Genomic DNA, 44207 nt, shown 5'->3' with positions numbered 1-44207 from the left:
GCCTCAGAGACTGAACGCCGCCAGGCCTTGCCCGGCTGGCTGCACGTCTACAACCATCACCGCCACCACACCGCCCTCGGCGGGCTACCGCCCGCCTCCCGCGTCACCAACCTCAGTGGTCAGTACATCTAGCGGTGCTCTAGCGGTCCAGGACGACCTCCTCGGCGTCCGAGGGCGTCGTGGGCTTGTAGCCGTAGCCGTACTCGTAGGCGTACGAGAAGTCCGACGCCTTCGAGGGGACCATCGTCAGCACGCCCCCCAGGACCGTCGCGTCCACCGCGCGCAGCCGCTCCAGCGCGCGGACCAGGTGGTCGCGGGTCGTGCGGGCGTGCCGGACGACGACGACCGCGCCGTCGGCCTGCCGGGCCAGCACGGCCGCGTCGGCCACCGGCAGCAGCGGCGGCGTGTCCACGACCACCAGGTCCGCGCGCTCGCGGAGCCGCTCCAGCAGGTCGCTCATGTGCCGGGACCCCAGCAGCGCGGCCGGGTTCAGCGGGATCGGCCCGGCGGCCAGCACGGACAGGCCCGTGTCGCCGTACGGCTGCAGGACGTCGTCGAGGTCGACGCGGCCCGCGAGGACGGTGGTGAGCCCGGCGCTGTCCTCGACGCCGAGGTAGTCGGCCACCCGCGGCAGCCGCAGGTCGCCCTCGACGAGGATCGTGCGCAGCCCCGCCGCCGCCGAGGTCAGGGCCAGGTTCACCGCCGTCGTGCTCTTGCCCTCCCCGGGCAGCGCCGACGTCACGACCACCAGCCGCGGCGGGCGGTCGACGTCCGCGAACTGCAGGTTCGTGCGGATCTGCCGCAGCGCCTCCGACTGCGGCGAGCGGGAGCCGTCGACGACGAGCTCGGGCCGCGGGCCGCCGGCCCCGGCCGGCACCGAGCCCAGGGCGGGCGCCCCGAGGTCGGTGATGGTCGCCAGCGTCTTGACGGTGGTGTCCAGGACCTCGCGCAGGATCGCCAGCCCGGTGCCCAGGACCGCACCGGCCAGCAGCCCCAGCGCCAGCACGCGCACCAGGTCGGGGGCGATGGGGTCGCCGCGGACCTCCGCCGGGCGCAGCACGTTGATGCGCACCGGGCTCATCGTCTCGGGGGTGGCCTGCTCCAGCTCGCTGACGACGGTGCCGAAGTGCCGGGCGATGGAGTTCGCGACGTCGGCGGCCAGCTCGGGGGAGGACTCGTCGACGGTGACCTCGATGAGGACGGTCCCGATGGGCGCCGTGGAGTTGACGTGCTCGGCCAGCGCGCGGGGCGTGGTGTCCAGGTCCAGCTCGCGGATCACCGGGGCCAGGACCTTCGGGCTGGTCAGGACGCTGGTGTAGGACTGCACCCGCTGCTGGGTGAACATGCTGCCCTGCATGAGCAGCGCCGCGTTGCCCGAGTCGTACATCGACACGAACAGCAGGCAGTCGGCCCGGTACACCGGCGCGCTGGTGGAGTACGCGCCGAACCCGGCGCCACCACCGAGCAGCACGGACAGGACCACGAGGATCCAGTGCTTGCGCAGCGCGCGCAGGTAGTCGACGAGGTCCACGGGCGTCCATCGGCGCCCGTCACCGGCAGTTGACCCCCGGCGCGGCCGGTGTCCGCCGAACGGGTCGGAACCAGCCCGGCCGGGACCGTGGACCTCAAGTCGACACGCCGTCGCGACGACGACCACTCACGTCGGAGGAGTCGCTGTGGTACGGGAAACGGACGGGAGGGCACGCGTGACGATGACGAGCGGCCCCGGCACCGTCGTGCGCCCGGCGGGCGGACGGCTCGCGCCCGCCCCGCCCCGCCCGACCCGCCGGCTCCCGCAGCTGTCCCTGCTGCTCCTGGGCACCGACGCGCTCAGCGTCCTGGCCGTCGTCCTGCTGCTGGGGCAGCGGTCCCCGGTCGTGGCCGTCTTCTCCGCGTCCGTGCTGGTCCTGCACGCCCTGACGGGGCTGTACCGGCCGCGCCTGGAGCTCAGCGTCCTCGACGACCTGCCCCTGCTCGCCGGGGGAGCGGTCGGCGCGCTCGGGATCGCCTCCATCGCCCAGGGCGCCCTGGGGCTCGGGGCGGTGGACGGTCCCGCCCTGCGGGCGGCCCTGCTCCAGACCGTGCTCGTCGTCGGCGCCCGCACGCTCCTGTACGCCGTCCGCGTCCGGCACCGCGTGCGGGGCCGGGTCGCGGCCCGGACCCTCGTCGTCGGCTGCGGCGGCCTGGGGGCCCAGCTCGTCGAGATCCTCGACTCCGGCCGGTACGGCCTGCGCCCCGTCGGCTTCGTCGACGACGACCCCCGGCTGCCCGCCGGGGCGCGCCCGCTGCCCGTCCTCGGCGGCGTCTCCGACCTGCCCCACCTCGTGCGCCGGCACCGGGCGGACGTCGTCGTCATCGGCTACTCCAACGCCCCCGAGAGGGTCGTCGTCGACGTCCTGCGCAGCTGCCAGGGGCTCGACGTGGAGATCTTCACCGTCCCGCGGTTCTGGCAGGTCGTCTCGACCCACCGCGCCGTCGACTCCGTGCGCGGCGTGCCCCTCGTCCAGCTGCGGCGGCCGGCCTTCCGGGCCCCCACCTGGCCGCTCAAGCGCGCCCTGGACGTCGTGGCCTCCGCGCTCGGCCTCGTCGCGGTCAGCCCGGTCCTGCTGCTGTGCGCGCTGCTGGTCCGCGCCGAGGTCGGCCCCGGGGTGCTGTTCCGGCAGGAACGGGTCGGCCTGGACGGGCGGACCTTCCCGCTGCTGAAGCTGCGCACGATGCGCCCGCTGCCCGACTCCGACACCCGGTGGGACGTCCAGGACCGGGTGGGCCCGGTCGGCGGCTGGCTGCGCCGGCTGTCCCTCGACGAGCTGCCCCAGCTGTGGAACGTGCTGCGCGGCGACATGTCCCTCGTCGGTCCCCGCCCCGAGCGCCCCTACTTCGTGGACAAGTTCACCCGCGACCACGACGACTACCTCTGGCGGCACCGGGTGCCCGTCGGCGTCACCGGGTGGGCCCAGGTCAACGGGCTGCGCGGGGACACCTCGATCTCCGAGCGCGCCCGGTTCGACAACCACTACGTGGAGAACTGGTCGCTGTGGCTGGACGTCAAGATCCTGCTGCGGACCGTCGGCCAGCTGGTCACGGCGGCCGGGCGGTGACCCCGCTCGTCCTCGTCCTCGGCACCGCCGACTGGGACGCCCCCATCGCGACGAACCAGCACCACGTCACCGCGGCCCTGGCCCGGCAGTGGCCCGTGGTCTTCACCGAGGGCGCCGGCACCCGCGCCCTGCGCCCCTCCGACGCCCGGCGGGTGCTGCGGCGGCTGCGCGCCACCCCCTCCACGACCGGCCGCGCCGTCCCGGACGGCGTGGAGGTCGTCACCCCCCGGCTCGTCCCGCACCACGCGCCGTCCACGCGGGCGCTGAACCGGCGGCTGCTGCAGCGGCAGGTCCGCCGCTGGACCGCGCACCCCGGTCCGCGCCTGCTGTGGACGTACACGCCCTTCACCTACGGCCTCGAGGCGCACGCCGACCGGACCGTCTACCACCTCGTCGACCTGCTGCACGAGAACCCCGGCGTCCACCGCGGGCGGCTGCTGGCCGCCGAGCGCGCGCTGCGCGCCGACCTCGCGCTCGCCACCAGCCCCGCCGTCGAGGAGCACCTGCGCGCGCAGGGGTTCACGGCCACCCGGTGCCTGCCGAACGTCTGCGACGCCGGCCCCTTCACCGCCGCCCGCGAACGCGCCGTCCCCCGGGGGAGCACGGTCGTCTTCGCCGGGACCCTCGCCCCGCACAAGGTGGACCTGCCGCTGCTGCTCGACCTCGCCGTCGCGCTGCGCGGGACGGGCCGGCTGCGGCTCGTGGGGCCCGTCACCGACCCCGCCCACGAGACGTGGCGGCGGCTGGTCGGCGCGGGCGCCGAGGTCGTCGGCACGCTGCCCGCCGCCGACCTCGCCACCGAGCTCGCCACCGCGACCGTGGGGGTCGTGCCGTACCGGGTGTCCCCGCTGACCGTGGGCATCTCCCCGCTGAAGACGTACGAGTACCTCGCCGCGGGGCTGCCCGTCGTCAGCACCCCCCTGCCGGCGATCGAGCCGGTGCCCGGGGCGGTCTTCGTCCGCGAGCGCCACGAGTTCGTCGCCCAGGTGCTCGACCTGCTGCGCGACGGCGACCCGGGCCGCCCCGAGCGCGTGGCCCGGCACGCCCGGGGGCACGACTGGGCCACCCGCGGCCAGGAGCTGCGCGACGCCGCGCGCACCCTGCTCACCGGCGTCTGACCGCCCGCGTCAGGACCGGCGGAGCACCCCCGCCGCGACCCGCCGCCACGGCCCGGGCAGCGCGCACGCCACCGCCCACACCAGCGCGACGGACCCCGCGACCGCGACCAGCCCCGCCCACCCGCCGCCCGGCACCACCCGCCCGGCCAGCACGGCCAGGACCGCCGCCAGGCCCGCCGGCGGGGCGCAGACCAGCAGCCACCGGCCCAGCTCCGCGCCCACCCCCAGCGCCCGCGCCGCCGCGGCCGTCGTCACCACCGACCCGGCCGAGGCGGCCAGCCCCACCGTGACCGGCCCCAGCACGGGGTGCGCCAGCACGTTCACCGCGACCGTCACGGCCAGGCCCGCCAGCAGCGACGCCACCGCCGCCCGGTTGCGCCCGGCCGCGTTCAGCGCCTTCACCAGCACGTACGCGCACGACTGGGCCCAGAAGCCCACCCCCAGGCCCGTCAGCACCGCCGCCGACGTCGCCACCGACGTCGCGTCGAACGCCCCCCGCGCGTACAGGACCCGCACCACGGGGGCCGCCCCCACCGTCAGCACCACCGACGACGGCACCACCACCAGCAGCAACCCCGGCAGGACCGCGACCAGGCGCTCGCGGGCCGCGGCCGCGCCGAGCCCGGACAGGGTCGCCAGGCCCGCCAGCCCCAGCGGCACCGCGAGGAGGTTCACGCCCGTCGCCGCGACGAACCGGGCGTAGTCGACGGCCGCGACGACGTGGTCGCCGAGCAGCGAGGCGACGACCCGCTCGGTGACGACCGACCCCTGCAGGGCGACGGGCAGCAGCAGCAGCGGGCGCACCCGGCGCCAGCAGCGCAGCGCCAGCTCCCGGCCCCCCGCCCCGGCGGCGGTGGGCAGCAGGTGGCGGACGCTGCGCGCGCCCCACGCGTGCAGCGCGAGGTAGGCGAGGGTGAAGCCCGAGGCCAGCAGGACCGGTTCGCCCAGCGCCCAGGCCGCCCCGAGCGAGGCGATCATCCCGACGTTCTGCACGGTCGCGCGGACGCTGGACAGCCGGAACCCGCCGTGGGACATCTCCAGGTAGCCGAGCAGCGAGAACTGCAGGTAGCTCGGGACGCCGCACGCCATGACCTGCAGGAACCGCGCCGAGGTGGTCGCCGTCGCGTCGTCCAGGCCGGGGGCGAGCAGGTCCACCACCGGCCGGGCCAGCACGAGCAGGACCGCCACCAGCAGCGCCGACAGCACCCACGCCCCGGCCCGCACCGCCCGGAACAGGCTCGCCGCGCGGGAGGGGTCGGTGCGCAGCAGCTCGGTGTGCAGCGGCAGGAACCCGGCGGACAGGACGTCGGCGGTGAACAGGTCGACGGGGACGAGGGTGCCCGTCTGGGCCACCCGCGCGGCCGTCGCCGGGGCGCCCGTGCCGTAGGCCGCCGCGAGCAGCACCTCGCGCAGCGCCCCGAGCAGCTTGCCGGCCAGGCCGCCCAGCACGAGGCGGCGCACGGCGTCGCGCATCAGCCGGCCCCCAGCAGGCCGGCGTACCGGGCGGCGACGTGCGCCAGGTCGTAGCGGGCCGGCAGCAGGGACCCCCCGCGCGGGGCGGCGAGGGCCCGGCGGACCGCGGCCGCCAGCTCCCGCGGGTCGGCGGCGTCGACCCGTTCCACGGCGGCGGCCCCGGCCACGGGGGCGGTGGTCAGCGACGTCACCACGGGCGTGCCGCAGGCCAGCGACTCCAGGACCGCCATCGGCAGCCCCTCCCGCCACTGCGACGTGAGCAGCGAGACGTCGGCCGCCGCCTGCAGCTGCGGGAGCCGGTCGCGGTCGACGGCCCCCAGGGACCGGACCCGGTCGGCCACCCCCAGCTCGCGGGCGAGCCGCTCCAGCGCGGGCCGGTCCGGTCCGTCCCCGGCCAGCACCAGCGTGGCGGCCGGCAGGTGCGGCAGCAGCCGGATCGAGCGGTCCACCCGCTTCTGCGGGTGCAGCCGGCCCGCGACGAGCAGCAGCTCCCCGTCCACGGCCAGCTCGGCCCGCAGCCCGGCACGGACCTCGGCGCGCGTCCGCCCGCGCGGGTCGGGCCGGAAGACCGTCGTGTCGACCCCGTTCTCCACGAGGTGGACGGCCGGCATCGCCACCCAGCGGCCCAGCGGCGCGCGGGTCAGGGAGTCCCGGACGCTGGGGCCCACGGCGACGACGTCGTCGAAGCGCCGGTACGTGCGGACGTCGCGCAGCAGCCCGCGCACGTTCCGCACCGCCGACGCCGTGGCCCGCAGCCGGCGGCTGCCGAGCTTGGAGGTGAGCTCCGCGACGGACGTCCCGTGCGCCTGCAGGACCGTGCGGGCCCCGAACCGGGCGGGCAGGTCCACCCCGGAGAACGCGCCCGCGCTGACGGACAGGACCCCGCTGACGCCCCCGGCGCGCAGCTCCGCCTCCAGCGCGGCGCGGGACGCGGCCCACCAGGCGCGGGAGTAGCGGCCGGGGGCCGTCCCCGGCAGCGCCCGCACCCGCACCCCGTCCCGGGTGGCGTCGGCCCCCGGCAGCGCCGTGGTCAGGACCGTCACCTCGCAGCGCGCGGCCAGCGCCCGGCACAGGTCCCACGCCACCGACTCCATGCCGCCCGCGCGGTGCAGCGGCAGCCCGCGGGTGAGGACGACGACCCGGCTCACCGGCGCGTCCCCGCGCCGCGCAGCCCGTCGAGCAGGTCCTCGAGCACCGCCGTCCGCCGGACGACGTCGAACCCGGCGTGGACGTGCGCCCGCGCCGCCGCCCCCAGCGACCGGGCCAGCGCGTCGTCGTCCAGGACGCGGCGCAGCGCCGCGGCCAGCGACCGCGGGTCGCCCTCGGGCACCAGCAGCCCCGTGCGCCCGTCCACGACCGCCGACGGGATCCCGCCGTGCCGGGTCGCGACGACCGGCCGGCCCATCGCCCCGGCCTCCAGTAGCACCTGGCCCAGGCCCTCCTGGTCGCCCGTGGGACCGGTCGTGCTCGGCAGGCACAGCACCGCCGAGGTCGCGATGCGCCGCAGCGTCGCCGCGTGGTCGAGGGCGCCGGTGAACTCCACGTCCAGCCGCAGCCGCCGCGCCAGGTCGGTCAGCGACGCCCGCAGCGGCCCCTCGCCCACGCACGTCAGGTGCACGCCGGGCAGGCCGGCGAGCGCCCGGAACAGGTCCGCGTGCCCCTTCTTGGGGACCAGCCGACCGACGTGGACGACGGTGCGGGGGCGCGCGGGCAGGACCGGCAGGTCGTCCAGCCGGATGCCCAGGTGGTGCGTCACGGTCCGCGCGGCGGGGAACCCGCGCGCCAGCAGCCGCGCCCGCAGGTGGTCGGACACGGGCAGGAACAGGTCGCCGCGGCGGGCCAGCGCGCCCGTCCGGCGCAGGTACGTCCACCACGACAGCCGCCGCGACCGCAGCAGGTCGAGGCGGGAGGTCGTGGCGTCGAAGCCGTGGAACACCGTCGCCAGCGGGACCCCGGCGCGCCGGGCCGCGGGCAGCGCGCAGGCCGCCTCGACCCCGAAGTGGGCCAGGACCGCGTCGGCCCGCGCGGAGACCAGCAGGTCGCGCAGCGCCCGCGAGGACACCCCGGCGGTGTGCAGGGCCCCGGCCCGCGGGCCCAGCGACAGGCCCGGCACCCCGGGGGGCAGCGCGTCCCGGGAGACCAGCACCGGTTCCCACCGGGAGAACGCGCCGGCCTGGGTGAGGACGAACGGCTCGGAGGGCAGCCCGAAGGTGTGCCGCAGGACCGCTACGCGGGGCACGGCACCGCCTCGGGCGCGCGGTGGGCCGCGGCGCGGCGCGCGGTCACCAGACCCAGCAGCATCGCCAGCAGGATCATCGACTTCGCCTCCCCGTAGACGGCGGTGTTGTCGCCCATCCCGTGCACCAGGACCCACCACCACGCCCCGAGCGCGAACGCCGCCGTGCGCGCCAGGTGCGTCCCGACGCCGCGGACCACCGTCGCGGTCAGCACGACCAGGACCGTCACGGCCAGGTTCAGCAGCCCGGCGACGCCGGGCAGGCCGCTGGAGGCCCACGCCGCGATGAACAGGTTGTGCGGCGGCAGCGCGTCGATGCCGAGCGCGGCGAACTGCTCGATCGTGCGCGACCAGCCGCCGAACCCCAGCCCCAGGACGAGGTGCTCGCGGAACATCTGCACCGCGAAGTCCCACATCGGCTGCCGGCTCGCCAGGCTCTCGGAGGAGGCGTCGGCGTACCCGGGCACGTACCGCTCCAGGAGCCCCGGCAGCAGCCACACCCCGAGGCCGACCGCGGCGGCGGCCTGCGGCAGGAACCACCGCGCGCGGGGGCGGCCGAGCACCTGGACGCCGCGCACGGCCAGCGGCAGGACGAGGGCGAGGGCCGCCGCCGTCTTCGACCCCGTCGCGAACGTCGCCGACCAGCAGACCAGGGCGCCGGCGGCGTGCAGCCGCCGTCGCCGCCCGCGCAGCCCCACCCCCAGGGCCAGGAAGCAGAACGTCGCGACGCCCAGGAACATCGACGACACGTTGGCGTTGATGAAGAACCCGCCCGCCTTCACCGGGTCGGTCACGTTGTTCGCGCCGCCGTCGAAGAACGCCGTCATGGCGTCGGGCCCCACGACGAGGACCGCCAGCGGGGACCGCAGGAACGCGGCCTCGACGGCCGGGGCGAGCCGGAACACCCACACCAGCACGGCGTCGAGGACGGCCCAGCCCAGGACGACGGTGAACGGCCCGGCCAGGGCGCCGGGCCGTTCCCGCTCGACGCGGGTGGCGTACAGCGCGAGGAACGCGAACGACAGCAGCCGCGCCACCTCCAGGACGCCCACCACGGGGTCCGGCGACCAGCTGATCGCCAGGCCCTGCAGCACGGCGAGCAGCAGGACGGCGCGGAGCACCGGGTCGCGCAGCGGCAGCTCCTTGCGCTCCAGCAGCCAGCAGACGGCGATGAGGATGGTCCAGCACTGGCTCAGCGGCAGGTTCGCCGTCGCGAGCGGCCCCACGTACACCTGCGGGACCGCCAGGAACGCCGCCACCGCCAGCCGGGTGCGGTCCGTGGCGGTCACGCAGAGCAGCAGGCCGGTGAAGGCGCCGGCCGCGGCGAGGACGAGCTGCAGGATCACCGCAGGACCCCGGCGTGCGCGCCCGCCCACGCCAGCACGCGCTCGCGGAACCGGCCCACGTCGAACGCGGCGGCGCGGCGGCGGCAGCCGTCGGGGGTGCACGCCTCGGCGCGGGGGACCGCCGCGGCCAGCGCGTCCACGCGCAAGTCGTCGACGAGCGCGCCGCTGACGCCGTCGAGGACGGTCTCCCCGGAGCCGCCGCGGGCGGGCGCGACGACGGGGGTGCCCGAGGCCATGGCCTCCACGGGGACGATGCCGAAGTCCTCGACGGTGGGGAACAGCAGGACGGCGGCGCGGTGCAGCAGCTCGTGCACGGTCCGCCGGGAGGGGCGGTCCAGCACGACGACGGGCACGGTGGCCGTCGCGGCGCGCTCGCGCAGCGCCGCGAGCAGCGGCCCGGCGCCGGCCAGGACGAGGGGCCGGCGGGCGCGCTCGGCGACGTCGACGGCGAGCAGGTGGTTCTTGTAGGGCACGAACCGGCCCAGGGCGAGCAGGAAGCCGTCGGGCAGGTCGAGGGTCGGTGCGGGGGCCGCGGCGAAGGCGGCGACGTCGACGGGCGGGTGGACGACGGTGGCCTCGCGGCCCCAGAACCGCTCGACGCGGCGGGCGACCTCGGCGCTGTTGGCGGCGAAGGCGGTGACCCGCCGGGCGGCGCGGTGGTCGGCGGCGGCCAGGGCCCGGCGGGCGGGCGCGAGCAGCGGGGAGGTGCCGCGGCCGTCGAGCTCGGGGCTCCACACGTACCGGGCGGGGGTGTGGACGTAGGCGAGGTGCACGCCGCCGGGGGCGACGAGCCGGTTGGACGTCGCGAAGGCGTGGTGGGAGGTGACGACGAGGTCGTAGCTGCGCTGCACGTCGCGCGCGTGCGCCGCCCAGGCGGCCGGCATCAGGGGCAGCGTCAGCGCCCGGGGCGCGGGCAGGGCGTCGAGGGCGGTGGTGCGGACGCGGCGCCCGCCCAGGTCCAGCGCGACGGCGGGGTCGACGGTCAGGGCGTGCAGGTCGGCGTCCGGCCACAGCCCGGCGAGGACCTCGAAGACCTGCTCGGCGCCGGCGCGGGCGGCGACCCACTCGTGCACGAGGGCGGTGCGGGGGGCGGCCGGGGCGGCGCGCGGGGGAGTGGGCATGGCACCCCTCCGGTCGGCGCGCGGGCCGTGGACCTGAGGGCGATCACGCACGGTGTCGCGTGCTAGCGTTCCTGCGTCGTAGCCGTCGGTCGCAGGAGGTCCACCGTGAAGAAGCTGCTGCTGGTGGGGTTGCTCGCCGGGGGCGTCTTCGCCTGGCGCCGCAAGGCGTCGCAGAAGGCCGAGCGCGACCTGTGGGCCGAGGCCACCGACACGGTGCGCTGAGGTCCGGAACCACCCGGGGGCATGGCGCAATTGGTAGCGCACCTGCTTTGCAAGCAGGGGGTTAGGGGTTCGAGTCCCCTTGCCTCCACCGGGAACCGCTGAGGCCGGTCACGTCGTCGACGTGACCGGCCTCTCGCGCGTCCCCGTCCGACCGCCCCCGCAGCGGGGAGCGGCCGGGGGCGGGGTCAGGCCTTCCGGCCGCCCTCGGTGTCGTCGGTCGGCTCCGCGACGGACGTGTCGTCCACCGACGCGCCGCCGAGGGTCGAGTTCTGGACGATCGGGTCGGCGTCGGCCGCGGCGGCCGCGGCCGGGTCGGACAGCGGCACCGGCGCCGCGTGCGGCGCCTCGTCGTCGACCCCCGCGTACGACGTCTCGTCCGACGTCCCGGTGGCCTCCTCGAGCTTCTCCGTCGACGCGGCCGCCGCCGGGGTGGTGGGCGTCGTCGCCGCGGGGGCGGGGGTCCACGCGGCGCCGGGGGCCGACCACGGGTCCTCCTTCTTGCCGCGCGTGACGGCCCAGACGGCCGCGCCGCCCGCCGCGAGGATGGTCAGGACGAGCAGCTTCTTCCCGCTGCCGCCCTTCTTCTCATGCTTCTTCTTCGCGGCGGCGCCGGTCACGGCGGCCAGCGTCGCGGCGGGGTGCTTCTTCGCCGTCTTCGCGCCCTTCTTCGCGGTCTTCCGCGCGCCCTTGCCCGCGACCCCGGCGGACTTCTGCGCCGCCTTCACGGTGCCGGCGGCCGTGGTGACGGCGGCCGTCGCGCTGGTCAGGGCGGGGCCGGCGGACTCCTTGGCCGTCGTGGCGGCCTCCTGCACGGCCTCGACGAGCTTGGGCAGGAGGTCCTCGACGGCCCGGTGGGCGCCGTCGACCGCGGGGGTCACCTTCTGGACGGCGGCCTCGACGCGCGGCGCGGCGGCCTCCTTGGACGCGGCCCAGCCCTTCTCCAGGCGCGGCTGCGCCCAGTCGACGGCGGTGCCCACCTTCTCGGCGAGCGCGGCGCCCTGGCCCTGCAGGACCTCGGTGCGGCTCTTCGTGTGCGACATGCGTCCTCCTCTGGGTCGTCCTGCTCTGACGTCGCGAACGTCCGGGGCCCGCGACACGTGCCCCGCCTCGACGTGCCGGCGACGATCACCAACCGTCATCCCACCGCAGGTGGGGCCGGTGCGCCACCAGACGCGGAGCTGAGGGCGTGCGGGACCCGTGGAAGGATGAGGGGCATGTACGCCACCCTGCACACCAACCACGGCGACATCCGCCTGGAACTGTTCGAGAACCACGCCCCCAAGACGGTGGCGAACTTCGTGGGCCTCGCCGAGGGCACGAAGGAGTGGCAGGACCCGGCCACCGGTGAGAAGAAGTCGGAGCCCTTCTACGACGGGCTGACCTTCCACCGCGTCATCGACGGCTTCATGATCCAGGGCGGTTGCCCGCGCGGCGACGGCCGCGGCGGCCCCGGCTACCAGTTCGACGACGAGATCCACCCGGACCTGCGCTTCGACAAGAAGTACCTGCTGGCCATGGCCAACGCCGGCAAGATCGCCGGTCACGGCACCAACGGCTCGCAGTTCTTCGTGACCGTCACGAACACCCCGCACCTCAACGGCAAGCACACCATCTTCGGTGAGGTCGCCGACGACGCCAGCCGCGCCGTCGTGGACGCCATCGCGACCGTGCCCGTCGGCCCGGGCGACGCCCCGCGCGAGCCGGTCGTAATCAGCTCGGTGGACGTCGAGCGCGACTGACCCTCGCGGCGAGCGTGAACGACGGGGACGTCCCGCGCGTTGGTCCGGACGTGATCGACGATGAGTGACGTCCCCGTCTGCCCCCGCCACCCCGACCGGGAGTCGTGGGTGCGCTGCCAGCGGTGCGAGCGCCCGGCCTGCCCGCAGTGCCAGCGGCCGGCCGCGGTGGGGGTCCAGTGCGTCGACTGCGTCGCCGAGGCCGCCAAGGGCGTCCGGCAGCCGCGGAGCACGTTCGGCGGGGTCCTGAGGAGCCGTGACACGGTCGTCACGAAGGTCCTCATCGGGGCGTGCCTGGTGATGTTCGCCGGGCGGTACGTGCTGCCGTCGTCCGTGTACGACTGGCTGCCGCTGGTCAACGGCTACTACGCCAACGCCTTCGGCCCCGGCACCTGGTGGCAGCCCCTGACGTCGGCGTTCCTGCACGGCAGCCCGCTGCACCTCCTGCTGAACATGTACGCCCTGTGGATCACGGGGCAGTACCTCGAGCCGCTGCTGGGCCGGGTCCGCTTCGTCGCCCTGTACGTGCTCTCCGCGCTCGGCGGGGCCGTCGGGGGGCTGCTGCTGCCGTTCACGGCGAACAGCTCCCTGGTGGGTGCCTCGGGCGCGATCTTCGGCCTGTTCGCGGCCCTGCTCGTGGTGAACCGCCAGCTGGGGCGGCAGACCGGGCAGATCGCGGCCCTCATCGTCGTGAACTTCCTCGTCGGCGTCTTCGTCGCGGGCATCTCCTGGCAGGCCCACCTCGGGGGGCTGGTCACCGGGGCGCTGGTGGCGACGGCGCTGGCCCGGGGCCGTCGCGGCCGCCGGGCGGTGCAGTGGGCCGGGACGGGGGCCGTGGCGGTCGTGGTGCTCGCGCTGCTGGCGTACGCGGCGACCCGTTCGCCCTTCTGACGCGGGGCCACCGGGAGGTGGTGACGCATCGGAGTCGGCGCCGGGGGAGCGCGCCGCGGCAGGACCGCCGTACTGCTGTCCACAGGCTTTCGCACACCTGTGCGAACCGCTGTCGGCGATCCCCAGCCCGTGGACATCGCTGTGGACGTCCCTCGGGGTTTCCCACAGTCGTCCACAGGCTGTGGAGAAGTCGGTGGACAAAGGTTGTGGACGACGGGGGTCGTCATCCACACTCCGTCCCCAGGTGGTGGACAACACCGGGTCGGCCGGGGGGTCGGCCGGGAGGTCGGGGGAAGCCCTGCTGGTGACTCAGCGTCACGGCAGGGCCGGGACGGTCAGCGTCCCGTCACACGCCCACGGTCGGGCGGGGGTCCGTCTCGGCGTCGCGCCCGCGCTCGGCCCAGCGCCGCGTGTCCGCCGCCAGGTCCTCCCAGTAGCCCGGCTGCCCGGTCGGGGCCGGGGCCAGCCAGCCGTCCTCCATGTGCGTGCACACGGCCGGGTCGGCCGCCGCCAGCCGCCGCCGGCGCGCCGGGCGGCGCAGCGAGGCCACGTCCACCGCACCGCGGACCGCCGTCAGGTACGCGGCGCGGGCCACCCGCAGCACCGGGTTCGACGACGCGCCGGGGTGGTGGTGCACCAGGTCGCGGGCCGTGAAGCGCGGGATGCCCTGCACGGCCAGCAGGCTCGTGTGGTCGAAGTCGCCGCCGGACAGGCAGCACAGCACCAGCAGCCGGTGGTCCTCGCGCAGCGCCCCCACGCGCACCGCGAACGTGCTCGTGGTGCTCTCGTGCGGCACCCAGCGCACCGCGCTGCTCGGGATGGCGTCCTCGCCGCGCGCCGACCGCGGGCGGCGCCACTGCGGCACCCGGCCCTCGATGTCGTCGTGCGTGCCGACGCCGTAGGGGGCGAAGTACTCCGCGCGGTGCCCGGCCGCCGAGCGCAGCAGCGAGACCAGCGCGTCGGGCCGCCACAGGTAGTCGTCCTCGGCGAACAGCACGAGGTCCTGCGCGGACCAGTCCGAGCGGGCCGCGAGCTTCAGCGCCGCCAGGTAGCTGGCCCGGTTGCTGCCCCCGGTGATGGCGCGCACGGACCCGTGGGCTCGCACCAGGTCGAGGCGGTCCTGCGGCAGCGGGCCGTCGTTGAGGAACAGCACCTCCACGCCCTCACCGGCGGCCCGGGCCGTGGCGACGGCGCGCAGGAACGAGTCCAGCGCGAGGGCCTTGGAGTACCAGGACGGCCGACCCTTGGCGTTCTCCCCGCCGTGGGATCGGTAGACGACGTGCAGCACTCGGCCCCCTGGACGGTGTCGTGGTCGGACAGCACCTTAACCCTGACGCCGGGGGAGGTTCTCCCGCCGCGTCAGCGCTCACCCGGTGGGCGCAGCGCGACGCTCAGCGCCAGCGGGTCGTCATCGCGAACCCCACCAGCACCAGCGCGAAGCCGGCCACGAGGTTCCAGTTGTCCCAGCCCGGCACCGGCAGCAGCGAGCTCGACAGGTAGAAGACCACGATCCAGGCCAGGCCCAGGACCATCAGGCCGACCATCGTGTAGATCCACCAGCGCGGGGTGAGCTGGTTCTTCCGCTTCATCGCACGGTCGGTGTCGGCGATCACGTCCTGGTCCTTGCGGCGCCTGCGGCCGGTGGCACCGGTCGCGGCCGCGGTCGCGTCGCTCGTCTCGCCCGTCTCGTCGGACTTCTTGCGGCGGGGCACGTCGACCTCCAGTCGGGGTGGGCGGGGACGGGGGCCGTCACCTCCGGATCAGCGTAGTGCGACGATCGGTGTGCGGTCGGTCGACGCTCGGTGGGTCACGGAGGTGCAGGTGGGGGGTCGTCGGGTCGTCCGGCGCGCCGGGGTGGTCCTCGTGCTCGCCGCCGCCGGTCTGCTCTTCGCGACCAGCGCGCTGACCGCCGGCGGCACCGACCTGCGCTCGGAGTCCGCCGACCTGGGGTCCGTCGTGGCGCAGCGCTCGCGGGAGAACGCCGCGCGCGCCGCGCAGGTCGCCGCGCTGCGCGCCGAGGTCGACGCCCTCAGCCGCGACGTCCCGGCCGGGACCGCGGACCCGCTGCAGGACGCCGCGCTCGGCACGGCCTCGGGGGCGCTGGCCGTCCGGGGGCCGGGGCTGGCCGTCACCCTGGACGACGCCCCCACGGGCGCGGACGACGTGCGCCGCCCCGCGGGCGCCTCGCCCGACGACCTGGTGGTCCACCAGCAGGACGTCGAGGCCGTCGTGAACGCGTTGTGGGCCGGGGGGGCCGAAGCGATGATGATCATGGATCAGCGGGTGGTGTCGACGTCGGCGGTGCGCTGCGTCGGCAACGTCCTGGTCCTGCAGGGCCGCACCTACTCGCCGCCGTACCGGATCGCGGCCGTCGGCGACGTCGACGCCCTGCGCGCGGCGCTGGGGGCCTCCGCCGAGGTCGCCGTCTACCGCCAGTACGTCGCGGCCTACGGCCTGGGCTACGAGGTCGCCGCCGACGACGACCTCGCGCTGCCCGCCTTCGACGGCACCACCCGCCTCGACCACGCCCGGGCGGGGGCGGCGTGATCCGCCGGGCCGTGTCGGTGGTCGGGGAGCTGCTCATCACCGCCGGGGTGCTGACCCTGCTGTTCGTGGTCTGGCAGGTCTACTGGACGGACTTCACCTCCGGGCAGGCGCAGGCCGCCCGGGTCAGCGCGCTGGAGGACCGGTGGGCGGCCCCGGCGCCCGCGGGCACCCCGGCCCCGGCGGCCACCGCGACGGCCCCGGCCGCCGACCCGCCGGTCGACCCCGTCGCGGTCCCCGCGGTGGGCGACCCCTTCGCCATCGTCTACGTGCCCCGCTTCGGGGCCGACTACGCGGTGCCCGTCGTCGAGGGCACCGGCACCGAGGAGCTGAAGGAGGGCATGGGCCACTACCCCGCGACGGCCATGCCCGGTCAGGTCGGCAACTTCGCCGTCGCCGGGCACCGCGTGACCTACGGCAAGCCGCTCAACCGGATCGCCGAGCTCGTCGAGGGCGACGCCGTCGTCGTGGCGACCCGCACGCAGTGGCTGACGTACCGGGTCCGCTCCTGGGAGGTCGTCAGCCCGAAGCAGGTCTCGGTCATCGCCCCGGTGCCCGACCAGCCGGGCGCGACGCCCACGCGGGCGTGGCTGACGCTGACGGCCTGCCACCCGATGTACTCGGCGCGGGAGCGGTACGTCGTGTTCGCGGAGCTGGACTCCGTGCAGGACCGCTCGGCCGGCGAGCCGTCGTCGCTGACCCCGGTGGGGGGCTGATGTACGCGGCGTGGTGGCGGGCTCTGCCCGGGCCGTGGTGGCTGCGGCTGCTCATCAGCCTGCTCGTGGCCGCGGGTGCGGTGCTGCTGTGCTTCACCGTCGTCTTCCCGTTCGTCGCCGACCACCTCGCGATCAACGACGGCACGGTGGAGGGGCGGTAGCGCCCCGTCTCTGGGACGATCACCCGCAACCGACCAGGGAGGGCCACGATGTCCAGCGAGTACGCCCCGCCGAGCGGGTACGGCCAGTACGACCGACCGGCGCCGAAGAACGGGGCCGCGATCGCGGGCCTGGTCCTGGGCGTCGTGGCGCTGCTCCTGTGCTTCACGCTCCTCGCCGCCCCCCTCAGCCTGCTCCTGGCGATCGTGGGCCTGGTCCTGTCGATCGTCGGCTTCCGGCGGGTGGGCCGGGGCCGGGCGACGAACAAGGGCGTCGCCGTCACCGGCCTGGTGATCAACGCCCTCACGATCCTCATCAGCGCCGTGATCTCGGCGCTGGTCATCGCGGGCCTGGTGGTCGCGCTGAACAACGGCGGGTCGGAGGCGTGGGACTGCTTCGTGGACGCCAACGGCGACCAGGCCGCCGTCCAGCGCTGCGTGGACGACCTCAACGCCCGCGCCGGCGTGCAGTGACCCCCGCCCTGTGAAGGGCTCGCGCACGCGCTGCGCAACTGTGACGACTCCGCTCAGGTCGGGGGCCGGTGCGGCCGTACGGTGACCCCGTGCCCACTCCCCTCGACCCGGACCCCCAGCGCCAGGTGCCCGGTGCCGGCCGCCGCGCGCGGGGCCGCCACTCCGACCACGCGCACGGCACCGCGTTCAAGCTGCTGCGGGGGTTCCTCGTCGCGGCCGTCGTGCTGGTGGTCGTGGCGGCCGGCGGCGGGGTGTACGCGTACCACCGGCTCCAGGGCAACATCAACGCCCAGGACGTGACGGGCCTGCTCGGCGACAAGCCCAGCGACGAGTCGGCGGTGGACCCCACGACCGGTCAGGACGCCGTCAACATCCTGGTGATGGGCAGCGACACCCGGGAGCTGTCCGACGGCACGGGGGGCGCGTACGGCGGGGCGGACGCCGACCCCGGCGCCCGCTCGGACACCACGGTGCTGGTGCACCTGGCCGCGGACCGGCAGAGCGCGACGCTGGTGAGCATCCCGCGCGACTCGATGGTCCAGATCCCGGCGTGCACGCTGGAGGACGGGACGACGACGCAGGCGCACAAGGGGCAGTTCAACTCGGCGTTCTCCGAGGGCGGGGCGGCCTGCACGATCAAGACCGTCCAGTCGCTGACGAAGGTCCCGATCGACCACTACGTCGTGGTCGACTTCTCCGGGTTCCGGTCGATGATCGACGCCCTGGACGGGGTGACGATCTGCACGCCCGAGCCCATCGACGACAAGAAGGCCAACCTGCACCTGCCGGCGGGGACGCAGACGGTCGACGGGGAGACGGCCCTGGCGTACGCCCGGGTCCGCTACATCGGCGACGGGTCGGACCTGTCGCGCATCAACCGCCAGCAGGCGCTGATGAGCTCGATGGTGCAGAAGGTCACCGGCTCGGGGATGCTGCTGCGCCCGGACCGGCTGTACTCCTTCCTCGACGCGGCGACGAAGTCGGTCACCACCGACACCGAGCTCGCCGACCTCGGTGAGATCGCCTCGCTGGCGCAGAGCCTGCAGAAGATGCCCGCGAACGGCGTCCAGTTCGTCACCGTGCCCAACGAGCCGTACCCGGCGAACGAGGCGCGCGTGCAGTGGACGGCGGCCGCCGACACCCTGTGGCAGCAAATCCGCACCGACACCGCCGGCCCGGCGGCCACCCCGACGGCGAGCGCGACGACCGACCCGGGGGCGACCTCGCAGCTGCTGGTGGCGCCCTCGAAGGTGTCCGTCCAGGTGGTCAACGTCGGCGGCACCGCGGGGGTGGCGGGCAAGCTCGCGCAGGACCTCGCCGCCGTGGGGTTCGTCCCGGCGGGGACCGGCGACGGGGAGGCCACCGACCCGTCCGCGGACGTCCTCGTCCGGTACGGCACCGACCGGCAGGACTCGGCGAACACGGTCGCGGCCGCCCTCGGCGGGGCGAGGACGCAGCTCGACGCGAGCCTGGGCGCGAGCGTCGTCGTCGAGGTGCGGTCGGCCGGGACGACGGTGACGGACGTGCGCTCGCGGGTGACGGGCACCCCGTCCGCGACGGCGTCGCCGGGCACGCCCATCGCGACCCGCGTGGCCTCGGACGACATCTGCGCCTGAGGCCGCGCGGTGGGCGCGGTGGGGTCAGCCGACGCGGACGGGGGTCCCGCTGAGCAGGGACGCCTGGGCGGCGTCGGCGACCTTCGAGGCCGCGACGGCGTCCTCGGGGCGGCACAGCTCCCCCTCGACGCCGCGGACGAGGTCGGCGAAGGCGGCCACCTCGGCGCGGTAGGCGTCGGCGAACCGCTCGGCGAACGTGGTGTGCGGGGCGCCGTCGGGGAACGCGACGCCCGGTTCGGCCGAGCGCAGCGCGGTGCGGGCGTCCAGGCCGACCTCCAGGGACGCCTTCGAGCCCTGCAGCTCGAGGCGGACGTCGTGGCCGCCGCCGTTGTAGCGGGAGGCGGTGACGACGGCGAGGGTGCCGTCGTCGAGGGTGCACACGGCGAGGGCGGAGTCGACGTCGCCGACCTCGCCGATCGCGGGGTCGCCGTTGTTGCTGCCCCGGGCGTAGACCTCGACGACCTCGCGGCCGGTGATCCAGCGGATGACGTCGAAGTCGTGGACGCTGCAGTCGCGGAACAGGCCGCCGGAGGTGGCGAGGAACGAGATCGGCGGCGGCGTCACGTCGCAGGTCACGGCCCGGACCGCGTGCAGCCAGCCGAGCTCGCCGGCGGCGAAGGCGCGCTTGGCCTCGCGGTAGCCGGCGTCGTAGCGGCGCTGGTGCCCGATGCGGACGACGCCGCCGCGCTCGGCGATGAACTCCAGGACGGGCAGGGACAGCGCGACGTCGGGGGCGACGGGCTTCTCGCACAGGACGGGGATCCCCGCCTCGACACCGGCGCGGATCAGCGCGGGGTGCTGGGCGGTGCCGGTGGCCACGACGAGGCCCTCGACGCCGGCGGCGAGGAGGGACTCGACGTCGGCGACGGCGTCGGCGCCGACCTCGGCGGCGACCTGCTGCGCGCGCGCGGCGTCGACGTCGGCGACGGTGAGGCGGCCGACGCCGGGGGTGGCGACGAGGTTGCGGGCGTGCATGACGCCGATGCGGCCGACGCCGGCGAGGCCGAGGTGGAGGTCGGACATGGGGAGGCTCCTCGAGGGGTATTGGACCGGTCCAACAGCGACTAGGATCAGTCTCGCACGCCCCGACCGTCCAGGAGGACGAGTGACCCGACCCACCATCCGCAGCGTCGCCGCCCGCGCCGGGGTCTCCAAGTCGCTCGTCTCCCTCGTCCTGCAGGGCTCCCCGAAGGTCTCCCCCGAGCGGCGCGCCGCCGTCCAGGCCGCCGTCGACGAGCTCGGCTACCGGCCCGACCCGCACGCCCGGTCCCTGGCCCGCGGCCGCACCCGCGCCGTCGGCCTCCTCCTCGACGACCTGCGCAACCCCTGGTTCGTCGACGTCCTCGACGGCCTGCGGCCCGTCCTGCACGGCGCCGACCTGCGCCCCGTCCTGGCCGAGGCCCGCAGCGAGCCCGAGGCGCCCCGCACCTTCGCCGACCTGCGCGTCGACGGCCTCGTCGTCATCGGCACCCTGCCCGACCTGTCCGGCGTGGCCGACGTCGCCCGCACCGTCCCGACCGTCCTGGCCGGCACCCGCCTGGACCCCGGGGACCCCTTCGCCGTCGACGTCGTCGCCGGCGACGACGACGCCGGCGTCCGGCTGGCCGTGCAGCACCTGCTCGACCTCGGCCACCGCCGCGTCGCGCACGTCGCCGGGACCGGGCCCGTCGGGGCGCTGCGCCGCGACGCCTTCACCCGGGCCCTCGCCGGGGGCGGGGCGACCGGGCCCGTCGAGGCCGGCCCCATGACCGAGGACACCGGCCACCGCGCCGGGCTGGCGCTGCTGCGCCGCGACGACCCGCCCACGGCCGTCGTCGCCGCCAACGACGCCGTCGCCGTCGGGGTGATGGCCGCCGCCGCCGACCTCGGCCTCGACGTGCCCGCGCGGCTGTCCGTCGTCGGCTACGACGACACCTCCACCGCGGCGCTGCGCGCCGTGTCCCTGACCAGCGTCGACAACGCCGCCGCCGAGGTCGGGCGGCTCGCCGCGCTGCGGCTGCTGGCCCGGCTGGAGGACCCCGCCGCCCCCACCGACCTCCAGCTCGTCACCCCGCGCCTGGTCGTGCGGGCCACGACCGCGCCGCCGCCCGCGCGCTCCACCGCCGGGGTGGACCGGTGACCCCTCCCGACGCGCCCTGCCCGTGCGGCTGGGGCGAACCTCTCGGCGGCTGCTGCGGGCGCTACCTGTCCGGCGGCGCCGACGCCCCCACCGCCGAGGCCCTCATGCGCTCGCGCTACACCGCGTTCGCGCTCGGCGACGTCGCCCACCTGCTGCGCAGCTGGCACCCCGCCACCCGGCCCGCCGACCTCGACCTCGACCCCGACGTGCGGTGGAAGCGGCTCGTCGTGCTCGGCACCGACGGGGGCAGCCCCTTCGACGACACCGGGACCGTCGAGTTCGAGGCGCACTACCGGCACGCGGGCCGGCGCGGGGTCCAGCACGAGCTCTCCGCGTTCACGCGCGTCGAGGGCCGGTGGGTGTACGAAGGACCGGTGGGAAACCGGGTCGCGTGATCGACGCCGGACCGCCACTGTGAGTGACTGAGCGCACTGCGACACGTCCCTGAGGGAAGGAGAGCTGTGAAGCTGGACTGGCTCAAGGAGGTGGCCCTGGACCCGGGGCCCCACGTCTGCGTCTACGCCGACGCGACCCGCGACCGGGAGACCGGCGCCCACGACATCGACCTCCGCTGGCGCGACGCGCGCGCAGCCCTCGCCGGGCAGGGCGCCCCCGAACCGGCGCTCACCGCCCTCGACGCCGTCGCCACCGAACCCACCGGTCTCGGCGGCCACCTCGGCCGCGCCATGGTCGCCACCGCCTCCGGCCTCGAGCTCGACGTCGTGCTCCCGGCGCCGCCCGCGCGCGAGGAGGCCAGCACCGGCCCCGTCGCCCACCTCATGCCCCTCGTCCGCTCCAGCGCCGACGACGTCCGCTACGTCCTCGTCGAGCTCGACCGCGCCGGGGCCGACATCACCACCGCCCGCTCCGACACCGTCGAGACGCCCCGCAAGCAGACCGTCGAGGGCGGCCACGACCTGCTGCACAAGGTCCCCGGCGGCGGGTGGGCGGCCCTGCGCTACCAGCACGCCGTCCAGGACTCCTGGGACCACAACGCCGCCGCCGTGGCCGACGAGCTCGCCGCCATCGTGCGCACCGAACGACCCGAGGTCGTGCTCCTCACGGGCGACACCAAGGCCGCCGCCGCCCTCAAGGACAAGGCCGCCCCCGTCGTGCTGGACCTCCTCGTGGAGGTGCAGGGCGGTGGCCGCGCCGCCGGGACCCGCGAGAAGGCCTTCGCCGCCAACGTCGCCCAGGCCCTCGACGAGGTCCGCACCCGCCGCCGCCGCGCCGTCGTCGACGAGTTCGTCCAGGAACGGGGCCGCCAGGGCCGGGCCGTGGAGGGCTTCGGCCCCGTCGTCGCCGCCCTGCGCGCCGGTCAGGTCGCGACCCTGCTGCTGGAGGACGACCCCACCTCCACGACCCACCTGTGGGCCGGCCCCGGCCCCTTGGAGCTCGCCACCACCACGCAGGACCTGCACGCCATGGGGGTGCGCGACGTCGTGGAGGTGCGGGCCGACGCGGCCCTGCTGCGGGCGCTGGCCGCCTCCGACGCCGAGATCGAGGTCCTCCCGCAGCCGCAGGAGGACGAGGAGCCGCTGGTGTCGATGGCCGACGGCCTCGGCGCCCTGCTGCGCTACACCACCTGACCGCCCCGGGGGCCGGGTCGCCGGGACGGCGCGCGCGAGCGTCGTCCCGGCGATCCGCCGCCCGCACGGGTAACCTTCCAGCTCTCTGACCTGGGAGGACGACGCACCGTGATGGGCCCGGCGCACGCCGCCAGCGGGTTGGCGGCGGGGGCCCTGACCCTCGGCGTCGCCGCCACGCACCTCGGGATCGACCGACCCCTCGAGCAGCTCGCCTGGGTCGTGGCGTGCGGCGGGTTCGCCTACCTGCCCGACCTGGACCAGAAGGGCTCCACCGCGGGGTCGATGTGGGGTCCGCCGACGCGCTGGCTGTCGCGGGTCATCGGCGTCCTGGCCCGCCGCCACCGCGGCGGCACCCACGACGTCGTCGTCGCCCCCCTCGCCTTCGGCGCCCTCGCCGCGCTGGCCGCCACCCACCCGTGGTCGGCGCTGGTGGTGCTGGCCCTGGCCATCGGCCTGGCCCTGCACTCCGTCGCGCAGTTCATCCCCGGCGACACCGAGAAGACCGCCCTGGGCAACCTCGTCGTGTCCTTCGCCGCCGCCTGGTGGCTGACCGGGCAGGGCGTCGCGCTGCCCTGGCTGCCGGTCGCCGTCGCCGGCGGCGTCGTCGTCCACGTCCTGGGGGACTCCCTGACCACCGACGGGGTGCCGGTGCCGTTCACGACGTGGCTGCGCAAGAAGCCCCTGACGGTGGGCCTGCGGCTGTTCCGCGCCGGCCGCGGGCCCGAGCCGCTGCTGCAGTACTTCGTGTTCCCCACGCTGACCGTGCTGGGGCTGGTGCGGCACGTCGAACCGGTGCGGGAGCTGCTGACGCCGCTGGTGTGAGGACCCTCAGGGGTCCAGGGGCAGCTCGCGCAGCGGGTCGCCGCCGTCGACGAGGACCCGCCCGCCGGGGGCCAGGACGGCGCGCAGCCGTTCGCGCGCCAGCCGCCCCGCGGCCGGGTGGCGGCCGTCGAGGGCACCGACCCGCACCGCGAACACGACGTCGAACGGCGCCTCGCCCGGTTCCAGGACGAACGACTCCACCGCGACGCACCGCACGTCCAGGCGCCCGGAGGCGATCTCGGCCGCCGACCCGGCCCGCGCCGCCGCGACCGCCGCCGCGGAGCGGTCGATCGCCAGGACGAACCCCGTCGTCAGCCGGCGGGCCACCGCGCGGGCGGCGGCGCCGGGCCCGCACCCCACCTCCAGCACGCGCGAGGCCGGGGTCAGCGGCAGGGCGTCCACGACCGCCGCCAACCGGGGGGACAGCCCAGCGGCCACGAGGGTGAGCGTAGGCGCCGAGCACGTCCCCCGCCCCGGCACACTGGTGGGGTGGCGAGACAACCCTGGTGGCGGGCGACGCAGACCCTGGAGCAGTCCAAGCGGTCCGGGCTGCTGTACGCGGCGGTGGCCGTGCTGTCGTGGGGCGTGGTCATCGCCGACGCCAGCCCGCTGGCGTGGCTGGCGGCGGGGGCCTTCAGCGCGGGGGCCGTCTACTTCCTCGCCGCGTGGCGGGTCCGGCGCTCCCGCGAGGGCGAGGGGGAGTAGCTCACCGCGCCGAGCGCTCCTCCTCGGCGAGCCGGTCGGCGAGGTCGTCGTGGGCGAGCGTGCTGCGGTCCACCTGCCCGGTGCGGTACGCGGCGCGGCCCACCATGTGCGCGGCCACGGGCACCGTGAGCAGCTGGAACGCCCCGATCGCGACGAGCATCGCGACGTCGGTGCCGCGGTTCAGCTGCAGCCCCACGGCCACCAGCGACAGGACGACGCCGAGGACCTGCGGCTTGGCGGTGGTGTGCATGCGGGCCAGCACGTCGGACAGCCGCAGCAGCCCGACCGCGGCCAGCAGCGACAGCAGGCACCCCAGCAGCAGCGCGGCCGAGGCGGCCACCTCACCGACCAGCGACCAGTCCACCGACCCGTTCACCGCCGCCCCCTCTCCTCGTCGGACTCCTTCGCGGCGTACCGCGCGACGCTGACCGACCCCACGAACCCCACGAGGGCGAGCACGACGATGACGGGCAGCGTCGTGGCGTGCCGGTTCGCGGCGGCCTCCACGCACAGGCCGATGACGACGGTCGCGACGACGACGTCGAGCGCGACGACGCGGTCCAGCATCGTCGGCCCCTTCGCGACGCGCAGCAGCGCGCACAGCGCCGCGACGGTCAGCATCCCCACGCACAGCGCGATCACGACCGGGTTCACGGCTTCCCCCCGCACAGTCCGTCCGAGCCGTCGGCCCGGCAGCGTTCCAGGTACTCGGCGTAGGCCCGCGGGGTCGCGAACGTCCGCATGATCCGCCGCTCGGTGAGCAGCACGTCCCGGCGGGTCCGCTCCAGGCCCTCCTCGGTGTGGACGCCGAGGGCGTGGATGTAGATCGACCCGAGGCCGCCCTGCGCCGAGGGCGCCCCGATCTCCACGACCACCGACCCCGGCACCAGGGACACCACCTCGGCCGTCATCGCCACGAACAGGTCCGACCCGCTGTGCAGCGGGACGCGGACCACGGAGTTGCGCGGCTGCCGGCCCGGGCGCACGGCGAGCCAGGCGACCTGCGCGCTGGCGGCGACGAGGTCGACGAGGAACCGGGCGAGCAGCGCCGCGATCCGCAGCGGCCGGACCCGGATGCCGAACGACACCGTCGGCAGCGGCAGCACGAGCGTCACGACCAGCGCGAGCGCCGTGCCGGACAGGACGTTCGCCCAGGACAGGTCGCCCCACAGCAGCAGCCACAGGACGACGAGCCAGACCAGCACGGGCAGGCTCACGCGCTCGCGCAGGGACAGCACCTTCGCGGTCACCGGCCCACCTCCGGGACCCGGTCGTGCAGGACGGTCGAGGTGTACGGCGCGCGGTCCAGCAGGTCCTGCGCGGCCCGGTCGCTGATCCCGAACAGCGGGCCGGCGACGACGGTGATCCCCACGCCGACGGCGACGAGCGCGGCCGTCGGCAGGACCATCCCCACGGGGGTGCGGACCCCGACCCGGGTGGCGGTCGCGAGCCCGGCGAAGCGGGTGGTGTCGTCGCGGTCGGGGTGCTCCTGGGGTTCCTGCCAGAACGCCCGGTTCCACACCTTGGCGATGGCGTACAGCGTCAGCAGGCTCGTGACGACGCCCCCGGCGACGAGGACGTGCGCCGGCCACGTCCCGGCGTCGACGCCGGCCTGGAGCAGGCCGAGCTTGCCGAGGAACCCGGAGAACGGCGGGATGCCGGCGAGGTTCATCGCGGGGACGAAGAACAGCACCGCGAGCAGCGGGGCGCGCTTGGCCAGCGACCCCAGCGCGTCCAGCGACGTGCTCCCGGCGTACCGCTCGATGAGACCGGTCACGAGGAACAGCGTCGTCTGCACGGTGATGTGGTGCGCGACGTAGAACACCGCGCCGGACAGCCCCGCGGCGCTGCCGAGGGCGACGCCGAACACCATGTACCCGATGTGGCTGACGAGGGTGAACGACAGGAGCCGCTTCACGTCGCTCTGCGCGACGGCGCCGAGGATCCCCACGACCATCGTCGCCAGCGCCACCCACAGCAGCAGCTGCGAGGCCTGCCCGCCGGGGAACAGCAGCGTCTCGGTGCGGATGATGGCGTAGACGCCGACCTTGGTGAGCAGGCCGGCGAACACGGCGGTGACGGGGGCCGGCGCGGTCGGGTAGGAGTCCGGCAGCCACGCCGACAGCGGGAACACCGCGGCCTTGATGCCGAAACCCACCAGCAGCAGCAGGTGCAGGACCAGCTGCACGTCGGGGTCGACGTCGCGCAGCCGGACGGACAGCTCGGCCATGTTCACGGTGCCGGTCGCCGCGTAGACGAGGGCGATCGCGGTGAGGAACACCATCGACGACAGCAGGCTCACCACGACGTACGTCGTGCCGGCCCGCACCCGGGCCTTCGTCCCGCCGAGGGTGAGCAGGATGTAGCTGGCGGCCAGCAGGATCTCGAAGCCGACGTAGAGGTTGAACAGGTCCCCGGACAGGAACGCGTTGGAGACGCCGGCCGACAGCACCAGGTACGTGGGGTGGTAGATCGAGACCGGCGCGCCCTCCTCGCCGTCGGCGACGCCCTGCGCGAGGGAGTACAGCAGGACGGCGAGGGTCACGACGGAGCTCACGACCAGCATGAGCGTGGAGAGCCGGTCGGCCACCAGGGGGATGCCCAGCCTCGCGGGCCAGCCGCCGACGTCGACGGAGTAGGTCCCGGTGCCGCGGTCGGTGAGGACGAGCATCGTGGTGGCGGCGGCGACGACGATGCTCAGCGCCGTGACGCTGATGGTGCGCTGGGCCCGCGGCCGCCGGGCCAGGGCGAGGGTGAGGCCGGCCGCGAACAGCGGCAGGACGACGGGCAGCGGCAGCAGCACCCGGGGCCAGTCGTCCCAGTCCAGCGGGTTCACCGGGACCCCCCCTCCGCTTCCTCGTCGCTGGTCTCGTGCGTGTCGTCGTCGTAGCTGGCGGAGGTCTCATCGAGCTCGGCGCGCCGCACGATGCGGCGGTCCTCGACGTCGTCCTGGACCTCGTCGTGGCCGTCGACCTGCCAGCTGCGGTAGGCCAGCGCGAGGACGAACGCGACCATCCCGAGGGTGATGACGATGGCCGTCAGCACCATGGCCTGCGGCAGCGGGTCGCTCATGTTCTGCGCGGTGGTGCCGCCGCCGAGGATGGGCGCGCGGCCGGGACGGCCGCTGGCGACGAGGAACAGGACGTTGATCCCGTTGCCCAGCAGCACGACCCCGATGACGACGCGGGTCAGGGTGCGTTCGAGCAGCAGCGTCACCCCGCAGGCGACGAGCACCCCCGAGACGACGACGAGCGCGAGGTTCGGGCTCACCGGGACACCTCCTCCTCGATCTGGCGGTCGATCTCGGCGCCGAGGCTGCGGATGACGTCGACGACGAGGCCGACGACCAGCAGGTAGACCCCGACGTCGAAGAACAGGGACGTCACGAGCTTCACGTGACCGAGCACGGGCAGGTCGAACTGCAGGATCGCGGTCTGCAGCACGTCCTGGCCGATGAGGATGCCGACCAGGCCGGTGCCCGCGGACAGGAACAGCCCCATGCCCAGCAGCCAGCCCGCGTTGATGGGGACGGCGGTGTTGAACTCGTACCGGCCCCCGGCGAGGTAGCGGACGACGAGCGCGAGCCCGGCGACGAGCCCGCCGGCGAAACCCCCGCCGGGCTGGTTGTGCCCGGAGAACACGAGGTACACCGACAGCACGACGATGGCGTGGAAGGTGAGCCGGGTGACGACCTCGAACACCACGGACCGGCGCTCGGGGTCGACGGTGCTGCCCGCGGGCAGCCAGTTCGTGCGGGCCGACCCCTTCGGGGTGGGTTCGTCGGGGTGCGCGGCGAACGCCTGGTCGATCGAGCCCATCCGCCGGCGGAACACCAGGGAGGCGACGCCGGTCGCGGCGACCAGCAGGACGGAGATCTCCCCCATCGTGTCCCAGGCGCGGGCGTCGACGAGGGTGACGTTGACGACGTTCTTCCCGCCGCCGTACTCGTACGCCCACCGGGGCAGGTCGAGGGAGGTGGGGACCGCGACGCGGGCGCCGGAGGCGACGAGCGCGAACAGCGACGTGCAGGTCCCGACGGCGACGCCGATCGCGATCCGCACCCACCGCGTCGCGAGGAGCGGGCGGGAGGAGAAGAACGGCGGCAGCCGGCGCAGCGCGAGGACGAACACGACGAGGGTGATGGTCTCGGCGAGGGCCTGGGTGAGGGCGAGGTCGGGACCGGCGTGCAGGACGAACAGCAGCGTCACGCCGTACCCGGTGACGCCGGCGAGCAGGACGGCCCGCAGCCGGCGCCGGGCGCGGACGGTGAGGACGGCCGCGACGACGACGACGAGCCCGACGACGACCTGCCCGAGGCTGTCGTAGAGCACGACGTCGCCGGGCCACGGCTGCTTCCACAGCAGCGCCCCGCCGGGGACGAGCACGACGACGAGCAGGATCGAGGCCAGGTAGACGGGCAGCGAACCGCGCTGGGTGGCGCCGGTGACCTCGACGGCGACGCGGTCGACGGCGCGGACGGTGCGGCGGTACCCGCGGTCGGCGCCGGGGACGGCCGGGAACCTGCGCTGCCCGGCCTCGACCTGGTCGCGGGCCAGGAACAGCAGCCCCGCCAGCGCGAACGTGATGACGGTCAGGACCAGCGGCAACCCGATCCCGTGCCACAGCGCGAGGTGCTCGGCCTCCCCGGGCAGGTCGTGCGCGATCAGCGCGGCGGGCCGGTCCACCAGCGGGGCCAGCGGCCCGGCGGCGAGGGTGACGGCGGCCAGGACGACGGGGGAGGCGACCAGCGCGGCGGACGGCCTGGGGGCGGTGGAGTCCGGGACGCCGGGTTTGCGGCAGAACGTGCCCCACACGAACCGCGCGGAGTACGCCGCCGTCAGCACCGACCCGAGGACGAGGACGGCCAGGACGACGGGGTCGTGCTCGAACGCCGCGTAGGCGGCCTCCTTGGCGACGAAGCCGGAGGCGACGGGGACCCCGGCCATCGAGGCGGCCGCGACGGTCGCGGCGGTCGCCAGCAGCGGCATCCGCCGGCCCAGCCCGGACAGTTCCCGCAGGTCGCGGGTCCCGGTCTGGTGGTCGACGATCCCGACGACGAGGAACAGCGACGCCTTGAACGTGGCGTGCGCGACGAGCAGCGCGATCCCGGCGGTCGTCGCGGCGGCGGTGCCGGCCCCGACGAGGACGGTGAGGAACCCGAGCTGGCTGACCGTCCCGAACGCCAGCAGCAGCTTCACGTCGTGCTGGCGCAGCGAGCGGTACCCGCCGACGACCATCGTCGTCAGGCCCAGGACGAGGACCGTGGTGCGCCACTCGGGCAGGTCCGCGGCGGCCGGGGCGAACCGCGCCACGAGGTAGATCCCGGCCTTCACCATGGCCGCGGCGTGCAGGTACGCGCTGACCGGGGTGGGGGCGGCCATCGCGGCGGGCAGCCAGAAGTGGAACGGGACGAGCGCGGACTTGGAGATCGCGCCGACCAGGACGAGCACCACGGCGACCGTCGCGGAGGTCCCGGTGGGGAACCGCTCCAGGACCTCCGAGAGCCGGTAGGTCCCGGCCGACTGGCCGATGACGATCAGCCCCACGAGCATCGCGAGACCGCCGAACGTGGTGACGACCAGGGCCTGCGTCGCCGCGCGCCGCGCCGAGCGCTTGTGCGCGTCGTACCCGATGAGCAGGTACGAGAACACCGTCGTCAGTTCCCAGAACACGTACAGCTGGACGAGGTCGTCGGCCAGGACGAGCCCGGTCATGGCCCCGGTGAAGGCGGTGAGGATCGCGGCGAACCGCGCCGAGCCGGGGTCGCGGGCGTGGAAGTAGCTGCCGCAGTAGAAGAGCACGAGGGCCCCGACGCCGCCGACGAGCAGCGTGAGCACCCAGGAGAGCGGGTCGAGCCGGAAGGCGAGTTCGGCGCCGAGGGAGGGCACCCAGGGCACCACCACCTGCGGGGTCTCGCCGCGCAGGACGGCGGGGCCCTGGGCGGCGGCCCAGACGGTCGTCGCCGCGGGGGCGAGGGCCAGGACGCTGAACGCCCGCCGGTCCAGCCACCGGACCAGGGGCACGGCGAGGACGGCGGCGACAGCGTGGACGAGCAGCAGTGTCAGCACGGCCGGTCCTCACGATCGGGGGCAGGTCGGTCCGCACAGGGTAACCCAAGGTTTCGTTCTGTTCGATTCGAGACGATCCTGTTACCGTCGTGGGGTGTCATCGACCGTCGCCCGCCACGGCGCCGAGGTCACCGTGCGACCCGGCCTGGAAGGTCTTCCCGAACTCGCCGGGCTCCTCGCCGCGAACCCCGGGAACCTGTCCCTGAAGGTCGGCCGCCGGTGCGTGCCGGTCCCGCCCGAACTGGCCGCGGCCCTGCGCGAGACCGTCGCGGCCCTCGCCCACGGGGAGGCCGTCACCCTCACCCCGCACGACGCGCTGCTCACCACGCAGGAGGCCGCCGACGTCCTCGGCGTCAGCCGCCCCACCCTCGTGCGGCTGCTGGAGTCCGGCGCCCTGCCCTACACGAAACCCGGCACCCACCGCCGGGTGCGGCTCGAGGACGTCCTGGAGTACGCGGCCGCGCACCGCAGCGCGCGGGCGCCGCAGCCCCGCCACGCCTGAACCCGGGCCTGAACCGGGTCAGTCCCGGCGCAGCTCCCACAACCCGTACCGCACCACGTACGAGTACTCCTCGTGCCGCCACGCGGGGACGAACCGGTACGACCACGGTGACAACCCCGCCGCCGTGACGGCCGCCAGCTGCGCCGACGCGGAGTACGAGTTCATCCCCACCCCCGGCAGCCCGTCCTCGGAGAACGGCCGCGCCCCGCGCGCGCGGTCCTCCACGACCCCCACCAGCAGCCGCGCCCCCGGCGCGCACGCCCCCGCCAGGTTCGCCAGCGTCCCCGGCAGGTCCCGGCAGAACTCCAGGCAGCCGACGGCGGTCACCACGTCGAACCGCCCCCACGCGGCCGGGAACGGGTCGTGGAAGTCGTGCTCCTCGTACCGCCCCTCCGGCCGTCCCCGCCGCGCCTCGGCCAGCATCTGCGGGGACAGGTCCGTGCCGGTGACCTCCACGCCCGGGGCCAGGTCGCGGGTCAGCTGCCCCGGCCCGCACCCCACGTCCAGCACCCGGCACCCCGGCGCCACCTCGCGCAGCAGGAAGTCCGCGACCAGCGGGCCGTACAGCTGCAGGGAGCGCCAGCCGGGGACGTAGTGGTCGGCGAAGTCGTCGTAGTAGGCGCGGATCGCCGCGGTCTCCGGCTCGGTCACGGGGTCATCGCCACGGGGTGACGGTACCCGCCGGGACCCACCGTGGAAAGCGTGCTTGACACGACTGCGGCGATCCCGCAGGCTCAGAGCATGACAAGCAAGCTTGACTCCACGGCACCGAGCTCCGGGGACCGCGCCCGCACCCGCGCCTACCTGCGCGACTTCGCCCCCGCCATGGCCGCCTACGTCGTCGCCATCGTCGTCGTCGTCGCGTGGGGCGGCCTCGACGGCCAGAGCCCCTGGCGCTTCGCCTGGGCGATGCTGCCGGTCCTGCCCGTCCTGGGCGTGGTGCGCGCCGTGGTGCGCGGCCTGCGCCGCTCCGACGAGTACGCGCAACTGGTCCAGCTGCGGGGCCTGGCGGTCGGTTTCGCCGTCACCGTGGTCGCCTGCGTGGTCCTGGGCATGCTGGCCGTCGCGGGCCTGGACGTGCCGGCCGGTCCCTGGCTGGCCTTCGGCGCGGGGATGGCCTCGTGGGCGGTGGCCACCGCCGTCGCGAGCCGTTGAGCGCGACCGGGCGCGCGGCGTGAAGAACCGCATCCGGCAGCTGCGCACCGACCGCGGCTGGACCCAGGCCGCCCTCGCCGACCTCCTGGACGTCTCCCGGCAGACCGTCAACGCCCTGGAGACCGGCCGCTACGACCCCAGCCTCCCGCTGGCCTTCCGCCTGGCCCGCCTGCTCGGCGAACCCCTCGAGGAGATCTTCGACCCCGAGATCGAGCGGGACGCCGCCCCGCCCGCGGGCTGACCCCGGGACCTCACCGGGCCGTCAGGGTGCTCGCCGTCTCGTCGCTGACCTCCACCTGCTCCCGGCCGGGTCGCTCGCCGAGGTCGGCGGCGTCCAGGCACCGCTGCACCGCCGCGACCCCCGGGCTGTCCGGCGGCGTCCCGGCACCGACGCGCACGACGTCGAGTTCGACGGACGCGGACGTCACCAGCCCGCAGCCGTCGAGAGCGGCGTCCACGCGTCCCCACAGCAACCGCATCTGAACTTCGGAGAACTCGGTGGTCTCCACCCGCACCCGCCCGTCGAGAACCCCCACCGGTGCCCCGGCGAGGGGGTCGGGGCCGGCGTCCGCGGTGAGCGCGACGACGACGTGGAACTCGGGTTCGTGGGCGACGCGCAGCTGGCCGTACGTGTCGGTGCGGGTGCAGCGGAGCCAGGTGTCCAGGACGGCCGCCTGCTGCTCGTCCTGCGCGCGCCGGGTCGCCTCCTCGAGGGTGAGCCCCTCGGACAGCCGCTGCCCCTCGTCGACGCTGACGGGGCCGGGGGTCGTGGCGGCGGGGCAGGGGCCGGCGACGTCCGCGCGGGCGGACGCGGTCGCCTCGGCCGGGGGCACCGCGGGGGTCGCCGGGACGTCGCGGGCGTCCCGCGCCGGGGAGGCGCAGCCGGCCACCGCGAGCGCGAGGGCGCCGACGGCGAGGACGGTCCGGACGGTGGTGGCGCGGGTGGTCACACCCGGTAGACGCGCGGCGGGCCCCGGAGGTGCACACGCCGCGCGCGTCCGTCAGTGCGCGGTGCTCGGGGCGGGGATCGACCCCACCGCCGCTGCCCGCTGCTGCCGCACGGAGTGCCGGTTCACCAGGCCTCCCGCGACGACGGCGACGAGGACGAGGGCGAACGCGCCGCAGGCGAACGCGACGTGGTAGCCGTGCAGCACGGCGTCGCCGGGGGTGGCCCCGGAGGTGAGCTGCCCGCTGACGGAGTCGGCGTAGATCGTCGACAGCAGGGCCGTGCCGATGGAACCGCCGACCTGCTGGAACGTGTTGACGCTGGCGCTGGCGGCCCCGGCGTCCTCGCGGGCCACGCCCGCCGTGGCGGTGTTCATGGCCGAGGACACGATCAGTCCCATCCCGAGGCCGGTGACGACGAGCGCGGGCAGGACCGTCCCGGTCCAGGTGCTGTCGACGTCGGTGCGCAGGAACAGCAGGACGCCGGCGGCGGCGACGAGCCCGCCGGTGCGGATGAGGGCCTTCGGGCCGACGCGGGGCAGCAGGCGCGGGGTGATCTGGGTGGCCGCCGCCATGATCGAGAACGGCATCGGCAGGAACGACAACCCGGTCCGCAGCGAGGAGAACTGCAGCGTCTGGGCCAGGTAGTAGGTGAGGAACAGGAAGATGCCGAACATCGCGACCCCCACCAGGCCGATCGCCACCAGGGCCCCGCCGCGGTCGCGGTCGCGCACGATCCGCAGGGGCAGCAGCGGGTTCGGGACACGGGACTCGACGAGGACGAACAGCGCGACGAGGACGGCGCCGAGGGCGAGGGAGGTGATCGTGACGGCGTCGGACCAGCCGGAGGTCTCCGCGGAGGAGAAGCCGTAGACGATCCCGACCAGGCCGAGGGTGATGGTGACGGTGCCGGCCAGGTCCAGGCGCGGGCGGCGGCCGCGCGGCGGGTTCGGCATGAGGACCAGGGCGCCGACGACCCCGGCGACCGCGAACACGACGTTCACGTACAGGCACCAGCGCCACGACGCGTACTCGGTGAGGACCCCGCCGAGCAGCACGCCGGTCGCGGCGCCGGAACCGGCGATGGCGCCGAAGACGCCGAACGCGCGGGCCCGGTCCTTCGGGTCGGTGAACGTGGTGGTCAGCAGGGCCAGCGCGGACGGTGCGAGCAGGGCGCCGAAGACGCCCTGGCCGGCGCGGGCGGCGACGAGCTGGCCGAAGGTCTCGGCGAGGCCGCCGACCACGGAGGCGCCGGCGAAGCCGACCAGGCCGATGAGGAACAGGTTCTTGCGGCCGAACAGGTCGCCGAGGCGGCCGCCGAGCAGCAGCAGGGAACCGAACGCCAGGGAGTAGGCGGTGACGATCCACTGGCGCTGGTCGTCGGCGAACCCGAGGTCGGCCTGGGCCGAGGGGAGGGCGATGTTGACGATCGTGGCGTCCAGGACGACGGCGAGCTGGGCGATGCCGATGACGGCGAGCACCAGCCAGCGGTGGTCCTTCGGGGCGGCGTGGGCGGGGCGCCGGGTGGCGCGCGCGGGGGTTCCGCGCGGGGTGTCGACGAGGGTGGGGTCGGAGTTCACGAGCGTCTCCAGGTGTTCGGGGTGCCGGCGGGTGGTCACGGGCCGGCGAGAAGCGGACGCGCCGCGTCCACTTCGACCAGCGTACACCCAAGCGGACGGACCGCGTCCACTTGTTCCGGCCGGTGGGTACGATCGGGGCGTGACCTCCTCCGCCCGACCGCTGCGCGCCGACGCCCTGCGGAACCGGGCGCTCATCGTCGACGCCGCCCGGCGGCTGTTCGCCGAGCGCGGCCTCGACGTGACCCTGCACGACGTGGCCGACGCCGCCGGCGTGGGCGTCGGGACCGTCTACCGCCGCTTCCCCGACAAGGACGCCCTCCTCGCCGGGCTCGTCGCCGCCAAGTACGAGACGCTCGTCGAGATCGCCGAGAAGGCCTCCACCGAGGCCACCGGCCGCGACGGCCTGCGGCGCTACCTCATGAGCACCATGGAGCTGCGGGCCGGCGACCGGTCCCTGTCCACCGCCGTCCTGCGCGCCGCCCCCCAGACCGAGGAGGCCGCCGGCCTGCGCGCCCGGCTCACCGAGGTCATGACCGCCCTCGTCGACCGGGCCCGGCACGAGGGTGCCGTCCGCGACGGCTTCTCACCCGACGACGTGCCCGCCGTGACGTCCATGATCGGGTCCATCGCCGACCGCACCCGCGAGGAGCTCCCCGGCGCCTGGCGGCGCTACGCCGAGCTGCTCGTCGACGCCGTCTGCCCGCCCCCGGGGGACCTGCCGCCCCTCAGCGGCGAACCCCTCGCCCCGCCCGTCCCCGGGACGTGCCGCGCCGCGCGCCCCTGAGCCGCGGCGCGCACACTCGGGGGGTGGACGACCTCACCGCGTGGAAGACGCTCGCCCCCGCGGGCCTGCTGCTGGTCGGGGCCGGGCTGAGCACCGCCCTGGACGCCTCGAACCGGCGCGCCGCCGGGAGCCCGGTGCTGCGCTGGTCCGGTCAGGGCACCGCCGGGCTGGTGCTGCTCAACGCCGGGCTCTGCCTGTTCGGCGAAGCGGTCAAGCGCCGCGCCCGGTACGACCTCGCGCCCTGACCGCGGCGGGCCGGCTCACCGGCCCCCTCGCGTCGGGGCCCTCCAGCGCAGCGAGTACCGCCAGAACAGGTGCCGTCGCACGACGGCACCCGGTGTCCACCGGCCGGCGGCGTCGCGGACCTCGCGCAGCGTCGCGGTGGCCGGCGCGGTCGGTGCGCTCAGGGCGACCGGCGGCCGCGCCGAACCCCTGACCGCGCCCACGACGAGGTTCGTGGGGACGGCCACCGCGCTGAGCAGGTGGTCCGACGGCGTCGCCCCGCGGTACAGGCCCACGACCAGCAACGTGCCCCCGGGCGCGAGCAGCTCCCGCAGGCGCACCAGCGCCGGTTCGAGGGGGACGTGGTGCAGCACCGCCACGGCGGTGACGACGTCGTAGCCGCCCGGCAGGTCGGCGGTCAGCAGGTCCCCGCAGCGGAACGCGACGCCGTCCCACCCGCGCGAGAGGTCCCGGGCGGTGGCGACGACGGCCGGGTCGACGTCGAGGCCGGTGACGTGCCCGGCGCGGCGGGACAGCCGGCGCACCAGGTCACCGGTGCCGCACCCCACGTCCAGGGCGGTGCCCGCGCGCGCGGGCAGGTGGCGCTCGAGCCAGCCGTGGTGGTGGGCGTTGTGGTCCCAGGCGTGCCGGCGGTTCCACTCGTCGCACCGGGCCCGCACCCGCCGGCCGGCCGCCGCCACCGCCCTCACCCGGGCCGCTCCGCCGCTCAGCGCAGGACCTCCACGTCCGGCCCCAGCTCCCGCAGCAGCACCGGCAGGTCCCGCCGCGAGGGGCGCACCAGGTGGGCGGTGCGGGCCGCCCGCAGCAGCGGCAGGTCGCGGACGCTGTCGGAGTAGGCGTGGTCCACGGGCAGGTCGACCCCGGCGTCGGCGAGCGCCCGCACCTTCGCCTCGCCCCGGGCGGGCACGGCGTGCGGCAGGCGCCAGCGGTGGGTGGTGAGGCGGCTCGCGACGACCTCGACGTCCGGCAGGCCCAGGGCCCGGCACACCTCGCGGGCCAGCGGCTCGGCGCAGGCGGTGGCGACGACGACCCGGTCCCCGGCGGCCGCGTGCCGGTGCAGGCGTTCCAGCGCGACGGCGACGCGGCGGCCGCCGCCGGCCCCGGCGTGCCCGTCGGCGAACGCGCGCACCAGCGCCTCGACGCGGTGCGGGGGCGATCCGACCGTCGCCGCCCACACGACGACCCGCTCGGCGTGCACCCGGCTCGCCCGCCGCGCGCCGAGCAGCACCCACGCCGGTGCGGTCACCGCCAGCAGGACCAGGCGCGCGGGGGAGCGGCGGAACAGGTGGGTGAGCAGGCGCGCGAAGGAGTCGGAGGCGACCAGGGTGTCGTCCAGGTCGAAGACCGCGCACTGCTGCCGGGGCACCCGTCGAACCCTAGGCCGACCCGGGTCGCCCGACGGCGGCGGTGAGGTGCCCGGCGGCGCGGGCGAAGGCGTCCCGCAGCTCCCGGGGCCTCACGTCGGTCATGGGGCTCCCGAAGGTCGTGTAGAGGCCGGCCAGGCCGATCCAGGACCAGGCGCCCATCGACAGCTCGCAGCGGCCGCCGTCCAGGCCGCGGACGACGGCGCCGCCGGGGGCGAACCGGGCGACGACCTCCGCGGGCAGGTCCAGGACGGCCGAGCCGGTGCAGGGCCAGGGGGCGAGGTGGTCCCCGCGGTCGGGGGTGCGCTGCACCAGCGCCCCCGGGCCGCCCTCGGGCAGCGGCCGGTCGGTGAAGGGCACGCCCGTGGTCTCCAGGGAGGTGAGCCGGTCGAGCCGCAGCACGGCCCAGTCCCCGCGGCTGCGGTCGTGGGCGACGAGGTACCAGCGGGCCGCCCACACCACCAGGTGGTGCGGTTCGAGGGAGCGGGTCCCGTCACCGTCGTCCACGCGCAGCACCTCCCGGCGGCGGACGGCGGCGCCGACGGTGCGCACCAGGTCGGCCTCGGGGGCCGGGGCGGGGAACTCCCACTGGTTGGGCACGGCGGTCACGGTGAAGGCGTCCGCGTCCCGCCGCAGCCGGCGGGGCATGACCTGCCGGACGGTCGCCAGCGCCCGCCGGCTGGAGTCCTCGATGCCGCGCAGCACCGTGGAGGTGGTCTGCAGGGCCACCACGACGGCGACGACCTGCTCCTCGTCCAGCACCAGCGGCGGCAGCGCCCCGCCCGGGCCGAGGCGGTATCCGCCGCCGGCGCCCTTGACGGGGTCGACGGTGTAGCCGAGCTCGCGCAGCGTCTCCACGTCGCGGCGCACGGTGCGCCGCGACGTGCCGAGGCGGCGGGCGAGCTCGTCCGCGGTGAGGGTGGAGCCGCCGGTGAGCATGGACAGCAGGCTCAGCGCGCGGGCCGACGTGGACGCCACCGGTCCTCCTGACGTAGTGGCCACCCCGTGGCCGCTCCGGCCTCCATCGTGACGCCATGACCACCACGACCACCACCCCCCGGCCCGCCGACCCGACCGCGAACCCCCCGCACCGCGTCGTCGTCGTCGGTGGCGGCATCGGCGGCCTGGCCCTGGCCGCGGGCTTGCGCCGCAACGGGTTCGACGTCGCCGTCCACGACCGCGACACCGACCCCGCCGCCACCGGCGGCTACCACATCACCCTCGACACCGCGGCGCAGCGGGCCCTGCGCGGGCTCCTCGACCCCGCGCTGTTCGCCCGCCTGCTCGCCTCGGCCTCGGCGGTGCGGCGCCGGCCCCCGGACGTCTGGTTCGACTGGCGCGGCCGCCCGCTCGGGGAGATCCAGGTCAAGGGCCTGGACCCGGACAGCGTCGACGTCGACCGCATCACCCTGCGCCTGCTGCTGGCCGAGGCCGCCGGCGACAGCCTCGTCCTGGGCAGCACCTGCACCGGCGTCGAGCGCGACCCCGGCCCGGGCGGGCAGGCCCGGGCCACCTTCGCCGACGGCGGCACCGACCACGGCGACCTGCTGGTCGGCGCCGACGGGCCGCACTCCCTCGTCGTGCGGCACCTGGTGGGCAGCCCGACCAGCCGCCCCGCCGGGCTCGTCGGGATCTCCGGGCGCACCCCGGCCGCCGCCCTCGACCCCGCCGAGGCCGCCCGCCTGGGGCCCCGCTCCAGCCTGACCGTCGGCCCGCGCGGCACCGCCCTCTACAGCGGCTACCTCGACCCCGACGGCTACGCCGTCCTGGACGCCGCCCACGCCCGCGCCGCCGTCACCACCGGCCCCACCTACATCTGGGGGGCGATGTTCCCCGAGGCCACCGCACCGGACGGGTTGCGCGGGCAGCGGGGCGGGCCGCTGGCCGCGACCACCGTCGCGGCCCTGCGGGCGGCCGGCTGGGCCGAGGGACCGCTGCAGGTCCTCACCCGGACCGACCCCGCGACGGTGGCCTCCTACCGCTTCCACGTCGGGCCGCGGCACGCCCGCGACACGGCGCCCTGGCCCGCAGGCAGCATCACCGCCCTCGGCGACGCCGTCCACGCCACCCCGCCCACGGCGGGCAAGGGCGCCGGGACGGCGATCGTCGACGCCCACGCGCTCGTCACCGAACTGCTGTCCGCGCGGTCGGGGGGCCAGACGCTGCACACCGCCGTCAGCGCCTTCGAGACCGGCATGCGGCACCGCGGCACCGCGGTCGTCGCGCTGTCGATGACGACGGTGGACCGCATCCTCGCCGGCAGCACCCCCGCCGGTTCGGCCCTGACCCGGCTGTCGCTGCCGCTGCTGGCCTGGTCCACCGCGCTGCGGGGGCGGGCGGGCGGTCACCGGGGCCGGTGACCGGCGGCCCTCAGCGTCCCGGGTCGTCCCACACCGGCCGCGCGCGGGCCGCGGCGTCCAGGAACGGCTGCGCGTCCAGGTCGTGGGTCGTGGTCGCGATGCCCTGCTGCGGCCACTGGAGCACCACCCGCAACCGGCCCGGCGGCGGCAGCGGCCACAACCACTGGTCGCGGTCGACCGACCGCCGGCTGCCCCCGCCGCCCTGCCCGGTGAGGACGGGACGGTCCGGGCGCCAGGTCCGGTCGTCCCACGGGCGGCCGTCGCCGGGGCCCCACACGGGCGGGTCGACGTTGGTGGCGCGGCGGCCGTCGGAGAACTCGAACCCCCACTTCAGGCGCGCGGCCCGCCACTGCTCCCCGGCGTCGTGGGGGTACGGGCCGTCGAAGACCTCCGCGTGCAGGTCCCGTCCCGGCGGCAGCGGCCCCCGGACCCGGACGCCGAGGCTCATCGCCAGCCCCTCGGGGAACGCGCGGACGCCGGTGAGCAGGACCACGGTGCTGTCCGACCGCCCCAGGACCAGCTCCACGGGCACGACGCCGGGCAGGACGTCGTCGGGGGCGCCGTGCCAGGCCGGCTGGTACCCCTCGTCGGGTTCGGCGTCGGACGGCGGGGGCGGGTCGGGGAAGAAGTCCATCGGTGCGGCCTCCGGGCTCGGGTGAGCGGTGTCGTCCCAGCATTGCCTGCCCGCCCGCTGCATGATCGTCCCGTGATCGACATCACCGGCATCGACGACCTGGCCGGGGACCTGCTCACCGGTCCGCGCGGCCGGCGGCTGCTGTCGGCGCTGGTGGACGAGGCGACCGGCGGCGAGCCGTGGGCGTGGCCCGCCCGGGAGCACGACGGCGCCCCGCTGTCCGAGCCGCTGCCGGAGCCGCTGACCGCCGTGGTGCGGGAACGCCTGGAGCGGGCCGTGGCCGCCGTCGACCTGGACGCGCTGGGCGCGCGGACCGACCCGCGCGGGCTGCTGCCCGCGTTCGCGGAGTCGGTGGGCGCGGCGCGGTACTGGCAGGACCCCGACGCCGAGGACAGGGCGCTGGCCGACCCGGGGGTCGCCGGGGCGCTGCGCCCGGTGGCGCGGGCGGTGGCGGGCAGCGCGGCCGCCGCGTGGTGGTCGGACCCGGTGGACCTCGCGGCGCAGCAGCACCTGACGTGGCGGTTCGAGGGCCGCGACGGGTACCGGCCGATCCGGACCGCGGTCCCGGGGGCGGCCGCGGAGGCGTTGCGCCGGTGGCGGTCCGACGCCGACCTCGACGAGGAGCGCTGGCGCGTCGAGCTCCCCCGGGACCACCGCGTGAGCGGCACCTGGTGGTCGACCCCGCCGCACGGGCCGGAGCTGCCGATGACGACCCCGGTGGTGACCGGCGGGCTGCCGGTGGGGACGGCGCTGGTCGAGGACGAGGCGGGCGTCGAGGAGGTCGACGCCCGCGCGCTGCGGCTGCGGGACGGGCTGCGCGTGGCCGAGGTCCACGACGCGCGGGCCTGGTGCGACCTGGTGGCCGCCCACCCGCGGTCGGTGACGTTCACGCGCAGGCACGACTGGTGGGAGGCGACGGGCTGGGACGGCGCGTGGGTGCTGCCGGACTGGGCGTCGGTGGCGCGCGAGTGGGACGGGGTGCACCTGAGCGCGCGCGGCTACCTCGCCGTCTCGGGCCGCCTCCTGGAGACGACGGTGGGCGGGGACGTGGTGGGTCCCGACACCGCCGGGGTCCGGCCCGGCCCGGCGCGGACCCTGCTCGCGGGGTGGGGGCCGGGGCGGACGCACTGGCTCACCGACGCCGTCGAGGACGTGGGCGACCCGGTGCGGTGGCGCAGCGACGGCGACCACCCGCCGCGCTGGGCGCCCGCGGGCTGACCCCGACCGGTCCACGAGCGGTCCCCGAGGAGGTCCACCGGTGAGCGACGACGTCACCGTCACCCCCGCCGACCCCGCCGGCGCCCCGGCCCGCGCGGCGCTGTGCGCCTACTACGACGACATCGTCACCCGCTGGCACGGGCGCCCGGCGACGGCGGCGGAGGTCGACGAGCTCGTCGCCGGCGCCGGGGACGACCGGCTCGTCCCCCCGCACGGCCTCCTGCTGCTCGCCCGCCGCGGGCCGGACGTCCTCGGCTGCGCGGGGCTGCGCGTGCTGGACGGCGTCGGGGAGGTCACCCGCCTGCACGTCGCGGCGACCGCCCGCGGTCGCGGGGTGGGCACCCGGCTGCTCGGGGCGGTGGAGGCGCGGGCCCGCGGCCTGGGCCTGCGCGTCCTGCGGCTGGAGACCCGGCGCGACCTCGTCGAGGCCCGCCGCCTCTACGCCCGGCACGGCTTCACCGAGACCGAGCGGTTCACCGACGACCCCTACGCCCACCACTGCCTCGCCAAGCGGCTGGACCCGGCTCACCCGGACGGGTGAACCGGTCCGGGGGGTCCGCTGCCGATGGAGGGGGAGGACCCCTCGGGTCCGGCCGACGCCGCCCCCAGGAGGACCCCGTGCCCACGACCCGCTCCCGCGCCGCCCTGACCGCCGCGCTCGCCGTCGCGACCCTCGCCGGCCTCGCCGGCTGCGGGGCCGGCAGCACCGCGACCACCCCGGCGGCCGCGCCCGTGCAGCTCCCGCTCGTCACCGCCGGGACGCTGACGGTGGCGACCGACGCCACCTACGCCCCCATGGAGTCGATGGAGGGGTCGAAGTTCGTCGGCGCCGACGTCGACCTCGTCACCGACCTCGCCGCACGCCTGGGCCTGGAGGTCGTCTTCGTCCAGACCTCGTTCGACGACCTCATCGACACCGTCGCCGGGCACCGCGCCGACCTCGTCGCGTCGTCGATGACCGACCGGGCCTCGCGCCAGGAGCAGGTCGACTTCGTCGACTACTTCATCGCCGGCAGCCAGGCCGTCGTCGCCGGCGGCAACCCGCACGGCCTCGACGGCCCGGGCACCTGGTGCGGGCGCACGGCGGCCGTGAACCTGGGGACGACCAACGGCGACCTCGTCCTGGCCCAGTCCGCGCTGTGCACCGGGTCCGGCGAGGCGCCCGTCGCGGTCGTCGAGGTGCCGAACGGCAAGAGCGCCGACGTGGTCGCGGCCGGCCGCGCGGACTTCGGCGTCGAGGACTACCCGTCCGCCGCCGCCCTCGCCGACGCCTCCGGCGGGACCCTCGCCCTCGCGGGCCGGCCCCTGCAGGCCGCGCCCTACGGGCTGGCCTTCGCGAAGGACCGCACCGACCTGCGCGACGCGGTGCAGCGGGCGCTGCAGGAGTCGATCGCGTCCGGTCGCTACGCCGAGATCCTGCAGGCCCACGGCGTCGAGGCTGCGGCGCTCACGACGACGGCCCTCAACGGCGGCGCCTGAGGGGAGCGGGCTCCCCGCTCACCCCCAGCCCAGCGCCCGCAGCCCCGCCGCCGTGGCCGCCGCGAGCACGACGACGACGATGAACGGCGCCCGGCAGACCAGCGCGACCACGGCGACGACGAGCCCGGCCGCGCGCGCGTCCAGCACCAGCTCGCGCCCGGTGGAGAACGTCTGGAGCACCACCAGGGAGGCCAGCAGCGCGGCGGGCAGCACCGCCGTGACCCGCCGGACCCGCGGTTCCTCCAGGCGCTGCGGCGGAACCACGTACCCGGCGAACTTCAGCGCGAACGAGACCACCCCGGCGGCGAGCACCGCGACCCAGAACGTCACCTCCACCACCACGCGACGACCGAGCCGGCCAGGGCGGCGGCGACGACGGGCAGGCCCTGCGGGAGCACCGGCACCAGGACGGTCGTGACCAGCGCCCCGACCACGGCGATCGCGACGGGTTCGCGCGAGCGCAGCCGCGGCCACAGCAGCGCGATGAACGAGGCGGCCGCGGCGGCGTCGAGGCCGTACCGCTGCGGGTCGCCGAGGGCGTTGCCGGCGATCGCCCCCACGAGCGTGGCGAGGTTCCAGAACGCGTACACGCCCAGGCCCGTCACCCAGAACCCGAGGCGCCGCAGCTCCGGCGTCGCCTGGGACACCGCGACGGCGGTGGACTCGTCGATGGTGAGCTGCGGGACGACGACCCGCCGCCACCCGCGGGGCCGCATGACGGGGACGAGCTGCAGGCCGTAGAGGGCGTTGCGCACCCCCAGCAGCGACGACGCGGCGATCGCGGCGCCGGCGGTGCCGCCGCCGCCGAGGACCCCGATGAGCGCGAACTGGGACCCGCCGCTGAACAGCAGCAGCGACAGCACGCACGTCTGCCACAGGCTGAGCCCGCTGGTGACGCCGAGGGCGCCGAAGCTGATGCCGTACAGGCCGGTGGTGGCCGCGACGGACAGGCCCTGCCGGACGACGGCGGAGCGGGCGGGGTCGGTCACGGGGCCAGCATGCCGCAGGGTCCGCCGGGGTCAGCCGCGGGCGGCGAAGCCCGCGGCGAGGTCGCCGGCCCCGGCGCGCAGCAGCGCGGCCAGCAGCACCCGGGCCTGCCCGGCCTTGAGCCGGCCCGCGGGCACGGCCCCGGCGGCGGCGAGGTCGGCGCCGCCGCCGCCGTCGCCGTAGGTGGTGGCGACGGGCCCGGCGGGGACCCGCGTGGTGAGGACGACGGCGACGCCCGCGGCCCGCGCCCGCGCGACGGCGGCGACGACGGCGGGCGTGGCGTTGCCCGACCCCAGCCCCTCCAGGACGACCCCGCCGGCCCCGGCCGCGACGCAGGCGTCCAGCAGGACGCCGTCCACCCCGGGGTGGGCGGTGACGACGTCGACGCGGGGCCAGGGGCCGTCGGCGGCGGGCAGGACCGCGCGGGGCAGCGGGCCGTCGGGGGCGGCGAACGCGTCGAGGTCGGTGGTGTGCCGCTTCACGACCCCCGCGGCGGGCAGGACCCGCCCGCCGAAGGCGACGAGGACGCCGGAGCCGGTGACGGCCGTCCGCAGCGCGGCCAGCACGTTCGCGGGGGCGTCGGTCTCGGCGTGGTCGGAGGTCCGCTGGGAGCCGGTGAGCACGACGGCGCGGGCGTCGGCGTGGTGCAGGTCCAGCAGGTACGCCGTCTCGGCCAGGGAGTCGGTGCCGTGCAGGACGACGACCCCGGCGACGCCGGGGTCGGCCAGCGCGGCGTGGACGCGGGTCACGACCGTCCACGCGTCGTCCAGCGTGAGGGTGGAGGAGTCCACCCGCAGCGCCTCCACGACCCGCACCCGCACCCCGGCGGGGGGGGGGGGGGGGGGGGGGGGGGGGGGGGGGGGGCCGGGGGGGGGGGTGGGGGGGTAGGGTGTGGAGCTCAGGT

52 protein-coding genes and 1 tRNA gene are annotated in these 44207 nt (G+C 76.2%); 26 read left to right on the top strand and 27 right to left on the bottom strand.

Features of this window, described 5'->3' with window-relative positions; genetic code table 11:
- The coding region (locus ACRYM6_RS19315) for an integrase core domain-containing protein (protein ID WP_432544513.1) at positions 1-132 on the top strand (132 nt) is incomplete at its 5' end.
- A 7-nt stretch (positions 133-139) separates the two neighbouring features.
- Here ACRYM6_RS19315 and ACRYM6_RS19310 read toward each other — a convergent pair.
- On the bottom strand, positions 140-1531 hold the full coding sequence (locus tag ACRYM6_RS19310) for a tyrosine-protein kinase domain-containing protein (RefSeq protein ID WP_432544510.1): 1392 nt from the start codon (positions 1529-1531) through the stop codon (positions 140-142).
- Positions 1532-1712: 181 nt separating this feature from the next.
- On the opposite strand from ACRYM6_RS19310, the gene ACRYM6_RS19305 reads away from it, so the two are divergent.
- Complete coding sequence (locus ACRYM6_RS19305) at positions 1713-3098, top strand: sugar transferase (RefSeq protein WP_432544512.1); 1386 nt, start codon at positions 1713-1715, stop codon at positions 3096-3098.
- Complete coding sequence (locus tag ACRYM6_RS19300) at positions 3095-4216, top strand: glycosyltransferase (protein WP_432544509.1); 1122 nt, start codon at positions 3095-3097, stop codon at positions 4214-4216. Before ACRYM6_RS19305 ends, ACRYM6_RS19300 begins: the two co-directional genes overlap by 4 nt.
- A 9-nt stretch (positions 4217-4225) precedes the next feature.
- Here ACRYM6_RS19300 and ACRYM6_RS19295 read toward each other — a convergent pair whose 3' ends face one another.
- Genes ACRYM6_RS19295 through ACRYM6_RS19275 form a run of 5 tightly spaced genes read right to left on the bottom strand, consistent with a single transcriptional unit; the run spans position 4226 to position 10392 of the window.
- Positions 4226-5689 carry a lipid II flippase MurJ gene (locus ACRYM6_RS19295; protein ID WP_432544508.1) on the bottom strand — a complete coding sequence of 488 codons (1464 nt, stop codon included), beginning with the start codon at positions 5687-5689 and terminating at the stop codon, positions 4226-4228.
- Positions 5689-6837, bottom strand: a complete 1149-nt coding sequence (locus ACRYM6_RS19290) for a glycosyltransferase family 4 protein (RefSeq protein ID WP_432544507.1) — start codon at positions 6835-6837, stop codon at positions 5689-5691. The genes ACRYM6_RS19295 and ACRYM6_RS19290 overlap by 1 nt, the downstream gene beginning before the upstream one ends.
- A complete protein-coding gene (locus tag ACRYM6_RS19285) occupies positions 6834-7928 on the bottom strand; it encodes a glycosyltransferase (protein ID WP_432544506.1) in 1095 nt (364 codons plus the stop codon). The genes ACRYM6_RS19290 and ACRYM6_RS19285 overlap by 4 nt, the downstream gene beginning before the upstream one ends.
- A complete protein-coding gene (locus tag ACRYM6_RS19280) occupies positions 7916-9271 on the bottom strand; it encodes an O-antigen ligase family protein (protein ID WP_432544505.1) in 1356 nt (451 codons plus the stop codon). The genes ACRYM6_RS19285 and ACRYM6_RS19280 overlap by 13 nt, the downstream gene beginning before the upstream one ends.
- Entirely contained in the window at positions 9268-10392 is a 1125-nt protein-coding gene (locus ACRYM6_RS19275; protein WP_432544504.1) for a glycosyltransferase, read from the bottom strand. Before ACRYM6_RS19275 ends, ACRYM6_RS19280 begins: the two co-directional genes overlap by 4 nt.
- A 105-nt stretch (positions 10393-10497) precedes the next feature.
- Between ACRYM6_RS19275 and ACRYM6_RS19270 the strand changes: the two genes are divergently transcribed.
- Positions 10498-10614 (top strand): DLW-39 family protein, encoded by a 117-nt coding sequence (locus ACRYM6_RS19270; protein WP_432510187.1) that lies wholly within the window; start codon positions 10498-10500, stop codon positions 10612-10614.
- 15 nt (positions 10615-10629) lie between these two features.
- A tRNA-Ala gene (locus ACRYM6_RS19265) sits at positions 10630-10702 on the top strand.
- Between the two features lie 97 nt (positions 10703-10799).
- Here ACRYM6_RS19265 and ACRYM6_RS19260 read toward each other — a convergent pair.
- Positions 10800-11654 (bottom strand): hypothetical protein, encoded by an 855-nt coding sequence (locus tag ACRYM6_RS19260; RefSeq protein WP_432544503.1) that lies wholly within the window; start codon positions 11652-11654, stop codon positions 10800-10802.
- Positions 11655-11828: 174 nt separating this feature from the next.
- Between ACRYM6_RS19260 and ACRYM6_RS19255 the strand changes: the two genes are divergently transcribed.
- Both ACRYM6_RS19255 and ACRYM6_RS19250 read left to right on the top strand, forming a co-directional pair.
- Positions 11829-12353 (top strand): peptidylprolyl isomerase, encoded by a 525-nt coding sequence (locus tag ACRYM6_RS19255; RefSeq protein WP_432544502.1) that lies wholly within the window; start codon positions 11829-11831, stop codon positions 12351-12353.
- 60 nt (positions 12354-12413) lie between these two features.
- Complete coding sequence (locus ACRYM6_RS19250) at positions 12414-13241, top strand: rhomboid family intramembrane serine protease (protein ID WP_432544501.1); 828 nt, start codon at positions 12414-12416, stop codon at positions 13239-13241.
- 346 nt (positions 13242-13587) lie between these two features.
- Here ACRYM6_RS19250 and ACRYM6_RS19245 read toward each other — a convergent pair whose 3' ends face one another.
- Both ACRYM6_RS19245 and ACRYM6_RS19240 read right to left on the bottom strand, forming a co-directional pair.
- Entirely contained in the window at positions 13588-14529 is a 942-nt protein-coding gene (locus ACRYM6_RS19245) for a hypothetical protein (RefSeq protein WP_432544500.1), read from the bottom strand.
- Between the two features lie 103 nt (positions 14530-14632).
- The gene (locus ACRYM6_RS19240) at positions 14633-14953 is read right to left on the bottom strand and encodes a cell division protein CrgA (protein WP_432544499.1); all 321 of its coding nucleotides are present in this window, start codon (positions 14951-14953) and stop codon (positions 14633-14635) included.
- Positions 14954-15062: 109 nt separating this feature from the next.
- On the opposite strand from ACRYM6_RS19240, the gene ACRYM6_RS19235 reads away from it, so the two are divergent.
- The 5 genes from ACRYM6_RS19235 (at position 15063) to ACRYM6_RS19215 (ending at position 18749) form a co-directional block, all read left to right on the top strand.
- Positions 15063-15788 (top strand): DUF881 domain-containing protein, encoded by a 726-nt coding sequence (locus ACRYM6_RS19235; RefSeq protein WP_432544498.1) that lies wholly within the window; start codon positions 15063-15065, stop codon positions 15786-15788.
- Positions 15785-16501 (top strand): class E sortase, encoded by a 717-nt coding sequence (locus tag ACRYM6_RS19230; RefSeq protein WP_432544497.1) that lies wholly within the window; start codon positions 15785-15787, stop codon positions 16499-16501. Before ACRYM6_RS19235 ends, ACRYM6_RS19230 begins: the two co-directional genes overlap by 4 nt.
- Positions 16501-16662 carry a hypothetical protein gene (locus tag ACRYM6_RS19225; RefSeq protein ID WP_432544496.1) on the top strand — a complete coding sequence of 54 codons (162 nt, stop codon included), beginning with the start codon at positions 16501-16503 and terminating at the stop codon, positions 16660-16662. Before ACRYM6_RS19230 ends, ACRYM6_RS19225 begins: the two co-directional genes overlap by 1 nt.
- A gap of 48 nt (positions 16663-16710) precedes the next feature.
- Complete coding sequence (locus tag ACRYM6_RS19220; RefSeq protein ID WP_432544495.1) at positions 16711-17133, top strand: DUF4190 domain-containing protein; 423 nt, start codon at positions 16711-16713, stop codon at positions 17131-17133.
- An 89-nt stretch (positions 17134-17222) separates the two neighbouring features.
- Positions 17223-18749 (top strand): LCP family protein, encoded by a 1527-nt coding sequence (locus ACRYM6_RS19215; RefSeq protein WP_432544494.1) that lies wholly within the window; start codon positions 17223-17225, stop codon positions 18747-18749.
- 24 nt (positions 18750-18773) lie between these two features.
- Here ACRYM6_RS19215 and ACRYM6_RS19210 read toward each other — a convergent pair whose 3' ends face one another.
- Positions 18774-19772: a Gfo/Idh/MocA family protein gene (locus tag ACRYM6_RS19210; protein WP_432544493.1), complete on the bottom strand. Its 999-nt coding sequence runs from the start codon at positions 19770-19772 to the stop codon at positions 18774-18776.
- A gap of 82 nt (positions 19773-19854) precedes the next feature.
- Between ACRYM6_RS19210 and ACRYM6_RS19205 the strand changes: the two genes are divergently transcribed.
- The 4 genes from ACRYM6_RS19205 to ACRYM6_RS19190 all read left to right on the top strand — a co-directional run bounded on the left by ACRYM6_RS19205 (position 19855) and on the right by ACRYM6_RS19190 (position 23279).
- The gene (locus tag ACRYM6_RS19205; protein ID WP_432544492.1) at positions 19855-20868 is read left to right on the top strand and encodes a LacI family DNA-binding transcriptional regulator; all 1014 of its coding nucleotides are present in this window, start codon (positions 19855-19857) and stop codon (positions 20866-20868) included.
- The gene (locus ACRYM6_RS19200; RefSeq protein WP_432544491.1) at positions 20865-21263 is read left to right on the top strand and encodes a YchJ family protein; all 399 of its coding nucleotides are present in this window, start codon (positions 20865-20867) and stop codon (positions 21261-21263) included. The genes ACRYM6_RS19205 and ACRYM6_RS19200 overlap by 4 nt, the downstream gene beginning before the upstream one ends.
- Before the next feature lie 66 nt (positions 21264-21329).
- Entirely contained in the window at positions 21330-22457 is a 1128-nt protein-coding gene (locus tag ACRYM6_RS19195) for a baeRF2 domain-containing protein (RefSeq protein WP_432544490.1), read from the top strand.
- A 111-nt stretch (positions 22458-22568) separates the two neighbouring features.
- Positions 22569-23279: a metal-dependent hydrolase gene (locus tag ACRYM6_RS19190; protein ID WP_432544489.1), complete on the top strand. Its 711-nt coding sequence runs from the start codon at positions 22569-22571 to the stop codon at positions 23277-23279.
- A 6-nt stretch (positions 23280-23285) separates the two neighbouring features.
- Here the strand turns inward: ACRYM6_RS19190 and ACRYM6_RS19185 are convergent, their stop codons facing one another.
- On the bottom strand, positions 23286-23717 hold the full coding sequence (locus ACRYM6_RS19185) for a methyltransferase domain-containing protein (RefSeq protein ID WP_432544488.1): 432 nt from the start codon (positions 23715-23717) through the stop codon (positions 23286-23288).
- 51 nt (positions 23718-23768) lie between these two features.
- Here ACRYM6_RS19185 and ACRYM6_RS19180 point away from each other — a divergent pair, with 51 nt between their 5' ends.
- Positions 23769-23984, top strand: coding sequence for a hypothetical protein (locus ACRYM6_RS19180; protein ID WP_432544487.1), 216 nt, complete (start codon positions 23769-23771; stop codon positions 23982-23984).
- Position 23985: 1 nt separating this feature from the next.
- Here the strand turns inward: ACRYM6_RS19180 and mnhG are convergent, their stop codons facing one another.
- Genes mnhG through ACRYM6_RS19150 form a run of 6 tightly spaced genes read right to left on the bottom strand, consistent with a single transcriptional unit; the run spans position 23986 to position 30052 of the window.
- Positions 23986-24360, bottom strand: coding sequence for a monovalent cation/H(+) antiporter subunit G (gene mnhG / locus ACRYM6_RS19175; RefSeq protein ID WP_432544486.1), 375 nt, complete (start codon positions 24358-24360; stop codon positions 23986-23988).
- Positions 24357-24638, bottom strand: coding sequence for a monovalent cation/H+ antiporter complex subunit F (locus ACRYM6_RS19170; protein WP_432544485.1), 282 nt, complete (start codon positions 24636-24638; stop codon positions 24357-24359). Before ACRYM6_RS19170 ends, mnhG begins: the two co-directional genes overlap by 4 nt.
- The gene (locus tag ACRYM6_RS19165) at positions 24635-25234 is read right to left on the bottom strand and encodes a Na+/H+ antiporter subunit E (protein ID WP_432544484.1); all 600 of its coding nucleotides are present in this window, start codon (positions 25232-25234) and stop codon (positions 24635-24637) included. The genes ACRYM6_RS19170 and ACRYM6_RS19165 overlap by 4 nt, the downstream gene beginning before the upstream one ends.
- On the bottom strand, positions 25231-26820 hold the full coding sequence (locus ACRYM6_RS19160) for a Na+/H+ antiporter subunit D (protein ID WP_432544483.1): 1590 nt from the start codon (positions 26818-26820) through the stop codon (positions 25231-25233). The genes ACRYM6_RS19165 and ACRYM6_RS19160 overlap by 4 nt, the downstream gene beginning before the upstream one ends.
- On the bottom strand, positions 26817-27254 hold the full coding sequence (locus tag ACRYM6_RS19155; protein ID WP_432544482.1) for a Na(+)/H(+) antiporter subunit C: 438 nt from the start codon (positions 27252-27254) through the stop codon (positions 26817-26819). The genes ACRYM6_RS19160 and ACRYM6_RS19155 overlap by 4 nt, the downstream gene beginning before the upstream one ends.
- Complete coding sequence (locus tag ACRYM6_RS19150) at positions 27251-30052, bottom strand: Na+/H+ antiporter subunit A (protein ID WP_432544481.1); 2802 nt, start codon at positions 30050-30052, stop codon at positions 27251-27253. The genes ACRYM6_RS19155 and ACRYM6_RS19150 overlap by 4 nt, the downstream gene beginning before the upstream one ends.
- A gap of 94 nt (positions 30053-30146) precedes the next feature.
- On the opposite strand from ACRYM6_RS19150, the gene ACRYM6_RS19145 reads away from it, so the two are divergent.
- A complete protein-coding gene (locus ACRYM6_RS19145; protein ID WP_432544480.1) occupies positions 30147-30554 on the top strand; it encodes a helix-turn-helix domain-containing protein in 408 nt (135 codons plus the stop codon).
- An 18-nt stretch (positions 30555-30572) separates the two neighbouring features.
- Here ACRYM6_RS19145 and ACRYM6_RS19140 read toward each other — a convergent pair whose 3' ends face one another.
- On the bottom strand, positions 30573-31205 hold the full coding sequence (locus ACRYM6_RS19140) for a class I SAM-dependent methyltransferase (RefSeq protein ID WP_432544479.1): 633 nt from the start codon (positions 31203-31205) through the stop codon (positions 30573-30575).
- A 90-nt stretch (positions 31206-31295) separates the two neighbouring features.
- On the opposite strand from ACRYM6_RS19140, the gene ACRYM6_RS19135 reads away from it, so the two are divergent.
- Together ACRYM6_RS19135 and ACRYM6_RS19130 are read left to right on the top strand one after the other, a co-directional pair.
- Positions 31296-31709, top strand: a complete 414-nt coding sequence (locus tag ACRYM6_RS19135) for a hypothetical protein (RefSeq protein ID WP_432544478.1) — start codon at positions 31296-31298, stop codon at positions 31707-31709.
- Positions 31710-31728: 19 nt separating this feature from the next.
- On the top strand, positions 31729-31950 hold the full coding sequence (locus ACRYM6_RS19130; protein ID WP_432544477.1) for a helix-turn-helix transcriptional regulator: 222 nt from the start codon (positions 31729-31731) through the stop codon (positions 31948-31950).
- A 10-nt stretch (positions 31951-31960) separates the two neighbouring features.
- Here ACRYM6_RS19130 and ACRYM6_RS19125 read toward each other — a convergent pair whose 3' ends face one another.
- Entirely contained in the window at positions 31961-32659 is a 699-nt protein-coding gene (locus ACRYM6_RS19125) for a hypothetical protein (protein WP_432544476.1), read from the bottom strand.
- 51 nt (positions 32660-32710) lie between these two features.
- On the bottom strand, positions 32711-34234 hold the full coding sequence (locus tag ACRYM6_RS19120) for an MFS transporter (protein WP_432544475.1): 1524 nt from the start codon (positions 34232-34234) through the stop codon (positions 32711-32713).
- A gap of 139 nt (positions 34235-34373) precedes the next feature.
- On the opposite strand from ACRYM6_RS19120, the gene ACRYM6_RS19115 reads away from it, so the two are divergent.
- Positions 34374-35018: a TetR/AcrR family transcriptional regulator gene (locus tag ACRYM6_RS19115; RefSeq protein ID WP_432544474.1), complete on the top strand. Its 645-nt coding sequence runs from the start codon at positions 34374-34376 to the stop codon at positions 35016-35018.
- Between the two features lie 23 nt (positions 35019-35041).
- Positions 35042-35263 (top strand): hypothetical protein, encoded by a 222-nt coding sequence (locus ACRYM6_RS19110; RefSeq protein WP_432544473.1) that lies wholly within the window; start codon positions 35042-35044, stop codon positions 35261-35263.
- 15 nt (positions 35264-35278) lie between these two features.
- On the opposite strand, the gene ACRYM6_RS19105 is transcribed toward ACRYM6_RS19110, so the two are convergent.
- From ACRYM6_RS19105 to ACRYM6_RS19095, 3 genes are read right to left on the bottom strand one after another with little or no spacing between them, the layout of a single operon-like run.
- Complete coding sequence (locus tag ACRYM6_RS19105; protein ID WP_432544472.1) at positions 35279-35950, bottom strand: class I SAM-dependent methyltransferase; 672 nt, start codon at positions 35948-35950, stop codon at positions 35279-35281.
- A gap of 17 nt (positions 35951-35967) precedes the next feature.
- Positions 35968-36627 carry a haloacid dehalogenase-like hydrolase gene (locus ACRYM6_RS19100; RefSeq protein WP_432544471.1) on the bottom strand — a complete coding sequence of 220 codons (660 nt, stop codon included), beginning with the start codon at positions 36625-36627 and terminating at the stop codon, positions 35968-35970.
- Between the two features lie 10 nt (positions 36628-36637).
- Complete coding sequence (locus ACRYM6_RS19095; protein ID WP_432544470.1) at positions 36638-37603, bottom strand: helix-turn-helix transcriptional regulator; 966 nt, start codon at positions 37601-37603, stop codon at positions 36638-36640.
- Between the two features lie 56 nt (positions 37604-37659).
- Between ACRYM6_RS19095 and ACRYM6_RS19090 the strand changes: the two genes are divergently transcribed.
- Positions 37660-38985, top strand: coding sequence for an FAD-dependent oxidoreductase (locus ACRYM6_RS19090; protein ID WP_432544469.1), 1326 nt, complete (start codon positions 37660-37662; stop codon positions 38983-38985).
- A gap of 10 nt (positions 38986-38995) precedes the next feature.
- Here the strand turns inward: ACRYM6_RS19090 and ACRYM6_RS19085 are convergent, their stop codons facing one another.
- On the bottom strand, positions 38996-39619 hold the full coding sequence (locus ACRYM6_RS19085) for a hypothetical protein (RefSeq protein WP_432544468.1): 624 nt from the start codon (positions 39617-39619) through the stop codon (positions 38996-38998).
- 72 nt (positions 39620-39691) lie between these two features.
- Between ACRYM6_RS19085 and ACRYM6_RS19080 the strand changes: the two genes are divergently transcribed.
- From ACRYM6_RS19080 to ACRYM6_RS19070, 3 genes are all read left to right on the top strand, one after another.
- Positions 39692-40837 carry a hypothetical protein gene (locus ACRYM6_RS19080; RefSeq protein WP_432544467.1) on the top strand — a complete coding sequence of 382 codons (1146 nt, stop codon included), beginning with the start codon at positions 39692-39694 and terminating at the stop codon, positions 40835-40837.
- A gap of 40 nt (positions 40838-40877) precedes the next feature.
- On the top strand, positions 40878-41378 hold the full coding sequence (locus tag ACRYM6_RS19075) for a GNAT family N-acetyltransferase (protein WP_432544466.1): 501 nt from the start codon (positions 40878-40880) through the stop codon (positions 41376-41378).
- A gap of 77 nt (positions 41379-41455) precedes the next feature.
- Positions 41456-42316 (top strand): ABC transporter substrate-binding protein, encoded by an 861-nt coding sequence (locus ACRYM6_RS19070; protein WP_432544465.1) that lies wholly within the window; start codon positions 41456-41458, stop codon positions 42314-42316.
- An 18-nt stretch (positions 42317-42334) separates the two neighbouring features.
- Here ACRYM6_RS19070 and ACRYM6_RS19065 read toward each other — a convergent pair whose 3' ends face one another.
- From ACRYM6_RS19065 to ACRYM6_RS19055, 3 genes are read right to left on the bottom strand one after another with little or no spacing between them, the layout of a single operon-like run.
- Positions 42335-42652, bottom strand: coding sequence for an AzlD domain-containing protein (locus ACRYM6_RS19065; protein ID WP_432544511.1), 318 nt, complete (start codon positions 42650-42652; stop codon positions 42335-42337).
- Complete coding sequence (locus ACRYM6_RS19060) at positions 42643-43305, bottom strand: AzlC family ABC transporter permease (protein ID WP_432544464.1); 663 nt, start codon at positions 43303-43305, stop codon at positions 42643-42645. The genes ACRYM6_RS19065 and ACRYM6_RS19060 overlap by 10 nt, the downstream gene beginning before the upstream one ends.
- A gap of 30 nt (positions 43306-43335) precedes the next feature.
- On the bottom strand, positions 43336-44118 hold the full coding sequence (locus ACRYM6_RS19055) for an asparaginase domain-containing protein (RefSeq protein WP_432544463.1): 783 nt from the start codon (positions 44116-44118) through the stop codon (positions 43336-43338).
- Positions 44119-44207 lie beyond the last annotated feature (89 nt).

The organism is Kineococcus rugosus (assembly GCF_050871975.1).
Taxonomy (GTDB): domain Bacteria; phylum Actinomycetota; class Actinomycetes; order Actinomycetales; family Kineococcaceae; genus Kineococcus.
Note: the sequence above shows the minus strand (reverse complement) of the source record. Positions and strands in the feature narration are given on the sequence as shown.

Excerpts from the sequence above, each read along its gene's own strand:
- ACRYM6_RS19305 (WP_432544512.1), top strand. The coding sequence starts at position 1,713 with ATGACGAGCGGCCCCGGCACCGTCGTGCGCCCGGCGGGCGGACGGCTC.
- ACRYM6_RS19295 (WP_432544508.1), bottom strand. The coding sequence starts at position 5,689 with ATGCGCGACGCCGTGCGCCGCCTCGTGCTGGGCGGCCTGGCCGGCAAG.
- ACRYM6_RS19275 (WP_432544504.1), bottom strand. The coding sequence starts at position 10,392 with ATGCCCACTCCCCCGCGCGCCGCCCCGGCCGCCCCCCGCACCGCCCTC.
- ACRYM6_RS19260 (WP_432544503.1), bottom strand. The coding sequence starts at position 11,654 with ATGTCGCACACGAAGAGCCGCACCGAGGTCCTGCAGGGCCAGGGCGCC.
- ACRYM6_RS19255 (WP_432544502.1), top strand. The coding sequence starts at position 11,829 with ATGTACGCCACCCTGCACACCAACCACGGCGACATCCGCCTGGAACTG.
- ACRYM6_RS19250 (WP_432544501.1), top strand. The coding sequence starts at position 12,414 with ATGAGTGACGTCCCCGTCTGCCCCCGCCACCCCGACCGGGAGTCGTGG.
- ACRYM6_RS19225 (WP_432544496.1), top strand. The coding sequence starts at position 16,501 with ATGTACGCGGCGTGGTGGCGGGCTCTGCCCGGGCCGTGGTGGCTGCGG.
- ACRYM6_RS19220 (WP_432544495.1), top strand. The coding sequence starts at position 16,711 with ATGTCCAGCGAGTACGCCCCGCCGAGCGGGTACGGCCAGTACGACCGA.
- ACRYM6_RS19210 (WP_432544493.1), bottom strand. The coding sequence starts at position 19,772 with ATGTCCGACCTCCACCTCGGCCTCGCCGGCGTCGGCCGCATCGGCGTC.
- ACRYM6_RS19190 (WP_432544489.1), top strand. The coding sequence starts at position 22,569 with ATGGGCCCGGCGCACGCCGCCAGCGGGTTGGCGGCGGGGGCCCTGACC.
- ACRYM6_RS19135 (WP_432544478.1), top strand. The coding sequence starts at position 31,296 with ATGACAAGCAAGCTTGACTCCACGGCACCGAGCTCCGGGGACCGCGCC.
- ACRYM6_RS19090 (WP_432544469.1), top strand. The coding sequence starts at position 37,660 with ATGACCACCACGACCACCACCCCCCGGCCCGCCGACCCGACCGCGAAC.
- ACRYM6_RS19085 (WP_432544468.1), bottom strand. The coding sequence starts at position 39,619 with ATGGACTTCTTCCCCGACCCGCCCCCGCCGTCCGACGCCGAACCCGAC.